The following is a 57,671-nucleotide window of genomic DNA, read 5'->3' as shown; positions in this document are numbered from 1 at the left end:
GCTTCTCACCAATACCGTGACGCTGGTCGTCGTCACGGTGCCGATCTGCGTCGTCGTCGGTGTCGCGTCCGCTTGGCTCGTGGAGCGCACCCGGGTGGTCGGCGCAAAAGTGTGGGCGGTCCTTCTCGCGGCACCGCTGGCCATTCCGGCGTTCGTCAACAGCTACTCCTGGGTGACCACGATCCCGTCGCTCGGCGGGCTGCCGGGCGGCGTCCTCATCGCAACCCTTTCCTACTTTCCCCTCGTCTACATCCCGACGGCCGCGACGCTGCGCCGACTGGACCCGGCGGTCGAGGAATCGGCACGCGCCCTGGGCGCCGGGCCCTGGGAGGTCTTCTTCCGCGTCGTGGTCCCGCAGCTGCGCCTGGCCATCTCCGGAGGCGCATTGTTGGTGTCGTTGCACCTGCTCGCCGAGTACGGCGCATTCGTCTTCATCCGGTTCGACACCTTCACCACCGCGATCTTCGAGCAGTACCAGTCAACCTTCAACGGGGCCGCGGCCACCATGCTCGCCGGCGTCCTGGTACTGCTGTGCCTGTCCCTGCTGATACTCGAGTCGGCCGTCCGGGGCAGCGCCCGATATGCCCGGATCGGCCCGGGCGCTGCCCGCAGGTTCGTACCCGCCGAGCTCGGCTGGCGATACTCGCCGGTTGCGCTGTCGTTCCTCGGGGCGCTGGTCGCGTTGTCCGTCGGTGTCCCGGTGGTCAGTGTCGTGCGGTGGGTCGTCATCGGCGGGAGCGCGGCCTGGGAGTGGGACACCGTCGCGTCCGCATTGCTGCAGACTCTCGGATTCGGGATCGCCGGCGCGGTCGTGACCTGCGTGCTCGCGTTCCCGATCGCTTGGATCTCGATCCGCCACCGCGGCCGGTTCAGCCGTTTCCTCGAAGGTGGCAGCTACATCTCCAGCTCGTTGCCCGGCATCGTGGTCGCCTTGGCGTTGGTGACGGTCTCCATCCGCTATCTGCACCCGCTCTACCAGACCGTGACCGTCGTGATCGTCGCCTACGCGCTCCTGTTCCTGCCGCGCGCCCTGGTGAACCTGCGGGCCGGACTCGCGCAGGCACCCGTCGGACTCGAGGAGGCTGCGCAATCGCTCGGAATCTCACCGTCCTCGGCGTTCTTCCGGGTGACGCTGCCGCTGGCCGCCCCGGCTGCCGCGGCGGGCGGAGCACTGGTGTTCCTCGGGATCGTCAACGAACTGACCGCCACCCTGCTGCTGGCACCGACCGGGACCCGCACCCTGTCCATGGGGTTCTGGGCCCTCAGTAGCGAGATCGACTACGCCGGGGCGGCACCGTACGCGCTGATCATGATCGTGCTGTCGCTGCCCATGACCTACGTGCTCTTCACCCAGTCGAAAAAGGTGGCCGGACTATGACATACGCACTCGAGGTGGACGGGCTCGACAAATCGTTCGGCGCCGCGACGGTGCTGCGGCACGTGGCGTTCGCCGTCGAGGCGGGCTCCACCACGGCGATCGTCGGGCCGTCCGGTTGTGGCAAGACCACCCTGCTCCGGCTGATCGCGGGCTTCGAGAAGCCGGACGCCGGGACGATCGCGCTGGCCGGCCGGGTCGTCGCGGGCAGCGGATGGACGCCCGCGCACCGACGGTCGGTGGGCTACGTCGCCCAGGACGGTGCCCTGTTCCCGCACGCCACCGTCGGCGCGAACGTCGGGTTCGGGCTGCCCCGCCGGGCACGCACCGCATCGAAGATCGCCGAGCTGCTCGAGATGGTCTCGCTCGACTCGTCGTACGCCACTCGGCGCCCCGACCAGCTGTCGGGCGGACAGCAGCAGCGGGTGGCCCTCGCCCGGGCCCTGGCCCGGGAACCCGACCTGATGCTGCTCGACGAGCCGTTTTCCGCACTGGACGCCGGCCTGCGGGCGAACACCCGCAGGATCGTCGCCGACGTCCTCGCGAAGGCGGGAATCACCACCATCCTCGTCACCCACGACCAGCCCGAGGCCCTGTCCTTCGCCGACCGGGTCGCGGTGATGAGCGCGGGCCGGCTCGCCCAGATCGGCACCCCCCGCGAAATCTATGCCACCCCCGTCGACGTCCCCACCGCACAGTTCATCGGCGACGCCGTCGTGCTGTCCGCGCACGTCGAGGACGGGCGGGCCCGCTGCGCGCTCGGCGAGATCGCCGTCACCGCGGGCGGTGTACGCGGTGACGCCCGAATCATGCTGCGGCCGGAACAGATCGACCTGCGGCCCGGCGCGGGTGGCGTGACCGGCACCGTGCTCGCGGTCGACTATCTCGGCTCCGAGACCATGGTCAAGATACAGCTTGATCCCGACACCGAGACCCTCCTCGGTGAACAAGTCACGGTCCGCCGGTTCGGAACCGACACGGTTGCCGCCGGTGACCGCGTCGCCGTCATGGTCCGCGGCTCGGCAGTCGCCTACCCCAGCTGACCCGCCCCACCACATCGGCGACGTGGCCACGAAACACACTGCCGCGCAGCAGATCATCCAGACCCTTGCAGCGTAGATCCTGATCGAGGGGCCGACGGCCCCGAATCCGCCCTCGACAGGGCGATGCTCCGCCCGCTAGCCCGCCCCGGGAGCCACCCTCAGGATCCGGTCGCCCGACCCGTTGTCGGTGGTGACGAGCAGCGTGCCGTCCGGAGCCGGCGTGGCCGAGCGCAGCCGGCCGAACCGGCCCTCGAGCGCCGACGCCTCGTCGGTGACCGACCGCCCGTCGTCGGACAGGCGCAGCAGCACCAGTTTCTGCGCCTGCTGGCTGGTGACCGCCAGCGCCCCCGACCACGCACCCCAGTTCGGCCCGGGGAGGAACGCACCGCCCGGGGTCGCGATCGTCGGGGCACCGGAACTCCACACCGCGGGAATCGCTCCCGGCACCCGCTCCGGGTCGGTCATCGGCACCGACTCGTCGTAGACGCCGGGACGCCGGTCCGGCCGGTAGCCGTAGTTGCCGCCCGCGGTCAGCAGGTTCACCTCGTCGTCGACCCGGGTGCCCTGCTCGATGCCGTACAGCCGCCCGGTCCCGGGCTGCAGGGCCAGGCCCTGCACGTTCCGGTGCCCGAGGGTGAACACCGGACTGGACGGGTCCGGGTTCCCTGCGGCCGGGGCGCCGTCGACGTCGACGTGCAACACCTTGCCGCCGAGCGACGCCCGGTCCTGGGGCACGGTCGGGGACGCGGAGTCGCCGGTACCGGCGTAGAGGGTGCCGTCGGGGTGCGCGAGCACGCGGCAGCCGCCGTGCCTGCCGCTGTCCGCGAGCGGGAACCCGGTGAGCACGTCGGCACCGCGGGCGAGCGTCGTCCACCCGGCGTCGACGGTCCAGGACACCACCCGGATGTCCCGGCCGCCCGCACCCTGATGTCCCTGGCAGGTGTAGAGCGTGCGGTTCGCCGCGAAGTCGCGGTCGAGGGCGATGCCCATCAGGCCCGTCTCGCCGCGGGCGTACAGGTCCGACAGGTCCGCGGTCACCTCGCCGGTGCTGCCGTCGGCCCGCCGCACGACGAATCTGCCGGATCGTTCGCCGGTGAGGATCGCGCCGTCCGGGGCCACCACGACATCCCACGGCGTGGCGAGCCCGTCGATGACCGTGGTGACCTCCATCGCGGGCGGCTCGGCATACGCGGCGGCCGCGGCGGAGCCGGTCGAGACGGTGGACCCACCGGTGTCGGCGGGCTGCGCGCACCCGGCGAGCAGGACGGCGGCCGCCAGTGCCACACCGCGGAGAATCCACCCGTCCACGTTCACACACCTCCGACCGCCGGTACTCCGAGGGCGTTGCGCCCCTCCCCAGTGTGACCTCCCGATCGCGACCCGCAGCAATGCTCAGCGAGGTCGGGGGTAGCTCAATTCGTACTCCTCCGGCCGCACCCGTCGGGTCCGCAGCCGGTACCGCCAGGAGAATCCCGGCCACAACGAATGGTTGACGCCCTGACCGTCGAGGTACCAGCTGGTGCAGCCGCCGGTGCTCCACACCGCCCTCCGCAGCCGGCGCTGCACGTCGCGATGGAAGGCGTCCTGCGCGTCCTCACGCACATCCAGTGCCACGGCTCCGGCGCGGTCCACGGTCGCGATCGCGTCGAGGACGTACCGGACCTGCGATTCGATCATGAACACCACCGAGTTGTGGCCGAGCCCGGTGTTCGGTCCGGACAGCAGGAACGCGTTGGGCAGTCCCGCGACGGTGATCCCGAGGTGGGTGCGGATGCCCCCGCGGTGCCACAACTGCTGCAGGGTGACCCCGTCCCGCCCGGCGAGCGGCAGCCGGGCGAGCGAACCCGCGACCCGGAATCCGGTCGCGTGGACGAGCACGTCCACCGGTCGGGAGACACCGTCCGCGGTGACGACGCCCTCCGGGGTGATCCGCTCGACGGCCTCCGTGACCACCTCGACACCGGGCCGGGTGAGCGCGGGAAAGTAGCTGTCGGAGTGGAGAATCCGCTTGCAGCCGATGCGGTGGTCCGGGGTGAGCGCGCGACGCAGTGCGGGATCGTCCACGTGCCGGTGCAGGTGGCGCAGCGCCCGGCGCCGCAGCCGGGCGGACGCGGCGGGTGGTCCGGCGAGGGCGGGCACCAGCGCCTCCCCGCGCCAGTACTCGACGGTGCGGGCCAGCCGCGGCAGGCGCGGCGGCCGCGTTCCCCGGGCCGGGAGCACCCAGGCCGGGGTCCGCTGATACAGGTGCAGTTCACCTGCCCGCGAGGCGATTTCGGGGACGACCTGGACCGCGGACGCGCCGGTGCCGATCACCGCGACCCGCTTGCCCTCGAGATCGACCGCGTGGTCCCACTCGGCGGTGTGGAAGGCCGGACCGGCGAACGTCTCCACGCCCGGGATGCGCGGGAGCTTCGGCAGGTGCAACGCCCCGGTCCCGACGACGAGGAACCGCGCGGCGAACCTGCGGCCGTCGGTGGTGGTCACGTACCAGCACGCCGCGTCCTCGTCCCAGCGCCCCTGGGCGACCTCGGCGCCGAACACGATCCGGTCGCGGAACCCGGCACCGACGCCCCGGAGGTAGTCGAGAATCTCCGGCTGGGCCGCCCGCGCCGCACTCCACCCCGCGCCGGGGGCGAAGGAGTAGGAGTACTGCACGGACGGGATGTCGCAGGCGCACCCGGGATAGGTGTTGTCCCGCCAGGTGCCGCCGACCTCGCCGGCCTTCTCGAGCACCAGGAAGTCGCGCTCGCCGGACCGCTGGAGCGCGGCCGCCATCCCGAGGCCGGCGAATCCGGCACCGATCACAAGCACCCGAGTGTCCCGCACCTCGTCATCACTCGTCACGCCCATACTTGAACACTGTTCAAGTATGGGCGTGAGAAGGCAAGTAACAGGTATCCCGCGCACCTGGATCCCGCTCAGGCCCCGAGGTACCACCCGTACGGACTCGGGATCGCACCCGCGGCGGTCAGCGGGGCGTAGTGGCGGCCGTACAGGGTGGCCACCAGATCACGACGGCTCGAGATCTCCGCCTTCGCGAGGATCGACTTCACGTGGTCCTGCACGGTGTACGCCGAGATGAACAGGGCCTTCGCGATCGCGTCGGTCGAGGCGCCGCGCAGCACCAGTTCGGTGATCTCGCGCTCGCGCGGCGTCAGCCCGTACGCGCGCACCAGCACGTCGGACAGGTGATTCTCGGTCGCCGCCTCGAGGATCACCGCGACCGAACCCGAACCCGCGAGCACCGAGCCGTGCGCCAGGATCCAGCCACCGCCACGGCGCGGGAGCCGGGCGTGCGCCGGCCGGTCGCTCGCGCCGTCCGCCGCGGACCTCGCCGCGGCGGCCACCGACCGGAAGACGCTGGGAACCACGTTCCCGTCCGCGATCTCGGCGAGCCAGCGCTCGGCCTGCGGTGTGACGTCGCCGAGCGTGCCGTCCGGTTCGACGATGGCGATGCCCGGCGACGCCACCGCGTCCACAGCCCGGTCCGCGGCGGTGTGCAGCATCGCGCGCCGCAGTCCGTCCGCGACCAGCGGGCCGATCTGCGCGATCAGCGCCACCTCGTCCGCACGGAACGGGGCACCGCCCATGCGATAACCGACCAGGGTGCCCCAGCAACTCGCACCGTCGAGGAAGGCGGCCCTGATCTCGTCGGTGACGCCGATCGGTTCGAGGATCGTCCGCCAGCGCGGCGACCGGTCGAGCCGGCCTCCGGTCGCGGCGTGCAACGCGGCGACCGGCGGAACCGACCGGGCGAGCGCCGCGAAGGAGTTCACATCCGGGACGCGGAACTCGCTGTCGAAGAGCCGGGCCTCGGCCTCGTGGTCCTCGGCACGCCCGCTCAGCACGCAGCTGGTGAACAACAACGTCGCCGGATCGGTGGTCGACCAGGCCGCCACGTCCCAGGGCACGAACCCGCGCACGAGTGCGTCGAGTTCCTCGCGAAGCGCGTCGAGCCCGAGACCGCGATGCGTCAACCGCACGACCGCGCGTTGCAGCCGGTCACCCTGGGATTCGGTCATGGGCGAAGGCTAACCGCCCCGAATCGGTCCAGGCATCCCAGATAGTGGGGATGGGCGCGGCGTGTGCCCGCCGCCACGCTGAAACCCATGACGAACACCACCGACTCCATCACGATCGCCGACCGGAACATCGCCACGATGCGTCGCATCTACGACGAGATCTTCCGCGAGGGCCGCCTCGACCTGATCGACGAACTCTTCGACCCCGCCATGGTCAATCACACGGCGCCGGAGCCGCACCGCCACGGCACCGCTCCGCTCCGGGCACTGGTGACGATGCTGCGGACAGCCTTCCCCGACAGCCGGACGGACTTCGAGGACTTCGTCGCATCCGGCGACGTCGTCGTCGGACGGAACTGGTACTCCGGAACACATCTGGGCGAGTTCATGGGCAACGCCCCGACCGGCCGCGCGTTCCGGTTCCGCCAGATGCACTGGATGCGGTTCTCGCCCGAGGGCCGGGTCGTCGAGCACTGGGGATTGCGCGACGACGTCACGCATCTCCAACAGCTCGGCATCATCGCCTGAGCCGGCCCCGGCTCAGGGCCATCGGGTTCGGCGTCGGCTCAGCGGAAGCGACGCAGGCGCAGGCTGTTGCCGACGACGAACACCGAGGACGCCGCCATGGCGGCGCCGGCGATCATCGGGTTGAGCAGGCCGAGGGCGGCGAGCGGGATCGCCGCAATGTTGTAGGCGAACGCCCAGAACAGGTTTGCCTCGATGGTGCCGAGGGTCGCGCGGGCGAGCCGGATCGCCTGCGGCACCGACCTCAGGTCGCCGCGCACCAGGGTCAGGTCGCCGGCCTCGATCGCGGCGTCGGTGCCGGTACCCATCGCGAGGCCGACGTCGGCGGTGGCCAGGGCCGCGGCGTCGTTGACGCCGTCCCCGACCATCGCGACGGCGCGGCCCTCGCCCTGCAGTCGGGTGATCACGGCGGCCTTCTCGTCCGGCAGCACGCCTGCGATCACCCGCTCGATGCCGACCTCGGCCGCGACCCGCCGCGCGACCGCCTCGCCGTCGCCGGTGAGCAGGACCGGGGTCATCCCGAGCTCCCGCATCCGCGTGATCGCCTCGGCGCTGGAGGGTTTCACCGCGTCCGCGACGGTGATCGCGCCGCGCACCGCCCCACCCCACGACACCGCGACCGCGGTGTCACCGGAGGCGAACACCTCGGCCAGTTCCGGCGGCACCGGGTGTTCCGGCCTGCCGACCACGACCCGCAGGCCGTCGACGACGCCGACGACGCCACGGCCCGCGCGGTTCTCGAAGTCGGTCACCGCCGATGCCGTCCCGGCGGCGGCGATCGCCCGCGCCACCGGATGTTCCGAGGCGTACTCGACCGCGGCGGCCCGCGCCAGCACCCGGTCCGGATCCTCCCCGGCCGCGGCCACGACCCGGCCGACGGCCATCGCGCCCGTGGTGACGGTGCCGGTCTTGTCCAGGACGACGGTTTCGATGCGTTTGGTCTGCTCGAGGACCTCGGGTCCGCGAATCAGGATGCCGAGCTGCGCGCCGCGTCCGGTGCCGACGAGCAGCGCGGTCGGCGTGGCCAGCCCGAGTGCGCACGGGCACGCGACGATGAGCACGGCGACGGCGGCGGTGAACGCCTCGGTGGCGGCGTGCCCGGTGACCAGCCAGCCGGCGAGGGTGGCCGCGGCGAGCACCAGCACCACCGGCACGAACACCGCGGAGACCCGGTCCGCGAGCCGCGCGACGGCGGCCTTACCGTTCTGCGCCTCGGTGACGAGCCGGGCGATGTGCGCGAGCTGGGTGTCGGCGCCGACCTTCTCGGCCCGCACCACCAGGTGCCCGTCGGTGTTCACGGTGCCGCCGATCACGGCGTCACCCGCGGCGATGTCGACGGGGACCGATTCGCCGGTGATCGTGGCGGTGTCGAGGGCGGCGCGGCCGCGGACCACGACGCCGTCGGTGGCGACCTTCTCCCCCGGGCGGACCACGAACAGGTCGCCGACGGTCAAGCGGTCCACCGGGATCCGCGACTCCGTGCCGTCCGAGCCGAGCACCGCGACGTCCTTGGCCCCCACCTCGAGCAGGGACCGCAGCGCGGCGCCGGCGCGCCGTTTGGCCTTCGCCTCGGCGTACCGGCCCGCGAGCAGGAACACCGTCACCGCGGCCGCGACCTCGAGATAGAGCTGGCTGGACGGATCGTGGGCCCCGAGGCGCAGGGAGAACTCGTGGGTCATGCCGACGTGTCCGGCGGTGCCGAACAGCAGTGCCCACACCGACCATCCGTACGCGGCGAGGGTGCCGAGCGAGACGAGGGTGTCCATCGTCGACGCGCCGTGCCGGGCGTTGACCAGCGCAGCGCGGTGGAACGGGTAGCCGCCCCAGAACACGACCAGGGTGGTCAGCGCGAGGCACACCCACTGCCAGTGGTCGAACTGCAGCGCAGGCACCATCGACACCGCGACCACCGGCACCGCGGCGATCGCGGACACCAGCAGCCTCGGTCCGAGCGAATCGGAGTGCGCGGGAACCGGTTCCGGTTCGGCCGGCACTTCCGTCGCGGTGTAGCCGGCCGCTTCGACGGCCGCGACGAGGTCGCCGAGCGTCACCGTGTCCGGGTGGGTGACGTGTGCGCGTTCGGTGGCGAAGTTGACCGTCGCGGTGACCCCGTCGAGCTTGCCGAGCTTGCGTTCGATGCGGTTCGCGCAAGATGCACAGGTCATGCCGCCGATGTCGAGATCGACACCGGCGGCGGCCACCGAGACGTCGGTGCTCACGATGCCAGCTCGTAGCCCGCCTCTTCGACGGCCGCGGTCACCGCGGCCAGGTCGAGCGGCGCGTCACTCGTGACGTCGACCCGCCCGCTGTCGAGGTCGACGGCGACCGCGGTGACCCCGTCGATCTCCGAGAGCTCCTCGGTGACCGAGGCGACGCAGTGCCGGCAGGTCATTCCGGTGACGGTGTAGGTGCTCTGCACGGGTTTCTCCAGTTCTACGACTTCACGAGGCGGGCGATGGCGTCGGACGCCTCCTTGACCTTCGCGTCCGCCTCGGGCCCGCCCTTCCGTGCGGCCTCGACGACACAGTGCGAGAGGTGCTCGTCGAGCAGCTTGAGCGAAACGGACTGCAACGCACTGGTCACCGCGGACACCTGGGTGAGGATGTCGATGCAGTACCGGTCGTCGTCGACCATCCTCGAGATGCCCGCGACCTGTCCCTCGATGCGACGCAGCCGCTTGAGCAGGTTCTCCTTCTCGGGCGTGTATCCGTTCATGCCCCTAGGATACCCCCCTTGGGTACCACCTGTCAGTGTCGGCGCCGCCACACGTCGAGCAGAGCGAGGCCGGCCACGATCACCGCGGCACTCGCGGCGCCGATCCACGGCCCCGAGTAGTGCGTCGCCGTGAATGGCGGGGCACCGTCGACGACCGGCGCGAAGTCGGAGGTCGTCACCCCGCGCGTCCAGCACCAGACCGCGGCGACCGCTGCCACCACCGCCGTCACCACCGCCGCGGCGTCCCGAACCCGACCGGTCACGTTCCGCTCCCCTCGTCCCGACCCGCCGACCCGGCCGCGGCCTCCAGCGCCGCCCGCAGCCCGTCCCCGTCCCGCGCCCATGCCCGCACCAGGTCGCCGTCGGTCAGCCGCAACCCGATCCCGGTGCGGCGGCGCGGCACCCCGGACAGGTCGCCGAGCGCGCGTGCCGTCTCCCACGGCAGAAGATCCTCCGCGAAGGGATCCGCCGCAGGCAGCACCTCCGCGACGTCGGCGAGCGCGAGCGTCTCGGTGCCGCACCGCAGCACGGTGTCGGTGACCTCGACGCTCGCGTGCGTGCGCGCCGCCTTGATCTGCACCGCCACCAGGGCGGCGAGCACGAGCGCGAACAGCGTCAGCCCGAACACGTGCACCCCCACCCCGACGAACAGGTCGGCGACGAGGACGATCAGGCAGAGCGCCGGTCCCAGTGCCACCACGCGCCAGCGTCCGCCCGGTTCGGCGAACACGGCGTCAGCCACGAACGAACCAGTCGCGGCCGGACGGCAGGTACACCAGCACGGCGGCGACGACCATCCCGATGGCGGTCAGCAGCGTCGGCAGCTGACCGACGCCCGCCGCGACGGACACCAGCTGGATCGCCGCGTACACCCCGCACAGCGCGACCGCGGCACGGCGGAAGCGCGCATCGCCGGCACGGACCGGGCCGGCCAGGAACCCGATTCCCAGTCCGACCGCGACGGCCAGGCCACCGGAGCCGCGCAGCAGCGTCACGAGCGCGTCGACGTCGTCGGGGCTCGCGCCATTGGCGAGCAGCTGCTCGCGCACCGCGTCCCCGGACGCGGTCAGCGACAGCAGGCCGAAGAGCACGAGCAGCGCCGCGCACGCCAGCCACAGCCAGTAGGCGACCTCGACCGGACTCGGCCTGCTCCCCCGCTCCCCGTTCGATGTCATCGCGGCTGCACCCCGGGAAGGAAGTACCGGTTGGAGTCGCCGCGGTGCATCAGCACGATCGCCCCGACCGCGAGGACGGCCTGCAGGATGCCTGCACCACCCGCCACGATGACGGCGCCGCCGCCACCGGCACCGAGCCCGAACAGGGACGGGATCGCGACGAACACCATCATCACGCCGATCATCGTCACCAGCATGCGCGCCCAGTTGCGGCCCGCCCGCATCTTGTGGACGAACAGCAGATACAGCGCCGTCGCCCCGAGTCCGATCAGAGCGGTCAGGCCGAGCCCGACCACCAGCAGGGTCTGCGCGGTGTCCCGGCCGATCTGCACGGTCGCGTCCTGCGCCGCGACGTCGCGCAGCAGTTGGTCGACGTAGGTGTCGCGGTCGGCGTAGACGGAGAGCAGCGACGCGATCATGTTGACCAGCCCGAGCGCGGCGACCGCGTACAGCAACTGGAAGGCCGTGACGACGTCCACCGGCGGTTCCGGGCGCGGCGGGACCGGGGGCGGGCCGTACTGTGGCGCACCCTGCGGCGGCCCGTACTGTGGCTGACCCTGCGGCGGGCCGTACTGCGGCCGACCGGACCCGTCGGCCTGCCACGGCGTCCCGGGCTGCGCACCCTGCGGCTCAGATCCCTGCGGCTCAGATCCCTGCGGTGGAGGTCCCTGCGATGGCCACGAGCCCGGAGGCTGCGCAGTCACAGCCGGCCCGCCACTTCGGTGGCCCAGTACGTGAGCACGATGTCGGCGCCGGCCCGGCGGATGCTCAGCAGCGACTCCAGGATCGCGGCGTCACGGTCGATCCAGCCGTTCTGCGCGGCCGCGGTGATCATCGAGTACTCGCCCGAGATCTGGTAGGCGGCAACGGGAACCGTGGACATGTCGGCGACCTCGCGGAGCACGTCGAGGTAACTCATCGCGGGCTTGACCATGACGATGTCGGCGCCCTCCTCGAGGTCGAGGTCCACCTCGCGCAGCGACTCGCGGCGGTTCGCCGGGTCCTGCTGGTAGGTGCGCCGATCACCCTCGAGGGAGGATCCGACGGCCTCCCGGAAGGGGCCGTAGAACGCGGACGCGTACTTCGTCGCGTACGCCAGAATCCCGGTGTCGATGTGCCCGGCGTCGTCGAGACCCTCCCGGATCGCCGCGACCTGACCGTCCATCATCCCACTCGGACCGAGCAGATGCGCGCCCGATTCCGCTTGCGCCACAGCCATGTCCACGTACCGGGTGAGGGTCGCGTCGTTGTCGACGGTGCCGTCGGCGGTCACCACACCGCAGTGTCCGTGCGAGGTGAACTCGTCGAGGCAGGTGTCCGCCATCAGCACGGTCGAGTCGCCGAGTTCGTCGCGAAGCGCCCGCAGTCCCCGGTTGAGGATGCCGTCCGGGTCGGTCGCTCCCGAGCCACTCGCGTCCTTGTCCTCCGGCCGCGGAACGCCGAACAGCATCAGCCCGCCCACCCCGGCGTTCACCGCCTCGGTGGCGGCGACACGCAGCGAGTCGAGCGTGTGTTGGTACACGCCCGGCATCGACGTGATCTCACGCGGCGCGTCGACGCCGTCCGCCACGAACATCGGCAGTACCAGATGCCGTGGCTCCAGCGAGGTTTCGGCGACAAGCCGGCGCAGCGCCTTGGTGCTGCGCAGACGGCGTGGTCGTTCGGCCGGGAACAAAGAGGGGCCCTCCTTCGTCGGGCCTGTGAGTCCTTGCGGCCCGCCAGGGGCCACAAGGACTCACAGGTGCGTCAGCGCCTACGCGACTTCTTGCGCGGAGGAGGCAGCGCGCCCTCGGCACGCAGTCGCGCGGCGTGCTCGGCGAGTGCCTCGACCAGCGGACCGACCTGCGCCGTCTCCGGCTGCACGTCCACCCGCAGACCGAACTCGATGGCGGTCTCCGCCGTCTTCGGGCCGATGCACGCAACGATGGTGCGCGCGTGCGGCTTTCCGGCGATACCGACCAGATTCCGGACCGTCGACGAGGAGGTGAAGCACACCGCGTCGAAACCGCCCGTCTTGATCATCTCGCGGGTCTCGGCCGGCGGCGGCGCCGCCCGCACGGTCCGGTAGGCGGTCACGTCGTCGATCTCCCAGCCACGCTGACGCAGCCCCTCCGCGAGGGTCTCCGTGGCGATGTCCGCGCGCGGCAGCAGCACCCGGTTGACCGGGTCGAAAACGTCGTCGTACGGGGCGAACTCGGCCAGCAGGCCCTCCGAGGACTGCTCACCCGACGGCACCAGCTCCGGGTTGATGCCGAAGCTGCGCACCTTGTCGGCGGTGGCCTGCCCGACACACGCGATCTTCACGCCCGAGAACGCGCGGGCGTCCAGCCCGAACTCCTCGAACTTCTCCCACACCGCGCGGACCGCGTTGGTGGAGGTGAACACCACCCACTGGTAGCGGCCGTCGACCAGACCCTTGACGGCGCGCTCCATCTGCGCGGGGCTGCGCGGCGGCTCGACCGCTATCGTCGGGACCTCGATCGGGATCGCGCCGTGCGTGACCAGCCGATCGCTCATCTCCCCGGCCTGGTCCTTCGTGCGCGGCACCAGCACGGTCCAGCCGTACAGCGCCCGCGACTCCCACCACGACATCTTGTTGCGGTGAGTGACGACCTTGCCGACGGTGACGATCAGTGACCCGACCAGCTCCGAACCCGCCTCGTTCAGCGTCGCGAGGGTGGCCTCGACGGTGCGCTGCTGGCGGGTGGTGCCGCGGACGGTGATCGCGGCCGGGGTCTGCGGCGCCAGGCCATGCTCGACCAGTGCGCTCGCCGTCTCGGCCAGGTGGGCGGCGCTCGCGTGCAGGACCAGCGGTCCGGGCGCCGCGGCCAGCGCGGCCCAGTCCACCTCGCCGCGCACGTCGGCCTCGGTGTGCCCGGACCCGAGCGCCATGCCGGCGTAGCTCGGCACCGCGGACCCGGACGGCAGACCCGGCAGGATCTCGAACACGACCTGGGTGCGGGCGACGGCGTTGACCTCCGCGATCACCGAATCGGTGGTCAGCGGGTCGCCGGACACCAGGCGCACCACGTCGTGCCCGGCCTTCGCCTCGTGGACCAGGGTCTTTGCGACCTCGGCGGGCTCGCCGAGTGCCGGACGGACCTCGGAGATCGGGTTCTCCGGATCCTCCTCCACGCCCTTGACCCGCAGCGCGGTGCCGACCAGCGCGGTCACGCCCTTGTCGACGTCGGGGTCGGTGAAGGCGAGCGTCGCGTTGGCGAGGACGTCGCGGGCGCGGACCGTGAGCAGGGCGGGATCTCCAGGGCCCGATCCCACGAACAGGATCCGTCCGGGGGTGTTCTTTCGGACTCGGCTCATCGGTTGTTCTCCAGTGCGTTCAAGATGCCGGTGTTCGGGGGTGAAGCGTTGGGGGGTGTGGCGAGCGGATCGGTGCGCGGTGGTCGCGCGCACCGTTTCGCCCGCCGGGAGGTCGGATCAGTCATCGGCGGCACCGTCCTCGGCTTCGGCGGCGACCATCAGCTCGCGCGCACCGAGGTCGAGGAGTTCACGGGCGACCGCGCGCCCCAACTCCTCGGCGCGGTCCGGCGATCCGACGGCGGAGGCGCGGAGCGAGTCCGATCCGTCCACCGCGGCCGCGCATCCGCGCACCGACAGTTCCTCGATCACCCGGCCGTCGTCGTCCAGCGACTCGACGACCTCGGCGATCGCGCCGACCGGCGCGGTACAGCCCGCCTCGAGCTCCGCCAGCAGGGCCCGCTCGGCCACCACGGCCGCGCGGGTCGCGGCATCGTCCAGTTCGGCGAGCACCGCAGCGAGGTCGGGGTTGTCGGCCCGGCACTCGACGGCGAGCGCACCCTGCGACGGCGCGGGCAGCATCTGCACCGGCTCGATCGACTCGGTGATCGCGTCCAACCGCCCGATCCGGGACAGCCCGGCCCTGGCGATGACGATCGCGTCCAGCTCGCCGGACTCGACCTTGCCGAGGCGGGTGTCGATGTTGCCGCGCAGCGGCTGAATGTCCAGACCGAGGCCCAGTGCACGCAACTGCGCCCGGCGGCGCGGCGCGGACGTCCCGACCTTCGACCCCGGCGGCAACTCACCGAGGACGAGACCGTCGCGGGCGACCAGCGCGTCGCGCGGGTCCTCGCGGGGCGGCACGGCGGCGATCACCAGATCGGCGGGCTGCACGGTCGGCAGGTCCTTGTACGAGTGCACGGCGACGTCGACCTCGCCCGCGAGCAGGGCCTCACGCAGTTCCGCGACGAAGACCCCGACCCCGATGCGCTGCACCGGGCCTGCGGTCACGTCGCCCTTGGTCGTGATGATCACCAGCTCGGCGGGGTGCCCGGCCGCGATCAGGGCGTCGCGGACGGTCCCGGCCTGGGTGGTGGCGAGCAGGCTGCCGCGGGTGCCGATGCGCAGGGTCTTGCGGGGCGCGTCGGTGCCGGGCGTCCGGTCTCCGGGGAGGGGGGTGGTCACGTTCATTCCTGCATGCCCTTCCACCAGTTCACCGCATCCTCGTCACCGCGTCCGGCGGTGAAGTTGTCGGCGAGCTCGACCGCCCGGATCTCCATCGGGGCGGCGACCGCCTCGGCGCGTCCGGGCGCCAACTCGAACAGTTCACGCAGGGCGGCCGCGTAGGCGTCACCGCCGGGCGTCGTCGCGAGCTGCTTGATCCGCACGGTCGGGGCGTGCAGCAGCTTGTCGACCACGCGGCGCACGGTGCGGGCGACCTCGTCCCGCTGCGGGTCGTCGAGACCGGGCAGCCGCGACTCGAGCCGCATCAGTTCGCTCTCCACCACCTCGGCGGCGCGCTGACGCAGTGCCGTCACCGTGGGAGTGACCTCCGCGAGCCGCTGACCGGCCAGGTAGGTGGCGAGCTCGCCGGCGACGATCTCGCGCGCCGCGTCCGCATCGGCGGCCGCGGCGCCTGCACCCGGGTCGGCCTTCATGGTCGCGATGTCGAGGAGCGTGACCCCGGGCAACCCGGCGACGGCAGGCTCCACGTCCCGCGGCAGACCCAGATCGCAGATCACCAGCGGACGCTCGGCAGCGTTCCTCGACGCGAGCGCGATGTGCGCGTCGGCGAGGGTGACCACCGCGCCGACCGCGCCGGTACACGCCACCAGCACGTCCGCCTGGGTGAGCGCGGACGCCAGATCGGACAGGTCCACGACCGAGGCATCGACACCGGTCGCACGCACGGTGTCCGCGAGATGTTCGGCCCGCTCGCGGGTGCGGTTGGCGACGATCACCCGGCCGATGCCGTTCCGGGTCAGGTGCGCGACCGACAGACCACCCATCGACCCGGCACCGACGACCATCGCCGTCTTCCCGGTCAGCCCGTACTCGTCCGAGTCGCGACCGGCCAGGACCGTCGCCGCCCGGTCGAGCGCCACCGACACCACCGAGGCGCCTGCGCGGTCGATACCGGTCTCCGAGTGCACCCGCTTGCCGACCCGCAGCGCCTGCTGCGCGAGCTCGTGCAGCACCCGGCCGGCGGCCTTCTGCGTGTCGGACACCGCGTACGCGGTGCGGATCTGGCCGAGGATCTGCTGCTCCCCGATGACCATCGAGTCGAGACCGCTCGCCACCGCGAACAGGTGCTCTGCCGCGGCCTCGCTGTAGCGGACGTAGGCGTGCTTGGTGAGGTCGTTCAGGTCCAGGCCGGAATGCGCAGCGAGCATCTCGCCGACGTCGGCGAGCGCGCCGTGGAAGGCGTCGACGACGGCGTAGATCTCCACCCGGTTGCACGTCGAGACGATCATCGACTCCGACACGTGCGGGGAGGCCAGCAACTTGTCGATCAGCTTCGGCCGATCGGCGTCCGCGACGGCCACCCGCTCGAGGACGGAGACGGGAGCGCTTCGATGCGAAATCCCGACCAGGAGAACACTCACGGTGCGATCACCGATCCATTCTTTGTCGAACCCAGGTCTTTCGAAGTCGAACGTGCGGCGGCCCGCGGCGCCCGGCCCGCGAGACCCACCGCCGCCTTCGCGGCGTCGGCCTCGCTCCTGCGGGCACTGTTGAAGGACAGCACCTGCATCTCCACCGCGATGTCCACCCGGCGGAGCTCGACGTGCGCCGGAACCTCCAGCGGGGCGGACGCGAAACTCATGATGCACCGGACACCGGCGGCGACGAGGCCGTCACAGACCTGCTGCGCAACCTCGTCCGGGGTGGCGACGACGCCGATCGTCGCGTCGAGTTCACGGCACGCGACCTCGAGCTCCGCGACGTCGCGCACGGTCAAACCGTCGATGTCGACGCCGATCCGGTCCGCGCTGCGGTCGAACAGGCCGACCATCGTGAAACCGCGGCGACCGAATCCGCCGTAGCGGGCGAGTGCCTGCCCTAGGTTCCCCACCCCGACGAGCACCACGCGGTGCCCCTGGTCCAGCCCGAGCGCCGCCTCGATCCGGGCCCGCAGCCGGGTGACGTCGTAGCCGACACCGCGGACGCCGTTCGGGCCGAGGAAGGACAGGTCCTTGCGGAGCATCGCCGAGCCGACCCCGGACGCGGTCGCGAGTTCCTCGCTCGACACGATGAGAATGCCGTCGTCGGCCATCACCCCGAGCACCCGCAGGTACGTGGCGAGCCGGGTGACCGTGGCCTGCGGCAGGTCCTTCACGGTGCCCTGCGCCCGAGCGCCCGACGAGGCCGCCTCGGCACGAGTGGTCGCATCAGCCCCGGCGACGCCACGGGCGGAGAACCCATGCGACTGGTGCTGTTCGCTCACTTCGTTTGGCTCCTCGTCCGGCCATGCACACGACCGGAACTCAGTTTGATCCGGGGGGATGTTCCCACCCACGGTAACTGCTTGTGAAGCCATGCACAAAGTTGCTCAACCCGCCGCGACCTGCACAGCGACCGAAAGTCGGGGCGAGCCGTTCGCCCTCAGATTGTCAAATCCGAGCGCAGCCGAACCTCGTCGACCTCCCAGTAGCTGTGCTCACGACCATCGAGCAGCACCACGGGAAGACGGTCGCCGTACTCGGCCCGCAGTTCCGGATCACGGGCCGCCGCCTCGTCGACGTCGACGGTTTCGAGCGGAATGCCGAATTCCTCACACAACGGCACCAGCCGCTCGTGGGCCGCGACGCAGGAGCCGCAGCCGGCCCGGGTCAGGAGGGTGATGGTGTGCGTCGTGGCCGTCATGGCCACCACCCTGCCACCCGCGTCGCGCCGCTTCGGCGGCACCAGCGGAGACGGACATCACAGCGCCGCCGTTGCCCGGCCCGTCCGCCCGGTGCACCCTCGAATCGGGGGATAGGGTTACCCAGGATTGCCAACCACAGGAGGTGCGAGTGCCTGGGCTGACAGGGCCGACCGGTGCGGGAATGGGTGCCGGCTGGTCGCGCGTGCGGCGCCGTGGGCGTAACCCGCTGGGACCGACCGACGCGCAGCTGCGCGCGAACCTGGCCGGCGAGGCCAGCGCCGACGCCGCCCTCGCCCTGCACGAGGCCGACACCGCCGTCGACCTCGGTGTGACCGGCCCCACCGACGAGTCCGCGATCCCCCGCGACCTGACCGCCGCCGCGTTCTTCGACGTCGACAACACGATGGTCCAGGGCGCATCGATCATCCACTTCGCTCGCGGTCTCGCGGCCCGCAAGTACATCTCCCTCGGCGACATGGCCGGATTCGCCTGGCAGCAGCTCAAGTTCCGGGTCACGGGCAAGGAGAACAGCGACGACGTCGCGTCCGGCAAGGAGAAGGCACTCGCGTTCATCGCCGGCCGCGAGACCGCGGAGTTCACCCGGCTCGGCGAGGAGATCTACGACCAGCTCATCGCCGACAAGATCTGGCCGGGCACCCGCGCGCTCGCACAGATGCACCTCGATGCCGGCCAGCAGGTCTGGCTCGTCACTGCCACGCCCGTCGAACTCGCACAGGTGATCGCCAAGCGCCTCGGCCTGACCGGTGCGCTCGGCACCGTCGTCGAGTCCGAGGACGGCAAGTTCACCGGCCGGCTCGTCGGCGACATCCTGCACGGCGCGGGCAAGGCGCACGCGGTGCGCACCCTCGCCGTGCGCGAGGGCCTGAACCTCAAGCGGTGCACCGCCTACTCGGACAGCCACAACGACGTCCCGATGCTGTCACTGGTCGGCACGGCCGTCGCGATCAACCCGGACGCCGACCTGAAGGAGGTCGCACGCAACCGGGGCTGGGAGATCCGCGACTACCGCACGGGGCGCAAGGCCGCGAAGATCGGTGTCCCGACCGCCCTCGTCCTCGGTGCGGCAGGCGGCGCGCTGGCCGCGGTCGTCAGCCGCCGCAGGCACTGACGTGCCCGAACAACGGGCGGCTCCGCTGCGCTAACCCGCGGACGGAACCGCTGCGCTAACCCAGGAAGACGTTCCGGCGCTGCGCGAGCAGCCGGTAGAGGGTCTGCTGGATCGTTTCGCGGACGTGGTCGGTGAGTTCGAACATCACCATCGGATCCTCGGCGTCCGCGTGGTCGTAGGTGTCGGTGCGGATCGGTTCCCCGAACTCGATGTACCACTTCGACGGCAGCGGGATCATCCCGAGCGGTCCCAGGTGCGGGAAGAACGGCGTCACCGGGAAGTACGGCATGCCGAGCAGCCGCGCGAGCGACTTGAGTTCGCCGATCTTCGGGTAGATCTCCTCCGAGCCGACGATCGAGCACGGCACGATCGGGACACCGGCGCGCAGCGCGGCCGACACGAACCCGCCGCGACCGAACCGCTGCAGCTTGTACCGCTCGCTGAACGGCTTGCCGATGCCCTTGAACCCCTCCGGGAACACCGCGGCGACCTCGCCGCCGCGCAGCAGTCGCTCGGCGTCGGGGTTGCAGGCGAGGGTGTGCCCCGCCTTGCGGGCGACGGTGCCGATGACCGGCATCTCGAAAGCCAGGTCCGCGGCGAGCATCCGCAGCGGACGATGCGCCGGGTGGTGGTCGAACATGGCGACCGAGGTCATCAGTCCGTCGATCGGCACGACACCGGCGTGGTTCGCGACCACCAGCACGCCGCCCTCGTCGGGCACGTTCTCGATGCCCCGCACCTCGACCCGGAACCACGAGTCGAACAGCGGACGCAGCAGCGGCAGCCAGATGTTCTCCGCGAAGTGCGGGTCGTACCCGAAGTCGTCGACCTGGTAGTCGCCCGTCAGCCTGCGCCGGATGAACTCGGCCGTCGCCACGACCTGATCCGCCACCAGATCGCGGGCCGCATCCCGCAACGACCCGGTCAGCGACCCGGACGCGGAAGGGGTCGGTTCCGCGGCGTGCGACGGGAACAGCTCGGTCGGATCGGACGGTTCGAGCCGCGACGTCCGGGTGGAGCCACGGGCGGCGCGGGCGGCGCGGGCGGCGTCACCACGTAGTGGAATGACCTTGGCGACCTCGTTCATCGTGCTCCTTCACCGACGCCGACCATGTGCTGGATTCCTGTCTCCACCGACCTCAGCCACTCCTTGCTCACCAGTGGCCGGTTCGCCGCGCCACCGATCATGTCGTCGAGTGCCTGCAGTGTCGTCCACCGCGGTTCGAATCCGAGTTCGGTGCGCATCCGGGTGGTGTCGAGTCCGCACCCGAAGTGGAAGTAGTCGAGCTGTTCCCTGGTGAAGCCGCGGAGCCCGGCGCCAGGGAGCATCCGGCCGATGGAACCGAGCAGCGGGAACGGCATCGGGACCTCGACGCCGCCGGCCCGGCGGATCGCCTGGGTGAGCATCACCACCCCGTCACCGGCGATGTTGAAGGTGCCCGCCGGTCCGGCGAGGGTGGCCCGTTCGAGGGCGGCGAGCGCGTCCTCCTCGTGCAGCAGCTGCATCCGGGGGTCCCGGCCCAGGACCGTCGGCACCACCGGCGACTGCAGGTACCGGGCCACCGACCCGTGCAGGTTCGGCCCGATCAGTGGCGCCATCCGCAGCAGTGAGACCGCGATCTCCGGCCGCCTGCGTCCGAGCCCGCGGGCGTAGCCCTCGACCTCGATGCTGTCGCGCGCGTATCCCCCGCTCGGGGGCTTCCGGGCGCTCATCTCCTCGCTGAACTTCGCCGGGTCCTTCGCGCTGCTGCCGTAGACGGCGGCCGACGACCGGACCACCACCTTGCGGACGTCCGGCGACTTCTGGCAGGCGGCGAACAGCTGCATCGCGCCGAGGATGTTCATGTCCTTCATCGCGGTACGACTACCCGACTTGGGCGGCTTGACCATCGTGGAGGCGAGCACGACCGTGTCCACTCGCGCGCCGCGCAGCACCTTGCCGATCAGCGGGTTGCGGATGTCGGCGCGGACGAACTCGGCCCGGCCCATCCGGCGCAACATGTCCTTCGTCGGAGATTTCGAGTCGACGGCGATGACGCGTTCGACGGCGGGGTCCTGCGCCAGCCTCGCCACGAGGTATCCGCCGAGGAACCGGCTGGCTCCGGTGACCAGCACCACCGATGGGGGCTGCACCCCGCGATCACCTGCCACGACCACCCCTGCCCGTGTTTCGAAGCCGTCACCGATCGGTCACCGTCGAGCGTAGCGGGTTCGGGCGGCGCCGTTCAAAAACTTAACGAGCTCGAAACCGCCCGTCTGCCAGGTGTTTTGACAGACTCCGAAACTAGTTCGAAATGGTCGGACGACCGACTCACGAAATGCCCGATTCGTCCCGGGGCAACCCCGAATGCACGCGATGCCCGCCACCGAAGAAACGGTGGCGGGCATCGAGTTCGACCCACGACAGTGGCGAGCCCCGCTCGAAACTCGAGCGGACTACTTGCCGAGTTTCCGACGCTGCACGCGAGTCCTACGAAGCAGCTTGCGGTGCTTCTTCTTCGACATGCGCTTGCGTCGCTTCTTGATCACTGAACCCATGGCGGGAGTTCCTCACGTTCTTCTCTAGCGTTCCTGCGCACGCCGGTGACGTACGTGCGTTCGGTTGGCGCAAACCAACCTGGCGCTGTGGCCTCGTAGCCGTAAGCCCAGCGCCTGACGACACCCGGCTGGCTGGCACGACGAGTAGTCATCGTACCGGGGCGCCGCGGGCGGATCGAAACCGGACTGTCAGCCGGCGTCGAAGTAGGACGTTTCCAGGTAGTCGTGCACGGCCTTCGCGTGCACCCGGAACGACCTTCCGACCCGTACGGCGGGTAGTTCCCCGCTGTGCACCAGTCGGTACACCGTCATTTTCGACACGCGCATCAACGCCGCCACCTCGGCAACGGTGAGGAATTGTGTGCCGCCCAGGACGGGTTGATTCTCCGCACCCGATCCCTTCGACTTGTCTGTGGACACCATTTGCATACCTCCGGCACGTGTCGCGCCGCCGGCTTCCCCTCCGGCGGAACAGACACGCACGTGCTGCCCCGAGCTTAACGGGACAGGTGGGGTTACTGCGACGGGTGTGAGGTATCGGATTTCATTCCGGACCAGCACCGAGTTCCGCGGAACGTCGCTTCGCAGCGGCCAGCGCGTCGTTGAACGCGGTCCGCAGGCCACCCCGCTCCAGCTCCCGGACGCCGGCCGCAGTCGTCCCACCGGGCGACGTGACGTCGGCGCGCAGCTCGTTCGCGGTACTGCCCGACCCGTCGAGCATGGCCGCCGATCCGACCATCGTCTGGACGACGAGTTCGGTGGCGACGGCCCGGGTGAGCCCGAGTCCGACTCCCCCCTCGATCATCGCCTCGGCCACGAGGAAGAGGTACGCGGGACCGGAACCGGACACCGCGGTGACGGCGTCGAGCTGCGACTCGGAGACGGTGACGACCTTGCCGACCGCACCGAGGAGCTCGCGAACCTGCTCGAGGTGTTCCGCGGTGGCGTAGCGACCCGCGGCGATGGCGCTGACGCCCTCGCCGACGAGCATCGGCGTGTTCGGCATGACCCGCACGACGGGGAACCCGGCAGGCAGCTTGCTCTCGTAGCGGGCGGTCGGGATCCCCGCGGCCAGCGTGACGACCAGCTGCTCGACGTCGCCGTCGAGGTCGATGGAGCCGAGCTCGGTCATCACGGCGTCGACGTCGGCGGGCTTGACCGCGATCACCACGACGTGGGCACCGTCGGCGGCGTCCGCCACGGTGGTGGTCCGGATGCCGTACTGCCCGGCCAGTTCCTGCGCGCGGGGCGGGTACTGCTCGGCGACGACCAGGTCCTTGGGTGCGTGGCCCGCCTTCACCAGGCCCGCGATCAGGGCCTCGCCGATCCTGCCGCCACCCATCACTGCGATTCTCGTCATGACCGAAAGCCTGCCATGCACGGCTCGGGCGAAACCCGTCAGCCCTGCCCGGCCGTCAGAGCTTGGGGATCATCGCGAGCTGGCGGCTCTGCACGACCACCTGCCCGCTGGAGTCGAGCACCAGGTGGTCCTCCTCGAACCAGGTGTCCCCGATCACCTGCGCGCTGGCCATCACGCGCAGCCAGCCCGGGGCCGGGCGGCGGCGCAGGTAGGTGGTCAGCTGGACGGTCGGGGCCCAGCCGAACATGCCGCGGTTCATCGTCACCGGGGCACTGATGTCACCGAGCATGATCGCGAACAGTGCGGCGGTGTCCGCATCGGCCTCGTCCTCGGCCAGCGGGCGCGCCCACATCCGGTTCACCGGGTCACCCCGCTCGCCGGTCAGGAACCGCGCGGCGGTCGGGTCGACCCGCAGGTCGCATCCCTTGGCCACGTGCACGATCTCGGCCATCGGGTGGCCGTCGGTGATGACCGCCGAGTCCGCGGTCGGCTCGGCGGGCAACGCGTCGAGGGCGAGCGGCTCCCGATGCCGGGGCTCGGCGGTGTCGGGCACGCCGAGGGTCACGGCCGCCGAGACCGCGACCCGGTCCCCCTGCAGCAGGTCCACGTCCACCAGGCAGACCTGACGGCCACGCTTGCGGACGGTGGTCACCAGCCGGACGTCGCCGGGGTCCGGTGCGGCGAGGTAGTTCGCACTGACCGCGACCGGCTGCATCGCGGTCGCGCCGTCCGCGGCGCCACGGACGGCATCGCGGGCGGCCGCAGCGCAGACCGCCATCATGCAACCGCCGTGCACCTTGGGCCCGATCGTCCAGATCGGGTCGATGTGCGCCCCGTACGCGCCCTCGCCGAGATCGGTGAGGGCGGTCAACTCGGTGAACGGCCGGGTGGAGGTGAGGGTCTTGACCTCGGTCATCTGTTGTCCTTACGTGCGTGTTCGGTGGTGGGGCCCGCGACATCACCGCGGCGGACCGCGAGATTCTCACCGCGGCGGGCCGCGAGATTCTCACCGCGGCGGGCCGAGATGTCCTGGTGGGCGAGCCTGCGCATCGCGGCGATCACGGGTTCGTAGACGGCCGTTCCGAGGACGGCGTACTCGACGGCGCGCTGCGGGGAGTCCGTCGGCATCAGCGCGAGGTCGAGTTCGGCGATGCCCCGGATGTGCTTGCCGTAGGCGTCGAGGCGTTCGTCGGTCATCGGGATGCCGACGTTCTCCACGGCCTCGAGGGCCCGTTCGAGTTGGTCGACGGCGGGGTAGCCCGGGTCGTAGACCTGCCCGAGCCGTTCGAGTGTCCGGCGGGCACGGGGGTGGTCGGTCCGTGGCGGTCCGTCGGGGTAGGGCGGGAGAATCGCGATGGCGTGGCCGATGGTGTCGCGCACGTCGTCGCCGGGTTCCTCGATCAGGTCGACGATGCGGCGGATCTTGTGAATCGGGAGGCCGGCGCCGGCGAGGGCCTTGATCAGGGCGAGTCGGTGCAGGTGTTCGTCGCCGTAGTCGGCCTGGGTGGCGCTGGTCGCCGTGCCGGGCATGAGGACGTGTTCGCGCAGGTAGTACTTGATCGTCGCGAGTGGCACCCCGGAGCGGGCGACGAGTTCCGACATGCGCACGGGTACCTCCTCGAATGATTCTGTCGTCGTTCGGGTCAACCCTTGACGCGAACCGATTGGATACCAATACTATCCAATACTGGATATCGATACTATCCAATCCCGTCCGAAAGCACTTCTCCGACCCGAGGAGCCAGTGATGGACCCAGTTCTCGCCCTCGTCACCGGTATCACCCTGCTCACCGTCGTGGGTATCGCCTTCGGCGGCACCTTCATGCTCCGGGTGGTGACCGGAGCCCACGGCGCGAACGACCTGCAGAAGACGATGTTCCGAGCCGGGCACGCGCACGCCGGCGTCCTGGTCACCCTCGGTCTCGTGGTCGCATTGCTCACCCGGGCCGCCGGAGTCGGCAGCGGGTGGTCGACGTTCGGCGCCGTCCTGGTGCTCAGCGCCGCGATCTTCGTCCCCGCCGGATTCTTCCTGTCCGTCCTCGGCACCGACCCGGAACGCCCGAACGGCTGGATGCGCTCGGTGTGGGCCGGCTTCGCCGTCCTCGTCGCCGGACTGATCGTGTCCGGAGTGGCGACGATCACCGCGGCCGTCGCGGCCCTCTGACCCGCCCCTACCGGGCGAGGTGTTCGCGGGCGAACGCCAGCGACTGCGCCAGCATCGACTTGCGTTCGGCCCGGGTGCGCGCGTTCTGGGTGTTGACCTCGAGCACCGCGTGACCGTCGAACTCGGACGCCGCGAGCGACCGGCAAAGCTCCGCGCACGGCTGGTTGCCGTGCCCAGGGATCAGGTGCTCGTCGGCGGAGGCGCCTCGCCCGTCGGCCAGGTGCAGGTGGGTGAGCCCACCGCCCATGCGGCCGGCGAGCGCGAACGCGTCCATCCCGGCGGTCGCGGTGTGTGACAGGTCGAGCGTGTAGTGCTCGTGCCCGACATCGGTCGGGTCGAAGGAGGGCGCGAACACCGACACTCCCGGTCCCGGACCGCCGCGCCTCTCGAGCCGCTCGGCCGACTTCGATTTCGCACCCCAGAAGCGGTCCGCCCGCATCGGGAACATGTTCTCCACTGCGACGGTCGCGCCGCTGCGCTGCTCGAGGTCACCCACCTGGTCCGCGAACCCGTCCGCGTACCGGCGCTGCCAGCGGAACGGCGGATGCACCACCACGGTCCGGGCGCCGAGGGTCTCCGCGGCGCGGACGGACCGCTCGAGCTTGGCGACGGGATCGGCACCCCAGACTCGCTGCGAGATCAGCAGGCAGGGGGCGTGCACGGCCAGCACCGGGACCGCGTACTTGCGCACCAGACGCTTGACCGCGGCCATGTCCTGGCTGACCGACTCCGCCCATACCATCAGCTCCACACCGTCGTAGCCGAGTTCGGCTGCGAACTCGAACGCCGACTCGGTGTTCTGTGGGTAGACCGACGCCGTCGACAATCCGACGAGGATCCGGTGGGCCCGACCCGCGGGCCGGTGACCCGGCCCGCCGCTTCCCGCCACGGCCGTCAGCTCGAACTGAGCACGAACACGAGCGGGCCGATCGTGACGAACACGCCGACGATCACCGCGATGAGCAGGCTCAGCAGGTCCTCGGTCTGCCGCAGGATGCGGACGACCGCGACCAGCCCCGCGATCACCAGCACCGCCAGCACCAGGGCGACCCACGGCAGCGAGTCCCAGAGCTTCTCGAAGCCCTTGAACAGCAGGGCGCCCGCGACGATCGCAACGACGGCCTGACCGGCAAGCATCGCCCACTGGCGGACCGCACCGCCGGCAGGAGCCTTGTCGGCCGACGTTGCGTCCGCGCGGTCCGCACGAACCGCCCCGTCGGTGGCCTTCGTGTCGGTGGCCTTCGTGTCGGTGGCCTTCGCGGCGGCGCCCGTCGCGGCGGACGTCACCTCGGTGGCCTCGGCCGGGTCCGGGGTGTCGACGACGCGCGGGGACTCACCGGTCGTGTGGACCAGCGCTCGTGCCTCGTCGATGGACTCGGTGCGCGCGCTGCGCGCCTGACGCAGCAGATCCGCTTCGAGGCTGGAGCCGGACAGCAACGCGGGCTCGCGGACCGCGGGCGTCCCGTTGAACGGCTTGAACTTCGGTTCGGCCGAGGGCTCCACCTTCGCGGCCGGTGCCGTCGAGGGCTGAACCGTCGCGGCGGGCGCGGTCGGGGGCTGGACCTTCGCGGCCGGCGCGGTCGCGGGGGGCTCGGGTCGGGACGCGCGACCGGCGTCGGGCACAACCGTGGTCTTCTCGGCTTCGGATGCCGTGTCGACCACGGCTGCCTTCCCGGCCGTTGTTGGGGTCACCGCGGCGGTCTTCGTCGGCGAGGGTGTGGTCGCGGCGGCTTTCGCCGGCGCGGCCGGGGTCGACGGCGCGCTGTCTTTTGCTGCCCGGTCGGCGGCGGCCTTTCGATCGGCGTCCGCCTTGGCGAGCACGGCCCGCCGCAGCGCGGGGATCGACTGGGTGCGGTCGATCGTCGGTTCCACGCCGGCAGCTGTCGGCAACACCGGCGCCTTCGCCTCCGGCGCCTTGATCTCGGGCACCTTGATCTCCGGTGCCTTCACCTCCGGCACCTTCACCTCGGGCACCTTCGCCTCGGGGGCCTTCGTCTCCGGGGCGCTGATCTCGGGCGCCTTCACCGGGACGTCCGGCTGCGCCGGAGTGACAGCGGCGCCCACGGCCGGCGTACCGGTTGCCTCGTCGTCCGTGTCGGGCGCGGCGCGACGGTTGCGCGGCGGGAGCGTGCCGTCGGACAGGACCGGCAGCTCGCCGGTCAGTTCCGCGACGCTGATCCCACCCGCGGCGCCGCGGCGCCGGCGACCGCCGCGCGACTCGACCTGCTGGCCGTTGCGGGCGAGCAGCTCGGCCACGGAGATCTGGCCGGTGTTCTCGCTCTGCTCGCTCATCGCGCCACCACCAGTTCGCCACCCATGTCCGTGTCCAGTTTGCGCAGGATCAGACCCTCGCGCAGCGCCCAGGGGCAGATCTCCAACTCGTCCACCGACAGTGCCCGCATGCTCGCCTCCGCAATCAGTGCACCGGCCACGATCTGCTGCGACCGGTCCGAGCTCACACCCTCCAACTCAGCGCGGTCCGACGCCGTCATCCGGGAGATGAACGCAATCAGCTGACGCAAACCGCTCGCGGTCAGTGTCCTCCGAACCCGCGGTCCTGCAGCGGAAGGCGCGGCCCCGGTGAGTCGCGCGAGAGACCGGAACGTCTTCGAGGTTCCGACCACCCGGTCGGGGACGCCCGACGCTCGCAGTTCCTTGGCCGGTTCCACGAGTTCGGCGTCGAGCCAGTCCCTCAGCACCGCGATCCGCCGTTTGCCGGGCGGGTCGGACTGCAGCCAGTCCCGGGTCAGTCGTCCCGCGCCGAGTTGCAGCGAGAACGCGACGTCCGGGTCCTCGTCGCCACCCGCGGTCAACTCCAGCGAGCCGCCACCGATGTCGAAGTTCAGGATGTGGCCGGCGCTCCAGCCGAACCAGCGGCGCACCGCCAGGAAGGTCAACCGCGCCTCGTCGACACCGGAGAGCACCTCCAGGTTCACGCCGGTCTCGGCGCGGACCCGGGCGAGCACCGCTTCCGAATTGTTGGCGTCCCGGACCGCGGACGTCGCGAACGCCATCAGCTCGCCGCATCCGGATGTCGCCGCGATGGACGCGAAATCAGCGACCGCCGCGACCAGCCGATCCGCGCCGACGACGGTGATGTCGCCTGCGTCGTCGGTGTTCTCGGCGAGCCGCAGCGTCGCCTTCGTCGAACTCATCGGGGTCGGATGCGCACCCCTGTGCGCATCGACCACCAGAAGGTGGACGGTGTTGCTTCCGACGTCGAGTACCCCTAACCGCACGTGACCACGGTACTGGGTCTACCGTCTGGCACTGTGACAGCAGGCGCCGCCCCGTACTCCTTCAAGATGACGCCCACCCCCGAGGTGGACCTCGACTTCCCGCGCGAATGGATCGAGTTCCTCGACCCGGCGAACCCCGAACACGTGATCGTCGCCGACCTGACCTGGCTGCTTTCCCGCTGGACGTGCGTGTTCGGCACCCCCGCATGCCAGGGCACCGTCGAGGGCCGCCCCGACGACGGCTGCTGCTCGCACGGCGCGTTCCTGTCCGACGAGGAGGACCGCGAGAAACTCGACCGCTGCGTGAGCATGCTCACTCCCGCGGACTGGCAGTTCATGGACAAGGGACTCGGCAAGAAGGGATATGTCGAGGAGGACGACCTCGACGACGAGCCCGCGGTCCGGACGCGGCGGTACAAGGGTGCGTGCATCTTCCTGAACCGGCCGGGATTCGACGGCGGCATCGGATGCGCGTTCCACCTGATGGCGATGCGCAACGGCATCGAGCCGTTGGAGGTCAAGCCGGACGTGTGCTGGCAGCTGCCGATTCGCCGCACCCAGGAGTGGGTGGACCGTCCCGACGGCGAGCAGGTCCTCAAGACCACGATCACCGAATACGACCGCCGTGGTTGGGGCGAGGGCGGCGCGGACCTGCACTGGTACTGCTCGGGGTCGCCGGATGCCCACGTCGGGACCAAGCCCGTGTGGCAGTCCTACGGCCCGGAGCTGACGGAACTGCTCGGTGCGCCCGCCTACGAGGAGCTGGTCAAGCACTGCCGTCGGCGCGCCGGTCTGGGGCTGATCGCGGTGCACCCGGCGACCACCGCGGCGCGGGACGCGAAGGCCGCCTCCCGGCTGCCCCGGCCGGCGACCGAGGCCTGACCGGGCCGCACCGCAAGATCACCGAACGTAACGGTCGGTCTGCGCGTTCCCGATTACCGATCAGGAGGGTGCGCCTGCCCCTCCCTCCGGTAGGAGGACGCTCATGCTCACTCGCACCCTGGCCACAGCCGCACTGGTCGTCGGAACCGCGCTGTCCCTTGCGCCGGGCGCGTCGGCCGATGCGGCCGACGACCCGTACGGCTTCAACGCGGTTCGCGACCGAACCGACTACTTCGTCGCCCCACTCGATCCGAGCGCATTGTTCGGCGCCAACACCTACAAGCCGCTCATCCTGAGCCCGTACGGCGCCACGCGCAAGATCGAGTGTCGAGGCGACGGCCACTACGTCCAGATCCACGAGTGCAGGCAGTACGACGCGAACGGCGCCCCGCACGACCTCCGCCTTCTCGCCAACCCGATCCGCCCGCTCTACCTGTACATCTGAGTCCGGAATGGGTTCCCGCCCGGCGGCGGCCCGGCTTCGGGATCGTCCCCACGCGGGTCGCCTCTGAAAGCGGGTGGCCGCCCGGATGGGCGGCCACGTCGCGCGCTCGGCGCCCTGACCCGGTCGACTGACGCGATCGGGTCGAGCGACCGACCCACCTACATCCTCACTGTCGGAATCCTCACTGTCGGACCATGCCGTCGACGGCGGCGGCGTCCAGGCTCTGCCGACGCGCCGACAGGTGCTCGCGTGTGACCGGACCGACCGTCTCGAGCGCATCGGGCGACGTCATCTGCCAGTGTGTGCTGTCGACCGCGCGGTTCTCGATCTCGCCCAGAACGTACGGACGCCACGTCTGCGCGCCCCGGGTGCCCGTCGAGTCGTCGCGTGCCGCGGTGAAGTAGAGCACGTCACCCTCGTACACCCCCGGCCGATGACGGTCCATGAGCTCGGAGTTGTGCCGTGCGCTCGCGAGCATCCGCTCGACGCGCTCCTCGGTGAGCGCCGACAGCGGGCCACCGAGCAGCGGAAGCACCTGCGCGATGGCGCTCAGGTCGATTCCGTCGAGAGACTCCGTTCCGGCGAAGTCGAACTGATCGCCCACTGAGTCGGGATCCATCCCCAGGCCGGCGAGCAGATCCTCGGCGATCGTCGACGCTCCGGCCGTTGCCGGTGCGCCGTCCGCCGCCTCTGCAAGTTCGGCGAAGCTGTCCAGCATGACGAGGCTGGACACGCCCTCGCCTGCCTGCTGCAACCGCACCGCCATCGCGTGCGCGATCGCGCCACCGAGCGACCACCCGAGCAGGTGGTACGGACCGTGCGGCTGGATCCGCCGAATCTCGGTCACGTATCGCTCGGCGAGTTCGTCGATCGAGGCCGGCAGCGGGCCGTCCTCGGCGATCGTCGGCGACTGGAGACCGAGGACCGGCCGATCGGTACCGAGGTGCTGCGCGAGACCGGTGTAGCACCAGGAGAGACCGACGATCGGGTGGACACAGAACAGCGGCGCCTCGGTCCCCGCGGCGCGGATCGGGTACACCACCTGCAGTGCCGCGTCCGCGTCACTGGCGTCGTTGTCGATCCGGTCCGCGATGGACGCGGGCGTCGGGTCGGTCATCAGCCACTGCAACGGCACGTCCCGTCCGGTTTCCTCCCGGAGCCTGCTGGCGACCCGGACCGCGGAAAGCGAGTTGCCGCCGAGGTCGAAGAAGTTGTCGTCGACCCCGACTCGTTCCGCGCCGAGAACCTCCGCGAAGACGTCTGCGACAAGGGCCTCCGATTCCGTTGTGGGGGCACGGAACTCACGTGCCACCAGGACAGGCTCGGGAAGGGCACGTCGGTCGATCTTGCCCGCAGGTGTCATCGGAATCGCATCGAGCACCGTCACCGAGGCCGGCACCAACGACCGCGGCAGATGCCGACCCGCCTCCGCGAGCACCTCGGCCACATCCACCGTCGCACCCGCGACCGGCACCACGTACCCGACGAGTAGGTCACCCGCCGACCCGGCACGATGCACCGTCGCCGCCGCCACCGACACATCCGCATGCCGCGACAGCGCCGCCTCGACCTCACCCAGCTCGACACGCAGGCCGCGCAGCTTCACCTGGGCATCCGCACGACCCACGTAGTCCAACAGGCCGTCGGCATCGAGCCGCACCAGATCACCTGTCCGGTACATCCGGGAACCACTGTCCCCGAACGGGTTCGCGACGAACCGATCAGCCGTCAGGGCACTGCGCCGGTGGTAGCCACGCGCCAGCGACGGACCCGCCACGTACAGTTCACCCACCACTCCCAGCGGAACCGGATGCAGGCGGCTGTCGAGAACCATCACCTCCACGCCCTGGATCGGCGGACCGATCGTGATCCGGTCACCCACCGACAGCGGCTGCGTCAAGGTGACGATGATCGTCGTCTCCGTCGGGCCGTAGCCGTTGAGGAAACGGCGACCCGGCGCGAACTGCTCCACCAAAGCGGGCGGGCAGACGTCACCACCGACGCCGACCATCTCCAGATCCGGCAACCGTGCCGCATCCACCGTGCCCAACGCCGCAGGCGCCGTCATCACGTGCGTGACCCGCTCCCGCGCCATCAGGTCGGTCAGCTCGTCGCCGCCGATCACCGATGGCGGCGCCACCACCATCGTCGCGCCCGCGTTGAACGACTGGATCATCTCGCTCAGCGACGCGTCGAAGCTCGCCGACGACAACCGCAGCACCCGGGACGACGCCGTCACCCCGATCTCCGGACGCGCCTGCGCGGCGAACGACGACAACCCGGAATGGGTGACCACGACACCCTTCGGCATACCCGTCGAACCCGACGTGTAGATCACGTAGGCCGCATGATCCGGACGCAACGGACTCAGACGATCCGCATCCGTCACCGTCGCCGACGACTGATCACCCTCATCCGCCATGTCGACGGTCAGCCACTCCACACCGGCGGGCATCGCGGCCAACCCGGCCTCGTCCGTGAACCCGAGCGCGACTTCCGAATCGGAGATCATGTGCGCGATCCGGTCCTCCGGGTAGGACGGATCGACGGGCACGTACACCGCACCCGCCTTCGCCACCGCCCACAACGCCACGAGCGACTCCACCGACCGCGGCAGGACGACCGCGACCGCACGCTCCGGACCCGCACCACGACCGATCAACGCACGCGCCAACCGATTCGACCGCGCATCCAACTCCGCGTACGACAGCTCACCGCCCTCGAACACCACCGCGACGTCACCGGCGTCGACCCCGGCAGTCAGCAGGTCCGGCAACAGCGCCGACGGCAACGCCGGCACCCGCAACGGCACCGCGGCGTGCTCGTCGACACCGAGCATCTCGACATCACCGACGGGCATCTGCGGTGCGGTGAGGACGGAGTCGAGGATCCGGACGAACCGCTCCGCGACCTTCTCCGCGGTGCCGCGATCGAACAGGTCGGTCGCGTAGGTGATCGCCGCGGGGAGCGAGCCGTCGGCGTCGGCTGTCTCCGACACCGACAGCCCCAGGTCGAACTTGGCGACGACCGCATCGGAGTCGAGCGGCGTCAGCGTCAGTCCCGGCAGTTCCATCGGGCCCGAGGCGAAGTTCTCGAACGCCAGCATCACCTGGAACAGCGGCGTGAACGAGGTCGATCGCGGCGGCGCCATCACCTCGACCAGCCGTTCGAACGGCAGGTCTGCGTTCGAGAAGGCTGCCAGGTCACCGTCCCGGACGCCGGCGAGGAGGTCTTGGAAGGAGCCGGCCGGATCGACGTCGGTTCGCAGGACCAGGGTGCCGACGAACATGCCGACGAGGTCGTCGAGGGCCTGCTCGCCGCGTCCGGCGACGGGCGTGCCCACCACGACGTCCCTGCCTGCCGAGAGCCGGCTGAGCAGCAGCGCCAACGCGGCGTGCACGACCATGAACACCGTCACGCCCTGCTCCGCGGCGTAGTCCCGGAGCCGGGTCGTGACGTCCGCGTCGAGCGTGAAGGCCACGCGGTCGCCGTGGCCGGAACGAACCGCCGGTCGCGGCCGGTCGGTGGGCAGGTCGATCACGTCGGGGATCCCACGCAGGGTGGTGCGCCAGAATTCGATCTGCTTCGCGGCCAGCGACTGCGGGTCGTCCTCCGATCCCAGTACCTCGTGCTGCCACAGTGTGAAGTCGGCGTACTGCACCTGCAGCGGCGTCCACGCCGGGGCGAGTCCGTTCCGCCTCGACTCGTAGGCGACGACGATGTCCCGTGCCAACGGTTGCGACGAGAAGCCGTCGGCGGAGATGTGGTGGACCGACAGGACCAGGACGTGTTCGTCGGCCGCGACGCGCAGCAGACGGCCACGAATCGGGATCGCCGCCGTGACGTCGAACCCGGCACCCACCACCGACAGCGCCTCGGCGGCAACCGCCTCCGCCGCCACGGAGACGGGTTCGAGGTCGAGATCCACCTGATCGACCGGCAGCACCACCTGATGCGGGCCGTCCGCCGAATCCGGGAACACCGTCCGCAGCGACTCGTGCCGCGCCAGCACGTCCCGCACCGCGGCCTGCAGCGCCGCGACGTCCAGGTCGCCGCTCATACGGACCGCGAGCGGAATGTTGTACGCGGCCGACGCCGTGTCGAATCGGTTCAGGAGCCACATTCGAGACTGGGCGAGGGACAACGGGATCCGCGTCGGGCGCTCCCCCGCGACGAGCGGGGGCAGTGACGCCGACCGGGGCGCGAGCTCGGCGCGAAGCGCCAGCCCGGCCACCGTCGGCGCCTCGAACAGTTCGCGCACCCCGACCGTCACTCCCAGTGCCGCATTCACGCGTGCGATCACTCGGGTCGCGACCAGCGAGTTGCCACCGAGCGCGAAGAAGTCGTCGTCGGCGCCGACCTGCTCCACACCGAGCAACTCGGCGTACACGTCGGCCACCGCAGTTTCGAACGGTGTTCTGGGCGCGACGTATTCGACAGCGCCGCCGAATGCGTCGGGTGCGGGCAGGGCGCGCCGATCGAGCTTTCCGTTGGGACTCAGCGGGAAGTCGTCGAGGACGACGATCGATGCGGGCACCATGTACGAGGGCAGGAGTCGCGCCGCGGACGCCTTGATGTCCCGGACACTGGGCGCCTTACCCGGCTCGAGAACGACGTACGCGACCAGCTGGCCACCAGCGACGGATTCGGTCACAACCGCGACGGCGCGGTCGACGTCCGGGTTCGACTGCAGTGCCGACTCGATCTCGCCGAGCTCGATCCGCAGCCCCCGCAACTTCACCTGGAAATCGGTACGCCCGATGTACTCGAGAGATCCCTCCCGATTCCACCGCACCAGGTCGCCGGTGCGGTACATCCGATCACCGGACTCACCGAACGGATTGGCCACGAAACGATCCGACGTCAGATCGAACCGCCCACCATAACCACGCCCGACACCGACACCACCGACGTACAGCTCACCCTCCACACCAACCGGAGCGGTGTTCAACCGACCATCGAGGACGAACAGGTCGAGGTTCGGCACCGGACGACCGATCGGCACACCCGCCACGTCCGCAACCGTCGCCGCCTGGAAGGACACCACATCCGACGCCTCGGTCGGCCCGTAGCTGTTGACCACCCGCACACCGGATTCCATCAACGCCGCGAGCGCGCCGACGTTGATCGGCTCACCACCGAGGAACACCACATCGAGCCCGGCGAGCGCGCCGTCGGTGTCTCCGTCGACGACCGCCTCGAAGGCGCTGGGCGACATGTTCGCCACCCGAACACCGCCACCGGCAACGAGTTCCAGGATCTCCCGGGGATCGAAACCGTCCGACGCGAGATACACGGCGCGGCCACCCGCCAACGCCGCCCATACGTTCTTCTGGGTCAGGTCGAAACTCGGCGACGACGCGATCAGCAACCCACCCTCGGCGGGCAGCTCACTCTCGTACCACGCCACCGTGTTCTCGATACCCGCCATCGGAACCAACGTCGGCTTCGGCTTACCCGTCGAACCCGACGTCGAGATCACATAACCCAGACGACGCCCCGCATGCTCCTCACGCCACCGGTCCAACCAGCTCACCGCCACAGGTCCGGTCACCGCATCACACGCGATGACAGGAACCGTCAGCTCACCATCGGCCTCGCCGATCACGCACCGCGCCGCAGTGTCCACCAAAATCGACTCGACCCGCTCCGCCGGATGCGACGGATCGATCGGCGCGTACGCCGCCCCCGCCTTCCACACCGCGACCATCGCCACGATCCACGACACCGACCTCGGCACCATCACGCCGACGACATCGTCGACACCGACGCCACGACCGATCAGCTCCTGGGCCAGTCCCGTCGAACGCCGGTCGAGTTCCGCATAGGAGACCGACTCCCCGCCGCACACCACCGCCGGGGCGTCCGGAGTCACCTCGACCCGGGCGGCGAACCGCCCGAGCAGCGACGTCTCGGGCCCGGGCACGCGCGGACCACGCGACCACCCCAGCACCCGCTCACGCTCCCCCGCCCCGAACAGATCGATGTCACCGACCACGGTTCCAGGGGCCGTGACGGCCGCATCGAGGATGCGGAGGAACCGGTCCGCGACGGTCTCGATCGTCCCGCGGTCGAACAGATCCGTGGCGTAGGTGATCGCCGCGGGTAGGTCGCCGTTCGCGCTCGCATCCTCGGACACCGTCACCGACAGGTCGAACTTGGCGACGGTCAGGTCGGATTCGAGTGGAGCGAGGGTCAGTCCGGGCAGGTCCACCGGCGCCGACCCGAAGTTCTCGAACGAGAGCATCACCTGGAACAGCGGGGTGAACGCGGTCGACCGGGTCGGGGCGAGCACCTCGACGAGCCGTTCGAACGGCAGGTCGGCGTGTCCGAGCGCGGCGAGGTCGGAGTCGCGGACGTCGGCGAGCGTCTGCTCGACGGTCGCTCCGGGATCCACCTGTGTGCGCAGCACGAGGGTGTTCACGAACATGCCGATCAGGTCGTCGACTGCCTGCTCGCCACGACCGGCGACCGGGGTGCCGACCGCGATGTCGCCCGAACCGCCGAGGCGGCTCAGCAGGACGGCGAGCGCGGTGTGCACGACCATGAAGACCGTCACGCCGCGGGCCGCGGCGAACTGTCGCAGCCGCACCGCGAGATCCGCGTCGATCGCGAACTCCACGCGCGCGCCGGCACCGGATCGCACGGCGGGCCGAACCCGGTCGGTCGGCAACTCCTGGACGTCGGGCAGACCGGCGAGGGCGTCACGCCAGAACTCGATCTGCCGTGCCGCACGGGACCCGGGATCGTCCTCGGAGCCCAGCATCTCCCGCTGCCACAGCGTGTAGTCGGCGTACTGCACCGCCAACGGCGACCACATCGGCTCGGCGCCGTGGCGCCGGGACTCGTAGGCGATCACGACGTCGCGGGCCAGCGGGCCGACGGAGAAGCCGTCGGCGGCGATGTGGTGCACCGCCATCAGCAGGACGTGTTCGGCAGTGTCCCGGGTGACGGCTCCGCCGTCGGCCTCGACGCGCAGCAGCCTGCCGCGGACCGGGACACCCGTCGTGACGTCGAATCCGGTACCGAGAACCGCGAGCGCCTCGGCGGCGATCGCGTCCGCGGACACGGGCACCGGGGTCAGGTCGAGTTCGATCTGCTCCGCGGGCAGGACCACCTGATGTGGCCCGTCCGCCGAGTCAGGGTAGACCGTCCGCAGCGTCTCGTGGCGCCGCACCACGTCCCGTACGGCGGCCTGCAACGCGTCGACGTCCAGGTCACCGGTCAGCCGAAGGGCCAGCGGAATGTTGTAGGCGGCCGACGCGGCGTCGAAACGGTTCAGGAACCACATCCGCGACTGCGCCGTCGACAGCGGGATCCGGTCCGGTCGCGGTCCGGCGACGAGCGGGGGCCGGCCCTCGCCGGGAACCTGCGCGGCGAGCGCCGACGCGAGCGCGTGCACGACGGACGCGTCGAACAGCATCCGCACGGCCACGGACGTTCCCCGCGCCTCACCCAGTCGGGCGACGACCCGCGTCGCGGACAGCGAGTTGCCGCCGAGCGCGAAGAAGTCGTCGTCGGCGCCGACGCGTTCGACGCCGAGCACCTCGGCGTACACCGCGGCGACCAGACGCTCGGTCTCCGTCGTCGGCTCGCGGTATTCCGCTGTGAGGGAGGAGAACTCGGGGGCCGGGAGGCTGCGCCGGTCCACCTTGCCCGCGGGCGTGGTCGGAATCTCGGCGAGCACCACCAGTGCAGCGGGAACCAGGTTGCGGGGCAGGTGCTGGGCCGCGACGGCCAGCACCTCCGCGGTGTCGATCACGGCCCCGTCGACCGGGACGACGTAGCCGACGAGTTGGTCGCCTGCGGTCGGGTGGCGGTGCACGGACGCCACCGCGTCCGCCACCGACTCGTGTTGCGTCAGAGCGGATTCGACCTCGCCGAGTTCGACCCGCAGGCCCCTGATCTTGACCTGGGCGTCGGCGCGGCCGACGTAGTCGAGGCGGCCCTGCTCGTCGCGCCGCACGAGGTCACCGGAGCGGTACATCCGCGAGCCGGGGCCGCCGTGCGGGTTGGCCACGAAGCGTTCCGCGGTGAACCCGGTGCGGCGGTGGTAGCCGCGGGCGAGGCCGGGCCCCGCCAGGTACAGCTCACCCACGACACCCAGCGGAACCGGCCGCAGGCGCGCGTCGAGCACCATCGCCTGCACACCCTGAATGGGGACGCCGATGGTGATCTCGTCCCGGCTCGTCAGGGGCTCGGTGAGGGTGACCACGATGGTGGTCTCGGTCGGCCCGTACCCGTTGAGGAAGGTGCGACCGGGTGCGAACTGGTCGACGAGGTGCGGCGGGCAGACGTCGCCGCCGACACCGACGAACTCCAGGTCGGGCAGCACCGCCGGGTCGACGGTGCCGAGGGCGGCAGGTGCCGCCATCACGTGGGTGACCTTCTCGCGGCGCAGCAGCTCGGTCAGCTCGTCGCCGCCGATCACCGTGGGCGGCGCCACCACCATGGTCGCTCCCGTACTGAACGAGAGGATCTGCTCGAAGAGCGAGGCGTCGAAGCTCGACGAGGACAACCGCAGGACCCGGGACGCCGCGGTCGCCCCGAACTCCGGGCGGGCGTCCACTCCGAACATCGCCAGGCCGGTGTGCGAGACGACCACGCCCTTCGGCAGGCCGGTCGATCCGGAGGTGTAGATGATGTACGCGGCGTGATCCGGCAGCAGCGGAGTGCGCCGGTCGGCGTCGGTCACCGGCTCCGGGGACATCGCGGCGCACGCGGAGTCGAGCTCGGTGTCGTCCAGCGCCAGCCACTGCACCTCGGCGGGCAGTTCCTCGCGATGGGCGAGGTCCGTGAGGCCCAGCGCGACACCGGAATCGGACAGCATGTGCGCGATCCGATCCGCCGGGTAGGTCGGGTCGACGGGCACGAAGATCGCACCCGACTTCGCAACCGCCCACAGCGCGATGATCGCGCCCACCGACCGCGGCAGCGACACCGCGACCGCATGTTCGGGCGCGGCGCCGCGGTCGATCAGCAGGCGTGCCAACCGGTTCGAGCGCTCGTCCAGTTCGCGGTAGGTCAGCGCGCCGCCGTCGAACACCACGGCGACTCCGTCCGCGGACGTCCGGAGGCCGGCGGTCAGCAGGTCCGGCAGCAGCGCCTGTGGCAGCGCCGGAATCGCCTCCGGGGCCACGAGCTCACGCTCGGCGTCGTCGAGGAGGTCGATGTCGCCGACCACCACGGCCGGGTCCGTGACGACGGACTCGAGCACCCGCAGGAACCGATCACCGAACACCGTCACCGACGACCGGTCGAACAGGTCCGTCGCATAGGTCCACGACACCGTCGCACCGCTCCGGCCGGTCCGCTCGTAGACCGTCACCTGCAGGTCGTTCTTCGCCGGGACGATCTCGAGGTCGACGACCTCGATGTGCAGGCCGGGCAGGTCGAGACTGCTGACTTCCTGGTGCTCGGTGGACAGGCTGACCTGCGTGATCGGCGCGTACGCCTGCGACCGGGCCGGCCGCAGCACGTCGATCAGCCGCTCGAACGGAAGATCCGCGTTGCCGAAGGCCGCGAGGTCCGTCTCCCGGACCGCGGCCAACAGGTCCGTGAAACTCGCCCCCGGATCCACCTCGGTGCGCAGCGCGAGGGTGTTGACGAACATCCCGGCGAGATCACCGAGGTCCCGCTCGACACGTCCGGCGATCGGGGTACCGAGCACGATGTCGGTGCTCGCGCTCAGCCGCGCCAGCAGGACCGCCAGCGCGGCGTGCAGCACCATGAACCGGGTCGTGCCGCGGTCGCGGGCGAGGTCGTCGATCCGGCCCAGCAGTTCCTCCGGGCAGTCGACCTCGACGACGTCACCGCGCAGGGACGCGACGTCAGGGCGTGGCCGGTCCAGGGGCAGTTCGAGCAGTTCCGGTGCCCCGCGCAACTGTTCGCGCCAGTACTCGGCCTGCTGCGACGCCCGGCTCTCCGGATCGTCGTCGGCACCGAGCACCGTGTGCTGCCAGAGGCTGAAGTCGGCGTACTGCACGGGTAGCGGCGACCAGCCGGGCGCTGCGCCTGCGGTGCGGGCGGTGTAGGACGTCACCAGATCCCGGGCGAGCGGCGGCACCGAGGCACCGTCGGCGGCGATGTGGTGCACCACGAGCACAAGCACGTGGTCGTCGCCGAACCGGAAGATGCTGCCACGCATCGGAACCGACGTGGTCACGTCGAATCCGCGGGAGAGCTCGGCGAAGATCGCGGCGCGCAGCGCCTGCTCGTCGTCGACGACGACCGGATCCGGCAGCACCGCGCCCTCGAAGACATGCCCCGTCGCCGCGCTCGCCCCGGACGCGGGCAGGATCAGCTGGTACGGACCGGACTCGGTGTCCGGGTACACGGTGCGCAACACCTCGTGCCGCTCCACGAGGTCGGAGACCGCGGCCTGCAGCGCGGCGACGTCGAGGTCGCCCGACAGCCGCAACACCAGCGGGATGTTGTAGGCCACCGACTCGGGGTCGTAGCGGTTGAGGATCCACATCCGGGCCTGCGCGGGCGAGAGCGGAATGTGTTCCGGCCGTGGGCCCGCCACCAGGGCGGGCCGGTCCGAGGACCCCGCCGACTCGACCACCTGGGCCAGGGCCGCGACGGTCGGCGCGTCGAACACCTCCCGCACCGCGACCGCCGTCGCGAAGGCGGCGTTGACGTGCGCGACGACGCGAGTGGCGGTCAGCGAGTTGCCGCCGATGTCGAAGAAGTTGTCGTCGGCGCCAACCCGCTCGGCACCGAGCACCTCCGCGTAGATGTCGGCGATCATCGTTTCCGTCACCGTGCGCGGCGCGACGTACTCGCGCGGGGCGTACACCGGGTCCGGCAGCGCGGCGCGGTCCACCTTGCCCGCGGGCGTGGTGGGGATGGAGTCGAGGATCATCGCCGTCGTGGGGACCAGCGCCCGCGGCAGGTGCTCCGCGGCGGTGGCGAGCACCTCGGCGACGTCGACGGTGGCGCCGGCCACGGGGACGACGTAGCCGACGATCTGGTCGCCGCGCACACCGTCGCGGTGCACGGACGCGGCGGCGGTGGCGACGTCGTCGTGGCGGGCCAAGGCCGCCTCGATCTCACCGAGCTCGACACGCAGGCCGCGGACCTTGACCTGCGCGTCGGCGCGACCGAGGTAGTCGTAGTTGCCGGCCGGGTCCCGGCGCACGAGGTCGCCGGTGCGGTACATGCGGTCGCCCGGAGTGCCGAAGGGGTTGGCCACGAAGCGATCCGAGGTCTGTCCCGGGCGGCCGCGGTAGCCGCGCGCCAGTCCGGGGCCGGCGATGTACAGCTCGCCGGTCACCCCGAGCGGCACCGGCCGCAGCCGGGTGTCGAGGACCATCGCCTCGGCGCCCTGGATCGGGGCACCGATGGTGATGTCGGCGGGGGTGGCGAGGTGACCGGTGAAGGTGACCACGATGGTGGTCTCGGTCGGACCGTAGGCGTTGAGGAAGCGGCGACCGGGTGCGAACTTCTCCACCAGGTCCGGCGGGCACGCCTCGCCGCCGACCGCGACCAGCTCGACGTTCGGCCAGCGCGCCGGGTCCACGGTGCCGAGAGCGGCCGGGGCGCTGAGCACGTGGGTGACGGACCGGTCCGCGACGAACGCGGCCAGTTCCTCACCGGCGATGACCTCCGGCGGGGCGATCACCAGGGTTGCGCCGGCGCTGAAGGTCAGCAGCTGTTCGAACACGGAGGCGTCGAAGCTGGACGAGGCCAGCCGCAGGATCCGCGAGTCCGGTCCCGCGAGCATGTCGGCGCGGGCGGACGCGGTGAACGCCGACAGCCCGGTGTGCGTGACGACGACGCCCTTCGGCAGACCGGTCGAGCCGGAGGTGTAGATCATGTACGCGACGTGCTCGGGGCACAGCGGCGTGGTGCGCTCGTCGTCGGTGACGGGAGCGGCGGGCAGCGCGGCGATCGCGGCGGCGACGTCGTCGCCGTCGATCGCGAGCCACTCGACCCCGCCCGGCAGCCGGTCGAGGTTCGCGCGGTCGGTGAGACCGAACACCACCCCCGAGTCGGTGATCATGTGCTCGATCCGCTCGACCGGGTAGCCCGGGTCGACGGGCACGAACGCGGCCCCGGACCGGGTCACCGCCCACATCGCGACGACCGAGTCCACGGTGCGCGGGAACGACAGCGCCACCGTCGACTCGGGACCGACGCCTCGTCCGATCAGCATGCGCGCCAGCCGGTTCGAGCGCTCGTCGAGTTCTGTGTAGGTGAGCCGTCCGCCCTCGAACTCCACCGCGACCGAATCCGCGCCGGCGGTGGCGCCGGCGGCGAGGAGGTCGGCGATCGTGGCGGCGGGCAGGGCCGGACCGCCGGAGTGCACCGCGACCGCGTCCCGCTCGCCGGCCGCGAACAGGTCGACGTCACCGACCACGGCGGACGGGTCCGCGAGCACGGCGTCGAGCAGTCGGGTGAACCGGTCCGCGATCGCCTCCACCGACTCGTCGTCGAACAGGTCGCGGGCATAGGACCAGGTGAGCCGGGCACCGGACTCGGAGTCGGGGGCGAACGCGACGGCGAGGTCGAACTTCGCGACCTCGAAGTCCATCGGTTCCAGCGAGACGGTCAGATCCGGCAGCTCGATTCCCGGTGCGGGACCGTCCTCGACTGCGAGCATCACCTGGAACAGGGGATGGTGGGCCGTGGATCGTGCACCGGGCACGGTGTCGACGATGCGCTCGAACGGCACGTCGGCGTTCGCGAAGGCGTCGAGATCCGCCTGCCGGGCCGCATCCAGCACCTGGCGGAAGGACATGCCTGCCTCGACCTGCGTGCGGAGCACGAGGGTGTTGACGAACATGCCGACGACGTCGTCGAGTGCCGCGGCACCGCGGCCACCGACCGGGGTGCCGATGGCGATGTCGGTGCTCGCGCTCAGCCGGGCCAGCAACACCGCGAGAGCGGAGTGCAGCACCATGAACGGCGTCGACCGGGTCTCCCGCGCGAGCTCGCGCAGCGCGGCGAGGGTGGTCTCGCCGACCTCGGCGTGCACCGTTCCGCCGCGGTACGACGGCATCGGCGGATGGGGGCGGTCCGTCGGCAGCTCCAGCCGCTCCGGGATGCCTGCCAGCGCCCGGGTCCAGTAGGTGATCTGCTGGGCTGCAACCGAATCGGCGTCCTGTTCGGCGCCGAGGGTGGCCAGCTTCCACAGCACGTAGTCGGCGTACTGCACGGCGAGCGGAGTCCAGTCCGGCGCGACACCGCCACGCCGGGCGGTGTAGGCCACCATCAGGTCGCGGGCGAGCGGCTGCATGGACCAGCCGTCGGCCGCGATGTGGTGCACGACGAGGACGAGGACGTACTCGTCGGGGGCGACCCGCAGCACAGCCGCCCGCAGCGGCACGTCGGAGGTGACGTCGAAGCCCTCGGCGACGAGCCGGGCGACCGCACCGTACAGGTCGGCGGGGTCGACGTCGACGGGTGCGAGATCGGGACCCGCGTAGTCGATCGGGAGGATCAACTGCTGCGGGCCGTCCGCGGAGTCCGGGTACACGGTACGCAGCACCTCGTGCCGCGCGATCAGGTCGGCCATCGCGGCGTGCAGCGCGTCGACGTCGAGGGTGCCGGACAGCCGCAGCGCGGCCGCGATGTTGTAGGCGCCGGAAGTCGTGTCGATGCGGTTGAGCAGCCACATCCGGGACTGCGCGGGTGAGAGCGGCAGCCGGTCCGGCCGGGGACCGGCCACCGGGATCGCCGGCGCCGAGCCGGTCGAGGCCGACACCGCCGCGGCCAGTGCCCGCACGGTCGGCGCCTCGAACAGCTCGCGCACGCCGATGCCGGCGTCCAGCTCGGCGTTGATTCGCGCCACCGCGCGGGTGGCGGTCAGCGAGTTGCCACCGAGGTCGAAGTAGCTGTCGGTGGCGCCGACCTGCGGCACGTCGAGCAGCTCCGCGAACACCCGGGCGACGGCCGCCTCGGCGGCCGTCGCGGGGGCGACGTAGTCGGTGGCGGCGCGCTCGGGCTCGGGCAGCGCCCGGCGGTCCAGCTTGCCGTTGGCACTCAGTGGCATCGCGTCCAGGACCACGAACACCGACGGCACCATGTACGACGGCAGTTCCGCCGCGGCGAACGCCGCGAGGGCGGCCGGGTCCGGTGCCACGTCGCCGGTCGCGGTGACGTAGCCGACGAGGTTCTCGCCGCCGGCGCCGCCGCGCACCACGACCGCCGCCTGTGCCACGTCGGGGTGACGCAGCAGCGCCGACTCGATCTCCCCCAGCTCGATGCGCAGGCCACGCAGCTTGACCTGGAAATCGGTACGACCGAGGTACTCGATCTCGCCGACCGTCACATCCCCCGTCGCTGCGCTCGCCCCTGCGTTCCAACGCACCAGGTCGCCCGTGCGATACAACCGACCACCGGCACCGAACGGATCCGCAACGAAACGGTCCGCAGTCAGGTCCGGACGGCCCACGTACCCACGAGCCAACTGGACACCGGCGAGATACAACTCACCGGGCACCCCGGCCGGCACCGGACGCAACCGCGCGTCGAGCACGTACACCCGGGTGTTCCACACCGGCGCACCGATCGGCACCGAACCCACATCACCCGCACCCGTCCGATGGAACGTCACGTCCACCGCGGCCTCGGTGGGACCGTACAGGTTGTGCAGCGCCGCAACCGAACTCGCATGCCACCGCTCGACACTGGCGCGAGGCAACGCCTCACCACTGGCGAACACCTGACGCAGTGAGGTGCACGCGGCGACGTCGGCGTGCTCGAGGAACACGTCCAGCATCGACGGCACGAAGTGCGCGGTCGTGACCCCGTGGTCGCGAATCAGCGCGGCCAGATGATGCGGGTCCTTGTGCCCATCCGGCGCCGCCACCACCAACCGAGCCCCGGTCATCAGCGGCCAGAACAGTTCCCACACCGACACGTCGAACGTCGCCGGAGTCTTCTGCAGCACCACGTCACGCCCGTCGATCGGATAGGCGTCCTGCATCCACAGCAGCCTGTTGACGATCGCGGCGTGCGAGACGGCGACCCCCTTCGGCCGGCCCGTCGAGCCCGACGTGAAGATCACGTACGCGGTGTTGTGCGGACGCAGCGGTGCGGTGCGGTCCGCGTCGGTGACCGGACTGTCGGCACAACCGGACACGTCGAGCCGATCGAGCGCCACCACGTCGACGCCCGCGGGCAGCGCGTCCGCGTCCTCCGTGGTGGTCAGCACCAGGACGGGCGCCGCGGTGTCGAGCACGTGCCGGTTCCGCTCGGCCGGGTGGTCCGGATCGAGCGGGACGTAGGCGCCGCCCGCCCGCACGACCGCGTGCAGTGCAATCACCTGCTGCGGGGACCGTCGCATCGCGACGCACACCAGCGACTCGGGCCCGACTCCGTTCGAGACCAGATGTCGCGCAAGTCTGTTCACGCGCGCGTCGAACTCCGCGAAGGTGAGCGAGAGCGCGGCGTCGTCGGCGAGTGCGCCCGCACCACCGTCGGTGAGTGCGGTCACCGAGGGTGTCCGCGTGGCCTGCCGGTCGAGCAGGTCCGCCAGCGTGACGTCCTCGACGTCGTGGCCGGTGTCGTTCGCCCGCACCAGGATCGCGTCCCGCTCGGCCTCGGAGAGCACGTCGAGGTCCGCGACGAGGGCGCCGGGATCGGTGCTCAGCACCGCCAGGACGCGGGCCAGCCGCGCGGCCAGGAGTTCGACGTCGGCGGCGGAGAACACCTCCGGCGAGTACTTCAGCGTGAGGCGCAGCTCCGGCTCGAGCAGCGTGAGCAGCGCCAGCGGGTAGTGCGTGGCGTCGATGAGATCGATGCCCTGCACTCGCATCCCGGCGATGTCGGTGTTCTCGTCGAGACCAGCGCGATCGATGGGATAGGACTCGAAAACGGTGAGGGTGTCGAACACGGAACCGGCACCGAGGGTGGCCTGCAGCTCACCGAGTCCGACGTGGTGGTGATCGAACAGGCGCACCTGCTCGCCCTGCAGGCGCGAGAGCAGCGCAGCGCCACTTTCGGACGGGTCGAGCCGGACCCGGACCGGCACGGTGTTGATGAACAGGCCGAGCATCTCCTCGACGCCGGCGAGTTCGGCCGGACGTCCCGAGACGGTCGCGCCGAAGACCAGATCATCACGGGAAAGCAAGCGTGACAGCATGATTCCCCATGCTGCCTGGATGACGGTGTTGACCGTCACGCCGTGCTGGCGGGCCAGATCGGCGATGGAATCGGCGAGCTGCGGCGTGATCGGGGCGTCCACCGCCGCGGGCAGCGCGGACAGCGTGCGGCCCGCGTACTCGGGGGCGATGAGGGTCGGCTCGTCCAGGCCCTCCAGCGCGTTCGTCCAGCTCTCGAACGCACCCGCACGGTCCTGCGCCGCGAGCCAGTTCAGGTAGCTGCGGTAGGCCCGGGCGGGGGCCGCGATCGGGGTGTCCATCGCGTACAGCAGCAGCAGATCCTTGACGTGCAGCGGCATCGACCAGCCGTCGAGAAGGATGTGATGGTTCGTGACCATCAGGGTCGCGGTGCCGTCCGGCTTCCGGGCGAGCAGCCAGCGCATCAGCGGCGGCGCGGTCATGTCGAACGGCGTCGTCCGCTCGGTGAGCGCGAGCTCGGCGAGCTCGGCGTCGTCGGCGACCCGCACCTCACGCCACGGCGCGGTCAAGCCCGTCATCACCAGCTGCGCGGGCACACCGTCCGCGTCGTACACGAAGGCCGAACGCAGGTTCTCGTGGCGTTCGAGGAAGCGCTGCGCGGCGCGGTGCATCCGGGCGCTGTCGATCGACCCGCCCAGCTGCAGCACCAGCTGTCCGGTGTACACGTCCATGGATGCCGAGGTCAGGCCGGCGTGGAAGAGCAGGCCCGCCTGCAGCGGCGAGAGCGACCAGATGTCCTGCACGCCCGGGAACCGGGCCTCCCAGGACTCGATGGTGGACTGGTCGACGGACACCAGCGGGGTGTCGCTGGGGGTGAGACCACCGGCGTCGGGGCGGCGCGCGTGCGTGGCGAGCGCGAGGAGCGCATCGCGCCACAGGTCGGCGAACTCGGTGACCTCGGCCTCGGTGAGCACACCGGACGGGAAATCGAAGGTCGCCGTCAGCTTGCCGCCGGTCTCGGAGCCCGCGGCGGGCTCGACCATGGCGTTGATGTCGATCGCGACGCGCGCGGGCATCCCGGCGCCGCTGCCCGCGGTGAGGTCGAGGGCGCCGGACTCGGGCACCCAGGGCAGGTCCTTGCCGACCTCGCCCGTGGTCATCCGGCCGAGGTAGTTGAAGCTGATCTGCGGCTGCGGCGCGGTGGCCAGCTCGGCGGCGGTATCCGCGCGCAGGTGGCGCAGCAGTCCGTAGCCGGTGCCGTTGCCGGGCAGGGCGCGCAGCTGTTCCTTGACGGCCTTGATCGCCGAACCGGCGGAGGGCCCGCCCGCGAAGGCGTCGTCGAAGTCGATGCCGCTCACGTCGAGGCGCGCGGGATACGAGGTGGTGAACCAGCCGACGGTGCGCGAGAGGTCGGCGCCCGGGATGAGTTCCTCGTCGCGGCCGTGCCCCTCGAGGGTCAGCAGCACCGAACGCTCGTCGACGCCCTGGCGTTCGCGCCAGGCGGCGACGGCGAGCGCGAGGGCGGCGAGCAGTCCGTCCGCGACGCCACCGCGATAGGAGGCGGGCAGCGTCGTGAGCAGCGCGTCGGTGACGTGGGCGGGCAGCTCGATGTTCACGCGCTGCGAGGTCGCGCCCGTGTCGAGTACCGGATCGAGGCGGCGGCGGCCGATCATCGGGTCCGGGCCGTCGAGGATCGCGCGCCACTCGTCCAGATCGTCGCGGATCTGTGCAGCGGAAGCAGTTTCGGCGAGACCGTGCGTCCATCGCCGGAACGAGGTGCCGATCGGGTCGAGCGTGGGCTCGGCACCGGAGATGACGTGCGCCCAGGCAGAGGCGAAGTCCGGCACGAGGATTCGCCACGAGACGCCGTCGATCACGAGGTGATGCGCGACGATGAGCAGGCGCCCGGGCGCACCGGTGGAATCGAGCCACACGATCTGGAGCATCACGCCGGCGTCCGCGTCGAGCCGGCCCACGGCGGCGGCGCAGCTCGCGGTGAGCGCGGCGTCGAAATCGTCGCAGCCCGGTTCGGCAGTGATCTGCACATGGGTGATGATGTCCTGCGGTGCAACCGAACCCGCCGGACGAACGATCAGTTCGCCGGCCGCGGGATCGAGCACCGAACGCAGCGCGTCGTGGTGGTCGACGACGGCGGCCACGGTGCGCGCGAGGATCTCGTCATCGAGGCCGTCGGGTGCGGTGAGCACCAGCGCCTGGTAGAAGCGGTCGATGTTGCCGCCCCCATCGAGCACCTCGGTGGCGTGCGGAGTCAGCGGCATCGGGCCGACTCCGCCGCCCGGTAGCTCGAGGAGGGTCACCTCCTCCGCTTCCTCGGTGGCGACGTCGGCGAGCGCGGCAACTGTCTTGCGCTCGAACACGTCTCGCGGGGTGAACCGAACACCCTCCGCCTTCGCGCGGGCGACCAGCTGGATGGCGATGATGCTGTCACCACCGAGCGCGAAGAACGAGTCGTCGACGCCGACCTGGTCCAGTCCGAGAACTTTGGCGACGGCAGAGGCGATGATCGCCTCGACCGGATTGGACGGCGCCCGGTAGGCGGTCGCGCGAACACCCGGATCGACCAGCGCCTTGCGATCCACCTTGCCCGAGGCGGTCAGCGGAACCTCGGTCAGCTCCACGATGTCCGACGGCACCATGTGGCCGGGCAGGAACTTGCCGGCGAACGCCGTCAGGGCGCCCGCGTCGAAGGTGTGCCCGTTACCGAGGTACACGTAGGACACGAGCACCGTGGAATTGCCGCGCTCATGCGCGACGGTGACCGCGAAGTCGACGGAATCATGGTCGGACAGCACAGTGTCGATCTCGCCGAGCTCGATGCGCAGGCCACGCAGTTTCACCTGGAAGTCGGTGCGGCCGACGTACTCCAGGGACCCCTCGCGGTTCCACCGGACCAGGTCGCCGGTGCGGTACATCCGGTCGCCGGGCTCACCGAACGGGTTGGCGACGAACCGCTGGGACGTCAGGTCGAACCTGCCGCCGTAGCCACGGCCGACACCGATGCCGCCGATGTACAGCTCACCCTCGACACCGACCGGCACCGTATCGAGTCGTCGATCGAGAACGAACAGATCGACATTGGGCAGCGGATGCCCGATCGGCACACCCGCCACATCGGCGGCTGTCGCTGCCTGGCAGGACACCACGTCCGACGCCTCGGTGGGTCCGTAGCTGTTGACCACGCGCACACCGGATTCCATCAGTCCGGCGAGCCGGCCGGCGTTGATCGGCTCACCGCCGAGGAACACCACGTCGAGCGTGGCGAGCACGCCGTCGGCGTCGCCGTCGACGACCGCGCCGAAGGCGCTGGGCGACATGTTCGCCACCCGGACACCGCCACCCGCGACGATCGCCAGGATCTCCTCGGGATCGAAACCGTCCGCAGCGAGATACAGGGACCGGCCTCCCGCCAGCGCCGCCCACACGTTCTTCTGGGTCAGGTCGAAACTCGGCGACGAGGCGATCAGCAGTCCGCCCTCGGCGGGCTGCTCGCTCTCGTACCAGGCCAACGTGTTCTCGATGCCCGCCATCGGAACGAGCGTCGGCTTCGGCTTGCCCGTCGAGCCCGACGTCGAGATGACGTAACCCAGGCGCCGGCCCGCGTGCTCCTCGCGCCACCGGTCGACAACGCCCGTCACCGCACGTCCGGCCGCCGCATCGGGTGCGATGACCGGAACCGTCAGCTCATGACCGCTCTCGCCGATCACGCACCGCGCGGCGGTGTCGATGACGATCGACTGGACGCGATCGGCCGGGTACGACGGGTCGATCGGCGCGTACGCCGCCCCCGCCTTCCACACCGCGACCATCGCCACGATCCACGCCACCGACCTCGGCAGCATCACCCCGACGACGTCGTCGGCGCCGACACCACGGTCGATCAGCTCCGCGGCCAGCTCGGAGGACCGCCGGTCCAGCTCCGAGTAGGTGACCGGCTCGCCGCCGCAGACCACTGCCGGCACATCCGGAACCGCGTCGACCTGGGCGGCGAATCGCCCGAGCAGGGACATCGCGGGTGCGGGGACGCGGGGTCCGCGCGACCATGCGAGGAGGCGCTCACGCTCATCCGCTCCGAGCAGTTCGATGTCGGCGACCGGGGTGGTGGCGTCCGCGTGGACGAACTGGTCGAGGACCCGAAGGAACCGGCCGTGATGGGCCTGGAGCTCGTCCTCGGTGTAGCAGTGCGGGTTCGCCTCGAAATCGACCCGGGTGCTGCGCCCGACGACGCTCGGGTAGATGTTGATCGACAGGTCCTCGACCGGGCCGGTCGAGAGCACGTGGAACTTGCCCGTTTCACTGCCGAGGGTGATCTCGGTGTGGAAGTTCATGATGTTGATCGCCGGGCCGAAGAACCCGCGCCCGCCGTCGAGGTCGCCGATGTCGCGGCGAATGTCCTCGTGCCGGTAGCGCTGATGCCGCAGCGCGCCGGTCATCTCCAGCCCGACCTGGGCGACGAGCTCGCCGACGGTGGTCTCCGGGGTGACGGAGATGCGCAGCGGAACGACATTGGAGACCATGCCGCCGGAGCGGCGGAGCACCGCGGTGGTGCGCGCGGAGACGGGCAGGCTCAGCACGATGGCGGTCGCGCCTGTCATGTCCGCGAGGTACACGGCCATCGCGGCCACGGTGATTGCGGTGTCCGCGGAGTTGTGCCGGGTGACCGCGTCGTCGAGTGCGGTGAGGATCCGGTCCGGCAGTGCGCCGCCGACCAAACGGGAGCGCACCTCCAGTCGTCCGGTCCGGTTGGACAGCGTCAGCGGCGCGGGCAGATCGGTGGCGCGCGACATCCAGTACTCGCGGTCGGACTGGAACCGGGTGGACTCGCGGTACTTGTCCTCGGCCTCGTTGACGGCGATCAGGTCACTGGCCACCGACGGCGCCGGATCCCGACCGAGGACCGCCGCGGTGTAGACCTCGGCCATGCGGGCCATGAACGTGACCGCACCGAACCCGTCGAGGGCGATGTGGTGGATGGCGAAATACCAGTAGTAGTGCCGGTCCCCCAGCTGCAGCACCGCGCCCCGGATCAGCCGCTCCGTGAGCAGATCCATCGTGGCGGAGTAGTCCTGGAGCATCCACTCCATGGCCGCGGCGTGCGGATCGATCTCGCCCCTCAGGTCCCGGTAGGGCATCTCGTCGTCGAGGGTGTCGTCGACCACCTGGTACGGCTCGGAGTCGATCTCGACGATCCGCAGCAGGGGGGTGCCGAACTCTCGCGCGACGGCGGGGCCGACGCGCCGAAGCACGTCGATGTCGAAGTCGCCCTCGATCTCGATGTACTGCGCGATGGTGACCGGGACGTCCGGCACCAAGTGCTGGGCGAACCACATGCCGCGCTGAGCGGCGGAGAGCGGGAACGGCTCGCTGCACCGGCCGACTGCGGGAGCGGCAGCCGACGCGGCGACGCCATCGGGGACCGAGCCGGATGCCGGGACGCGGGCGGTAAGGGACTCCGGAGGATTGAACACAAAAATCCCTTCGTACGACGCGCTCCGACGCGGAGCTGTGACGCGTTCACGAAGCGGAGTTGGCGCAGGTCAAGCGGCCGCCACCGAAACGGTGCGATCGATGATCCTGAGAATTCCTTGAGCGCCGAGAATACAACGGCATACGTGGTCTTGTTCACGAATCGAAACCACTTTGCGCTGGTGTTCGTGACCAACACATGCTAGGGATTTGCTGTCGATTCCGCCGCAAAACCGGGCAACTCAGGGTATAACGCCATACCTCTGGCGACTGCGAAACGGTGGTACCGCGCTGACGCGGCACCCTCCTCCTACCCCTCGAGCTTGTAACCCAGCCCGCGGACGGTGACGAGGTGCTCCGGCTTGGCCGGGTTCGCCTCGATCTTCGAGCGCAGCCGCTTGACGTGCACATCGAGGGTCTTGGTGTCGCCGACGTAGTCGGCGCCCCACACGCGATCGATCAACTGGCCGCGGGTGAGCACCCGGCCGGAGTTGCGCAGCAGGTACTCGAGCAGATCGAACTCCTTGAGCGGCAACGTCACCGGCTCACCGTTCACCTGAACGGTGTGGCGTTCGACGTCCATCCGGACCGGCCCGGCCTCGAGCACACCGTCGGCAATCCCGCTGTCGGTGTCGTTGTCGGCGCCGCGGCGCAGCACCGCGCGGATCCGGGCGATCAGTTCTCGCGCCGAGTACGGCTTCGTCACGTAGTCGTCCGCGCCGAGTTCGAGACCGACCACCTTGTCGATCTCGCTGTCGCGGGCGGTCACCATGATCACCGGCACCCCGGAGCGGGCACGCAGTTGCTTGCACACGTCGGTGCCGCTCATACCCGGCAGCATCAGGTCGAGGAGCACGATGTCGGCCCCGGCGCGGTCGAACTCGGCGAGCGCGGACGGACCGTCACCGACGACCGTCGCCTCGAATCCTTCCCGGCGGAGAAGGAACGCGAGCGGGTCGGCCAGCGACTCCTCGTCTTCCACGATCAGCACGTTCGTCACCGGTTGGCCTCCATGTTCGTTGCGCCCTGACCGGGTCGCTCTGGGTGAATGGTCGTAATGGACTTGCCTGAGGTTGCGGCGGGGCGCCCGAGCGCGTCGGGCGCCGGTTGGTCGTCGGGTGAATCGGCTTCCTCGGTGTGCGCGGGCACGACCAGGGTGAAGGTGGAGCCGGTCCCGGGCTTGCTCCACAGGGTGATGGAACCGTTGTGGTTGGCGGCGACGTGTTTCGCGATCGCCAGACCCAACCCGGTGCCGCCGGTGGAGCGGGACCGGGCCTTGTCGACGCGGAAGAACCGCTCGAAGACCCGCTCCTGGTCCTCCTTCGCGATGCCGATCCCGCGGTCCGTGACGGCGATCGCGACGTCGTCGCCGCGCAGCGATCGGCTCACCGACACCGCCGACCCCTGCGGCGAGTACGCGATCGCGTTCTCCACCAGGTTCGACAGCGCGGTCACGAGCAGGGTGCGGTCGCCGAGCACCTCGAGGCCGCTCGGCTTGTCCGCGGTGACGGTGATGCCCGCGTTCTCCGCGGTCAGCGTGCTGCGCCGAATGGCCTCGTCGATCACCTCGTCCACCGCGACCGGCTCGAGGTCGGGCAGCTTCTCGGCGCCCTGCAGCCGGGACAGCGCGATCAGTTCGCCGACCATGTTGCCGAGCCGCCGCGACTCGGACAGCACCCGCTCACCGAAGTGCCGGACCGACGCGGGATCGTCGGCGGATTCGAGCAGGGCCTCGGCCAGCAGTCCCATCGCGCCGACCGGGGTCTTGAGCTCGTGGCTGACGTTGGCGACGAAGTCCCGGCGGGTGGCTTCCATCCGCGCCACCTCGGAGTCGTCGTCGGCGAACAGGACGACGAATCGGCGGTCCTCCTCGCTGAGCAGCTGGGCGAGTCCACGGACCGCGATCCGGCCGCGGCCGCGCCCGGGGTTCTTGACGCTGAGGTCGACCTCGACGGGTTCGCCGGTGTCGAGGACCTTGTTCGCCGCGGCCCAGGCGCGCGGTTCGATGGTCCGGTTGTGCACCAGGCCGAGTTCCTCGGCCCGCGGGTTGAACAGGACCACGTCGTGGAATCGGTCGACGACGGCGATGCCGCTCTGGCTGGCGAGCACGATCAGGTCGAGTACCTGGGACATCGTCAGGCCGGCCTGCTCGGCTTCGCGCCGGTTGTAGCGCGCCTTCAGTCGCGGGACGAGCACCCCGCCGACCAGGTAGCCGATCACCGCGGCGGCGGCGACCAGAACGACGACCTGAACAACAGTCACGAGTGAATCGTACGACCGCGAAAACACCGATCGGCGCCGGGTGCAGGCGTTTCGCTGCACGTCACGGCGCCGAACGGCACTGTTTTCCTGCTGTTCACCTGGCGTTCGACCCGGGTCCGCGGATCCGCGTGCGGGGCCCGGGTCGTCGTCATGGTGTTGCTACTTCGCGCCCTGGTTGGCGACGGCCGCGGCACCGGCCGCGGCCGCCTCGGGATCGAGGTACGTGCCGCCCGGGTTGAGCGGCTTGAGGTTCTCGTCGAGGTCGTAGCGCAGCGGGATGCCGGTCGGGATGTTCAGGCCCGCGATGTCCTCGTCGGAGATGCCGTCGAGGTGCTTGACCAGGGCGCGCAGCGAGTTGCCGTGCGCCGCGACCAGCACGTTCTTCCCGGCGAGCAGCTCCTGGGAGATGGTGTCCTCCCAGTACGGGATCAGGCGCTTGACGACGTCGAGCAGGCACTCGGTCAGCGGGACCTGCTCGAGGTTCGCGTACCGCGGGTCGGCGTCCTGGCTGTACTCGCTGCCGGCCTCGATCGGCGGCGGCGGGGTGTCGTAGCTACGCCGCCACAGCATGAACTGCTCGTCGCCGTACTCGGCCTTGGTCTGCGCCTTGTTCTTGCCCTGCAGCGCGCCGTAGTGCCGCTCGTTCAGGCGCCAGTCGCGGACAACCGGGATCCAGTGCCGGTCGGCGGCGTCGAGCGCGATGTTCGCGGTGCTGATCGCGCGGCGCAGCAGCGAGGTGTACAGCACGTCGGGCAGCAGGTCGTGCTCCTTGAGCAGCTGACCGGCGCGCTTGCCCTCCGCGACACCCTTGTCCGTGAGCGGGACGTCCACCCATCCGGTGAACAGGTTCATCGCGTTCCATTCGCTCTCGCCGTGGCGGAGCAGCACAAGGGTTCCGGTACTCATGTGGTCAATCGTGTCATGAGTCCAACCCCGACCGGGGGCTCGGGTCGAGGTCCCGACGCAACCCGCCCGGCAACCACGCACGGGAAACGCTCGACGGCAGGACTGCGCCGAACGCCGACCACGCCGACCCGGATCCGCACGTGCCAACCGAGCGAGCGGAGCGGTCTCCACCCGAACTGTGAGCCGGCCGGCGCACACTGGGTTCATGAGTTCGCCGCCACGTGACCGGTGGGTGCTGCACGTCGACCTCGACCAGTTCGTCGCGGCGGTGGAGGTGCTCCGGAGGCCGGAGCTGCGCGGGCGGGCGGTCGTGGTCGGCGGGCGCGGCGACCCGACCGAGCGGGGCGTCGTCTCCACCGCCTCGTACGAGGCCCGCGAATTCGGCGTCGGATCCGGGATGCCGCTCAAGGTCGCGGCGCGCAAGCTCGCCCACGTGCCGGGAGCGGCCTTCCTGCCGGTCGACGCCGCGGCCTACACGGCGGCGTCGGCGAGGGTGATGGCGACGCTGCGGGGACTCGACGTCGTGGTCGAGGTGCTCGGTTGGGACGAGGCGTTCCTCGGCGCCGACACCGCGGACCCGGAGGCGCTCGCCCGGACCGTGCAGGCCGACGTGTTCGCGGCGACCGGCCTGCACTGCTCGGTCGGGATCGGCGACAACACGCTGCGCGCGAAGATCGCCACCGGATTCGGCAAGCCGCGCGGCATGTTCCGGCTGACGGCGGAGAACTGGTTCGAGGTGATGGGTGGGCGCGACCCCACCGCCCTGTGGGGTGTCGGGACGAAGACCGCGAAGAAGCTGGCCGCCCAGGGCATTCACACCGTCCGGGAACTGGCGGACGCGGACGAGGGCGACCTCGCGGCCGCGTTCGGGCCGACCACCGGGCCGTGGCTGGGCCGGCTCGGCCGCGGGTTGGGCGCGACGCGGGTCAGCGACGAGCCGTATGTCGCGCGCGGACACGGCCGCGAGACGACGTTCCAGCACGACCTCGCCGACCGCACCGATGTCGAGGCCGCGGTGCGGGCACTCGCGAAGCGGGTCACGGCAGACGTGCGAGCCGAGGGCCGCGCCGCGGTGCGGGTGACGCTGAAGGTCCGCTACGCCCCGTTCGAGACGCACACCACCGGGCGGGCGCTCCCGGAGCCGACGGACGACCCGGCGGTGATCGCGGACGCAGCGGTCGCGCTCACCGGCCGCCTCGAGCCGGACCGCTCGATTCGGCTACTGGGACTGCGCCTCGACATGACCGCCCCTCAGGAGACACCGGCTCGGCCGTGAGCGGCTTCGGTCGGGCGCGGTCGTCAGTCCCGCTCGCCGCCGAAGAAGGTCGCGAACCAGATCCGGGTGACGACCTCCGCCGCCTGCTCCACCGGCATCGTCCGGTCCTGCAGGGCGTCCTGCGCGTACCAGACGTACGCGGACTGCTCGACCATGCAGGCCATCGCCTCCACCATCACCGAGGAGGGCTGGCCGGCGACCTCGACGATGCCACACTTGGACTTCAACGCGGTGGTGAACCGGTCGATGTGCCGGTTGCGCATCTTCCACCAGAACTCCCGGAACTGCGGATCCACGCTGGCGGCCTCGACCAGGGTGCGCATGATGTCGCGGTTGTCGTAGTAGTGCGCCAGGTAGCCGGTGTTCGATTCGAGCAGGGCCTCGTACGGTTCGTCCTCGAGCCGGTGCTTCAGGTTTCCGCTAGCCCGGAACAGGTCGTCGTGGGTGTCGGCGATCAGCGCCGAGAACAGGTCGTCCTTGTCCTTGAAGTACCGGTACAGCCCCCCGAGCGACATGCCGGCCTCCGTGGCCACCCCGCTCATCGTCGTACCGACGTAACCATCACGCGCGAACACGGCCCGGGCCGCGTCGAGGAGGCGGGTGCGAGTCTGACGCCCCTTGGTGGTGTTCGGTACGTGCGGCATACCTCTCCTTTTCGTTGCGCGAATCGTAGCTGGTTAACAGACTGATGATCAGAGTTTACAAAAAAGCGACGTCACTCTCTTGACTGTGAGCCGGGTTACCCCACAGAATCATTCCATCGACGCCGCGATCTCCCCGCGTTGCGCTTCCCCCACCCGGCTTTTCACCGAAACGGAGTCGCTGTGAATTCCCGCGTAGCCACTCTCGCCACCATCGCCCTCGACGGGTGCCCGGCCGGCGAGTCCCCCACCACCGAGACTCCCCTGGCCCTCTTCCGCGGCCACCTGGCGCGGGATCCGCAGGCCGTCGCCGTCCGCGACGACCGCGACCACGTTCTGACCCGCCGCGAACTGTGGGACCTGTCCTCGGAGATCGAGGCCGAACTGATCGAACGCGGCCTCGTCGCCGGCGACGTCGTCGTGGTCTGCCTGCCGAACTGGACCGAGTGGATGGCCGCCTACCTGGCCGTCGTCCGCGCCGGACTGGTCGCGGGCACCCTCCCGGTGACCACCGACCCGAAATCCGTCGCCTACACCGCGAACCTGGTCGGGGCGAAGGCCGTGATCCTGCCGCGAGCCCATCGTGGACGCGACTTCACTGCCGAATCCGATGTTCTTGCAGCCGAACTCGGCCGATTGGTCCATGCCCTGCTGATCGACGGCGACCACCGCACCCGCACCTGGCGCACCTTCGACGGACCGGACGCCGTCGTCCCCGAGTACCCGGCCGGACTCGCGCACATCCTGTTCTCCTCGTCCACCACCGGCAAGTCGAAGGCGATCGCGCACTCCGAGGCCGGCCTCAGTGCCTACAACCGGATGGTCATCGACCGCTATCAGGTCACCGGCGAGCACCCGATCTTCATGCCCTCCCCACTCGGCCACAGCACCGGCTTCTGGCACGGCGCCCGGATGTCGATGATGACCGGAGCGACGCTGATCCTGCAGGACGCCTGGGACCCGCGCCGGGCACTCGATCTGGTCGACCGGTACGGATGCGAGATCACGGTCGCCGCCACCCCGTTCCTCAAGGACGTGGTGGACGCCGAATGGGACTCGGACACACCGAAACTGAACGGATTGCGCGTCTTCCTCTGCGGCGGCGCGCCGGTCGCACCCAGCCTGATCGAGCTCGCCCAGACCCAGATGCCCGGCACCCGCATCGCCGCGATCTGGGCGATGAGCGAGGGCGGCGCCACCTCCAGCCTCCCCGGCGACACCACCGAACTCGTCGCGCGAACCTGCGGGAAGGTGATGCCCGGGGTGGCACTCGAAACGATCACGAAGGACGGCGCCATCGCCCCGCGCGGGACCGACGGCGAGATCGTGATGCGCA

Annotated in this window: 40 protein-coding genes (2 of these 40 cut by a window edge); 9 read left to right on the top strand and 31 right to left on the bottom strand. The window is 70.7% G+C overall.

Going from position 1 to position 57,671, the window contains the following annotated elements; all coding sequences use genetic code 11:
- Positions 1–1,378, top strand: the 3' portion of a protein-coding gene (locus tag ACWDUM_RS23770) for an ABC transporter permease (protein WP_450136032.1). It extends 197 nt beyond the left edge of the window; only the last 1,378 of its 1,575 coding nucleotides appear in the window; the start codon falls outside the window, past its left edge; the stop codon is at positions 1,376–1,378.
- Entirely contained in the window at positions 1,375–2,418 is a 1,044-nt protein-coding gene (locus tag ACWDUM_RS23765) for an ABC transporter ATP-binding protein (protein WP_450115446.1), read from the top strand. The genes ACWDUM_RS23770 and ACWDUM_RS23765 overlap by 4 nt, the downstream gene beginning before the upstream one ends.
- A gap of 135 nt (positions 2,419–2,553) precedes the next feature.
- On the opposite strand, the gene ACWDUM_RS23760 is transcribed toward ACWDUM_RS23765, so the two are convergent.
- The 3 genes from ACWDUM_RS23760 to ACWDUM_RS23750 all read right to left on the bottom strand — a co-directional run bounded on the left by ACWDUM_RS23760 (position 2,554) and on the right by ACWDUM_RS23750 (position 6,440).
- Positions 2,554–3,702, bottom strand: a complete 1,149-nt coding sequence (locus ACWDUM_RS23760) for a PQQ-dependent sugar dehydrogenase (RefSeq protein WP_450136031.1) — start codon at positions 3,700–3,702, stop codon at positions 2,554–2,556.
- A gap of 108 nt (positions 3,703–3,810) precedes the next feature.
- Positions 3,811–5,268 (bottom strand): flavin-containing monooxygenase, encoded by a 1,458-nt coding sequence (locus tag ACWDUM_RS23755; protein WP_450135875.1) that lies wholly within the window; start codon positions 5,266–5,268, stop codon positions 3,811–3,813.
- A 68-nt stretch (positions 5,269–5,336) separates the two neighbouring features.
- Positions 5,337–6,440 (bottom strand): LuxR C-terminal-related transcriptional regulator, encoded by a 1,104-nt coding sequence (locus ACWDUM_RS23750; protein WP_450135874.1) that lies wholly within the window; start codon positions 6,438–6,440, stop codon positions 5,337–5,339.
- 87 nt (positions 6,441–6,527) lie between these two features.
- Between ACWDUM_RS23750 and ACWDUM_RS23745 the strand changes: the two genes are divergently transcribed.
- Complete coding sequence (locus ACWDUM_RS23745; protein ID WP_450135873.1) at positions 6,528–6,968, top strand: ester cyclase; 441 nt, start codon at positions 6,528–6,530, stop codon at positions 6,966–6,968.
- A 38-nt stretch (positions 6,969–7,006) separates the two neighbouring features.
- Here ACWDUM_RS23745 and ACWDUM_RS23740 read toward each other — a convergent pair whose 3' ends face one another.
- From ACWDUM_RS23740 to ACWDUM_RS23680, 13 genes are all read right to left on the bottom strand, one after another.
- Complete coding sequence (locus tag ACWDUM_RS23740) at positions 7,007–9,184, bottom strand: heavy metal translocating P-type ATPase (protein WP_450135872.1); 2,178 nt, start codon at positions 9,182–9,184, stop codon at positions 7,007–7,009.
- Positions 9,181–9,357, bottom strand: a complete 177-nt coding sequence (locus tag ACWDUM_RS23735; protein ID WP_450115479.1) for a heavy-metal-associated domain-containing protein — start codon at positions 9,355–9,357, stop codon at positions 9,181–9,183. Before ACWDUM_RS23735 ends, ACWDUM_RS23740 begins: the two co-directional genes overlap by 4 nt.
- A 41-nt stretch (positions 9,358–9,398) precedes the next feature.
- Complete coding sequence (locus ACWDUM_RS23730) at positions 9,399–9,680, bottom strand: metal-sensitive transcriptional regulator (protein WP_450115451.1); 282 nt, start codon at positions 9,678–9,680, stop codon at positions 9,399–9,401.
- Positions 9,681–9,712: 32 nt separating this feature from the next.
- Positions 9,713–9,943, bottom strand: a complete 231-nt coding sequence (locus tag ACWDUM_RS23725; protein ID WP_450135871.1) for a hypothetical protein — start codon at positions 9,941–9,943, stop codon at positions 9,713–9,715.
- Complete coding sequence (locus ACWDUM_RS23720; protein WP_450135870.1) at positions 9,940–10,422, bottom strand: hypothetical protein; 483 nt, start codon at positions 10,420–10,422, stop codon at positions 9,940–9,942. Before ACWDUM_RS23720 ends, ACWDUM_RS23725 begins: the two co-directional genes overlap by 4 nt.
- The gene (locus tag ACWDUM_RS23715) at positions 10,415–10,855 is read right to left on the bottom strand and encodes a hypothetical protein (protein WP_450135869.1); all 441 of its coding nucleotides are present in this window, start codon (positions 10,853–10,855) and stop codon (positions 10,415–10,417) included. The genes ACWDUM_RS23720 and ACWDUM_RS23715 overlap by 8 nt, the downstream gene beginning before the upstream one ends.
- Positions 10,852–11,334, bottom strand: a complete 483-nt coding sequence (locus ACWDUM_RS23710; protein ID WP_450115455.1) for a hypothetical protein — start codon at positions 11,332–11,334, stop codon at positions 10,852–10,854. Before ACWDUM_RS23710 ends, ACWDUM_RS23715 begins: the two co-directional genes overlap by 4 nt.
- Positions 11,335–11,555: 221 nt before the next feature.
- A complete protein-coding gene (hemB, locus tag ACWDUM_RS23705) occupies positions 11,556–12,530 on the bottom strand; it encodes a porphobilinogen synthase (protein ID WP_450135868.1) in 975 nt (324 codons plus the stop codon).
- 71 nt (positions 12,531–12,601) lie between these two features.
- Complete coding sequence (locus tag ACWDUM_RS23700; RefSeq protein ID WP_450115457.1) at positions 12,602–14,173, bottom strand: uroporphyrinogen-III synthase; 1,572 nt, start codon at positions 14,171–14,173, stop codon at positions 12,602–12,604.
- Positions 14,174–14,290: 117 nt separating this feature from the next.
- Positions 14,291–15,301 (bottom strand): hydroxymethylbilane synthase, encoded by a 1,011-nt coding sequence (gene hemC, locus ACWDUM_RS23695; protein ID WP_450115458.1) that lies wholly within the window; start codon positions 15,299–15,301, stop codon positions 14,291–14,293.
- Entirely contained in the window at positions 15,298–16,716 is a 1,419-nt protein-coding gene (locus ACWDUM_RS23690; RefSeq protein ID WP_450135867.1) for a glutamyl-tRNA reductase, read from the bottom strand. Before ACWDUM_RS23690 ends, hemC begins: the two co-directional genes overlap by 4 nt.
- Positions 16,713–17,558, bottom strand: a complete 846-nt coding sequence (locus tag ACWDUM_RS23685; protein ID WP_450135866.1) for a redox-sensing transcriptional repressor Rex — start codon at positions 17,556–17,558, stop codon at positions 16,713–16,715. Before ACWDUM_RS23685 ends, ACWDUM_RS23690 begins: the two co-directional genes overlap by 4 nt.
- A gap of 158 nt (positions 17,559–17,716) precedes the next feature.
- Positions 17,717–17,977: a glutaredoxin family protein gene (locus tag ACWDUM_RS23680; protein ID WP_450115461.1), complete on the bottom strand. Its 261-nt coding sequence runs from the start codon at positions 17,975–17,977 to the stop codon at positions 17,717–17,719.
- 182 nt (positions 17,978–18,159) lie between these two features.
- On the opposite strand from ACWDUM_RS23680, the gene ACWDUM_RS23675 reads away from it, so the two are divergent.
- Entirely contained in the window at positions 18,160–19,107 is a 948-nt protein-coding gene (locus tag ACWDUM_RS23675; RefSeq protein WP_450115480.1) for an HAD family hydrolase, read from the top strand.
- Between the two features lie 55 nt (positions 19,108–19,162).
- On the opposite strand, the gene ACWDUM_RS23670 is transcribed toward ACWDUM_RS23675, so the two are convergent.
- The 7 genes from ACWDUM_RS23670 to ACWDUM_RS23640 form a co-directional block, all read right to left on the bottom strand.
- Positions 19,163–20,194: a lysophospholipid acyltransferase family protein gene (locus tag ACWDUM_RS23670; RefSeq protein ID WP_450115462.1), complete on the bottom strand. Its 1,032-nt coding sequence runs from the start codon at positions 20,192–20,194 to the stop codon at positions 19,163–19,165.
- Positions 20,191–21,264: an NAD-dependent epimerase/dehydratase family protein gene (locus tag ACWDUM_RS23665; protein WP_450135865.1), complete on the bottom strand. Its 1,074-nt coding sequence runs from the start codon at positions 21,262–21,264 to the stop codon at positions 20,191–20,193. The genes ACWDUM_RS23670 and ACWDUM_RS23665 overlap by 4 nt, the downstream gene beginning before the upstream one ends.
- A gap of 279 nt (positions 21,265–21,543) precedes the next feature.
- Positions 21,544–21,645, bottom strand: a complete 102-nt coding sequence (locus ACWDUM_RS23660; RefSeq protein ID WP_003402602.1) for a 30S ribosomal protein bS22 — start codon at positions 21,643–21,645, stop codon at positions 21,544–21,546.
- 189 nt (positions 21,646–21,834) lie between these two features.
- Entirely contained in the window at positions 21,835–22,068 is a 234-nt protein-coding gene (locus ACWDUM_RS23655) for a helix-turn-helix domain-containing protein (protein ID WP_450115464.1), read from the bottom strand.
- 121 nt (positions 22,069–22,189) lie between these two features.
- Positions 22,190–23,005, bottom strand: coding sequence for a pyrroline-5-carboxylate reductase (proC, locus tag ACWDUM_RS23650; RefSeq protein ID WP_450135864.1), 816 nt, complete (start codon positions 23,003–23,005; stop codon positions 22,190–22,192).
- Positions 23,006–23,060: 55 nt separating this feature from the next.
- The gene (locus tag ACWDUM_RS23645; RefSeq protein WP_450135863.1) at positions 23,061–23,921 is read right to left on the bottom strand and encodes a thioesterase family protein; all 861 of its coding nucleotides are present in this window, start codon (positions 23,919–23,921) and stop codon (positions 23,061–23,063) included.
- On the bottom strand, positions 23,918–24,613 hold the full coding sequence (locus tag ACWDUM_RS23640; protein ID WP_450135862.1) for a MerR family transcriptional regulator: 696 nt from the start codon (positions 24,611–24,613) through the stop codon (positions 23,918–23,920). Before ACWDUM_RS23640 ends, ACWDUM_RS23645 begins: the two co-directional genes overlap by 4 nt.
- A gap of 139 nt (positions 24,614–24,752) precedes the next feature.
- Here ACWDUM_RS23640 and ACWDUM_RS23635 point away from each other — a divergent pair, with 139 nt between their 5' ends.
- Positions 24,753–25,169, top strand: coding sequence for a hypothetical protein (locus ACWDUM_RS23635; RefSeq protein WP_450135861.1), 417 nt, complete (start codon positions 24,753–24,755; stop codon positions 25,167–25,169).
- 7 nt (positions 25,170–25,176) lie between these two features.
- Here the strand turns inward: ACWDUM_RS23635 and ACWDUM_RS23630 are convergent, their stop codons facing one another.
- From ACWDUM_RS23630 to ACWDUM_RS23620, 3 genes are read right to left on the bottom strand one after another with little or no spacing between them, the layout of a single operon-like run.
- Positions 25,177–26,058, bottom strand: a complete 882-nt coding sequence (locus ACWDUM_RS23630) for a sugar phosphate isomerase/epimerase family protein (RefSeq protein ID WP_450115469.1) — start codon at positions 26,056–26,058, stop codon at positions 25,177–25,179.
- A 5-nt stretch (positions 26,059–26,063) separates the two neighbouring features.
- On the bottom strand, positions 26,064–27,461 hold the full coding sequence (locus tag ACWDUM_RS23625) for a hypothetical protein (RefSeq protein WP_450135860.1): 1,398 nt from the start codon (positions 27,459–27,461) through the stop codon (positions 26,064–26,066).
- Positions 27,458–28,408, bottom strand: a complete 951-nt coding sequence (locus ACWDUM_RS23620) for a Ppx/GppA phosphatase family protein (RefSeq protein ID WP_450115471.1) — start codon at positions 28,406–28,408, stop codon at positions 27,458–27,460. The genes ACWDUM_RS23625 and ACWDUM_RS23620 overlap by 4 nt, the downstream gene beginning before the upstream one ends.
- Positions 28,409–28,474: 66 nt before the next feature.
- On the opposite strand from ACWDUM_RS23620, the gene ACWDUM_RS23615 reads away from it, so the two are divergent.
- Positions 28,475–29,290 carry a hypothetical protein gene (locus tag ACWDUM_RS23615; protein WP_450136030.1) on the top strand — a complete coding sequence of 272 codons (816 nt, stop codon included), beginning with the start codon at positions 28,475–28,477 and terminating at the stop codon, positions 29,288–29,290.
- 103 nt (positions 29,291–29,393) lie between these two features.
- Entirely contained in the window at positions 29,394–29,735 is a 342-nt protein-coding gene (locus ACWDUM_RS23610; RefSeq protein WP_450135859.1) for a hypothetical protein, read from the top strand.
- Between the two features lie 181 nt (positions 29,736–29,916).
- Here the strand turns inward: ACWDUM_RS23610 and ACWDUM_RS23605 are convergent, their stop codons facing one another.
- The 4 genes from ACWDUM_RS23605 to ACWDUM_RS23590 all read right to left on the bottom strand — a co-directional run bounded on the left by ACWDUM_RS23605 (position 29,917) and on the right by ACWDUM_RS23590 (position 54,427).
- A complete protein-coding gene (locus tag ACWDUM_RS23605; RefSeq protein ID WP_450135858.1) occupies positions 29,917–51,252 on the bottom strand; it encodes a non-ribosomal peptide synthase/polyketide synthase in 21,336 nt (7,111 codons plus the stop codon).
- A gap of 308 nt (positions 51,253–51,560) precedes the next feature.
- A complete protein-coding gene (locus ACWDUM_RS23600; protein WP_450117072.1) occupies positions 51,561–52,250 on the bottom strand; it encodes a winged helix-turn-helix domain-containing protein in 690 nt (229 codons plus the stop codon).
- The gene (locus ACWDUM_RS23595; protein WP_450117073.1) at positions 52,247–53,512 is read right to left on the bottom strand and encodes a sensor histidine kinase; all 1,266 of its coding nucleotides are present in this window, start codon (positions 53,510–53,512) and stop codon (positions 52,247–52,249) included. The genes ACWDUM_RS23600 and ACWDUM_RS23595 overlap by 4 nt, the downstream gene beginning before the upstream one ends.
- Before the next feature lie 159 nt (positions 53,513–53,671).
- Positions 53,672–54,427, bottom strand: a complete 756-nt coding sequence (locus tag ACWDUM_RS23590; protein ID WP_450136029.1) for a phosphoglyceromutase — start codon at positions 54,425–54,427, stop codon at positions 53,672–53,674.
- Between the two features lie 196 nt (positions 54,428–54,623).
- Between ACWDUM_RS23590 and ACWDUM_RS23585 the strand changes: the two genes are divergently transcribed.
- Positions 54,624–55,694, top strand: a complete 1,071-nt coding sequence (locus ACWDUM_RS23585) for a DNA polymerase IV (RefSeq protein ID WP_450135857.1) — start codon at positions 54,624–54,626, stop codon at positions 55,692–55,694.
- 23 nt (positions 55,695–55,717) lie between these two features.
- Here the strand turns inward: ACWDUM_RS23585 and ACWDUM_RS23580 are convergent, their stop codons facing one another.
- Entirely contained in the window at positions 55,718–56,338 is a 621-nt protein-coding gene (locus ACWDUM_RS23580; RefSeq protein ID WP_450135856.1) for a TetR/AcrR family transcriptional regulator, read from the bottom strand.
- Between the two features lie 180 nt (positions 56,339–56,518).
- Between ACWDUM_RS23580 and ACWDUM_RS23575 the strand changes: the two genes are divergently transcribed.
- Positions 56,519–57,671, top strand: the beginning of a protein-coding gene (locus ACWDUM_RS23575) for an alpha/beta fold hydrolase (protein WP_450135855.1). The gene runs 1,271 nt beyond the window's last position; only the first 1,153 of its 2,424 coding nucleotides appear in the window; it begins with the start codon at positions 56,519–56,521; its stop codon lies off the right edge, out of view.

It is taken from the genome of Rhodococcus sp. NPDC003322, assembly GCF_053589555.1.
The sequence above is the reverse complement of the archived record's forward strand: the minus strand, read 5'-3'. Positions and strand labels throughout refer to the sequence as shown.

What these genes read in the sequence shown, in the direction of transcription:
- ACWDUM_RS23765 (WP_450115446.1), top strand. Translation starts at nt 1,375, where the DNA reads ATGACATACGCACTCGAGGTGGACGGGCTCGACAAATCGTTCGGCGCC.
- ACWDUM_RS23755 (WP_450135875.1), bottom strand. Translation starts at nt 5,268, where the DNA reads ATGGGCGTGACGAGTGATGACGAGGTGCGGGACACTCGGGTGCTTGTG.
- ACWDUM_RS23750 (WP_450135874.1), bottom strand. Translation starts at nt 6,440, where the DNA reads ATGACCGAATCCCAGGGTGACCGGCTGCAACGCGCGGTCGTGCGGTTG.
- ACWDUM_RS23745 (WP_450135873.1), top strand. Translation starts at nt 6,528, where the DNA reads ATGACGAACACCACCGACTCCATCACGATCGCCGACCGGAACATCGCC.
- ACWDUM_RS23735 (WP_450115479.1), bottom strand. Translation starts at nt 9,357, where the DNA reads ATGACCTGCCGGCACTGCGTCGCCTCGGTCACCGAGGAGCTCTCGGAG.
- ACWDUM_RS23730 (WP_450115451.1), bottom strand. Translation starts at nt 9,680, where the DNA reads ATGAACGGATACACGCCCGAGAAGGAGAACCTGCTCAAGCGGCTGCGT.
- ACWDUM_RS23715 (WP_450135869.1), bottom strand. Translation starts at nt 10,855, where the DNA reads ATGACATCGAACGGGGAGCGGGGGAGCAGGCCGAGTCCGGTCGAGGTC.
- ACWDUM_RS23700 (WP_450115457.1), bottom strand. Translation starts at nt 14,173, where the DNA reads ATGAGCCGAGTCCGAAAGAACACCCCCGGACGGATCCTGTTCGTGGGA.
- hemC (WP_450115458.1), bottom strand. Translation starts at nt 15,301, where the DNA reads ATGAACGTGACCACCCCCCTCCCCGGAGACCGGACGCCCGGCACCGAC.
- ACWDUM_RS23680 (WP_450115461.1), bottom strand. Translation starts at nt 17,977, where the DNA reads ATGACGGCCACGACGCACACCATCACCCTCCTGACCCGGGCCGGCTGC.
- ACWDUM_RS23675 (WP_450115480.1), top strand. Translation starts at nt 18,160, where the DNA reads ATGGGTGCCGGCTGGTCGCGCGTGCGGCGCCGTGGGCGTAACCCGCTG.
- ACWDUM_RS23670 (WP_450115462.1), bottom strand. Translation starts at nt 20,194, where the DNA reads ATGAACGAGGTCGCCAAGGTCATTCCACTACGTGGTGACGCCGCCCGC.
- ACWDUM_RS23660 (WP_003402602.1), bottom strand. Translation starts at nt 21,645, where the DNA reads ATGGGTTCAGTGATCAAGAAGCGACGCAAGCGCATGTCGAAGAAGAAG.
- ACWDUM_RS23655 (WP_450115464.1), bottom strand. Translation starts at nt 22,068, where the DNA reads ATGGTGTCCACAGACAAGTCGAAGGGATCGGGTGCGGAGAATCAACCC.
- proC (WP_450135864.1), bottom strand. Translation starts at nt 23,005, where the DNA reads ATGACGAGAATCGCAGTGATGGGTGGCGGCAGGATCGGCGAGGCCCTG.
- ACWDUM_RS23645 (WP_450135863.1), bottom strand. Translation starts at nt 23,921, where the DNA reads ATGACCGAGGTCAAGACCCTCACCTCCACCCGGCCGTTCACCGAGTTG.
- ACWDUM_RS23635 (WP_450135861.1), top strand. Translation starts at nt 24,753, where the DNA reads ATGGACCCAGTTCTCGCCCTCGTCACCGGTATCACCCTGCTCACCGTC.
- ACWDUM_RS23625 (WP_450135860.1), bottom strand. Translation starts at nt 27,461, where the DNA reads ATGAGCGAGCAGAGCGAGAACACCGGCCAGATCTCCGTGGCCGAGCTG.
- ACWDUM_RS23615 (WP_450136030.1), top strand. Translation starts at nt 28,475, where the DNA reads ATGACGCCCACCCCCGAGGTGGACCTCGACTTCCCGCGCGAATGGATC.
- ACWDUM_RS23610 (WP_450135859.1), top strand. Translation starts at nt 29,394, where the DNA reads ATGCTCACTCGCACCCTGGCCACAGCCGCACTGGTCGTCGGAACCGCG.
- ACWDUM_RS23585 (WP_450135857.1), top strand. Translation starts at nt 54,624, where the DNA reads ATGAGTTCGCCGCCACGTGACCGGTGGGTGCTGCACGTCGACCTCGAC.
- ACWDUM_RS23580 (WP_450135856.1), bottom strand. Translation starts at nt 56,338, where the DNA reads ATGCCGCACGTACCGAACACCACCAAGGGGCGTCAGACTCGCACCCGC.